General features: G+C 67.1%; 45 protein-coding genes (2 of these 45 only partly in view). 20 read left to right on the plus strand and 25 right to left on the minus strand.

Annotated features, from left to right (window positions below; all coding sequences use genetic code 11):
* Nucleotides 1-3,444, minus strand: the 5' portion of a protein-coding gene (locus tag HAV22_RS02315) for an indolepyruvate ferredoxin oxidoreductase family protein (protein WP_166856064.1). 102 nt of this gene lie to the left of the window's left edge; the window shows 3,444 of its 3,546 coding nt (coding positions 1-3,444); its start codon is at nucleotides 3,442-3,444; the stop codon falls past the left edge of the window.
* Between the two features lie 97 nt (nucleotides 3,445-3,541).
* Between HAV22_RS02315 and HAV22_RS02320 the strand changes: the two genes are divergently transcribed.
* Nucleotides 3,542-4,453, plus strand: a complete 912-nt coding sequence (locus HAV22_RS02320) for a LysR family transcriptional regulator (RefSeq protein ID WP_166856066.1) — start codon at nucleotides 3,542-3,544, stop codon at nucleotides 4,451-4,453.
* A 4-nt stretch (nucleotides 4,454-4,457) separates the two neighbouring features.
* Here the strand turns inward: HAV22_RS02320 and HAV22_RS02325 are convergent, their stop codons facing one another.
* From HAV22_RS02325 to HAV22_RS02400, 16 genes are all read right to left on the minus strand, one after another.
* Nucleotides 4,458-5,582 carry an acyl-CoA dehydrogenase family protein gene (locus tag HAV22_RS02325; RefSeq protein WP_166856068.1) on the minus strand — a complete coding sequence of 375 codons (1,125 nt, stop codon included), beginning with the start codon at nucleotides 5,580-5,582 and terminating at the stop codon, nucleotides 4,458-4,460.
* 27 nt (nucleotides 5,583-5,609) lie between these two features.
* Complete coding sequence (locus HAV22_RS02330) at nucleotides 5,610-6,410, minus strand: crotonase/enoyl-CoA hydratase family protein (RefSeq protein WP_166856070.1); 801 nt, start codon at nucleotides 6,408-6,410, stop codon at nucleotides 5,610-5,612.
* Nucleotides 6,407-7,453: an acyl-CoA dehydrogenase family protein gene (locus HAV22_RS02335; RefSeq protein WP_229421014.1), complete on the minus strand. Its 1,047-nt coding sequence runs from the start codon at nucleotides 7,451-7,453 to the stop codon at nucleotides 6,407-6,409. The genes HAV22_RS02330 and HAV22_RS02335 overlap by 4 nt, the downstream gene beginning before the upstream one ends.
* A gap of 11 nt (nucleotides 7,454-7,464) precedes the next feature.
* Nucleotides 7,465-8,610 (minus strand): acyl-CoA dehydrogenase family protein, encoded by a 1,146-nt coding sequence (locus HAV22_RS02340; RefSeq protein WP_166856074.1) that lies wholly within the window; start codon nucleotides 8,608-8,610, stop codon nucleotides 7,465-7,467.
* Between the two features lie 76 nt (nucleotides 8,611-8,686).
* Nucleotides 8,687-9,994, minus strand: coding sequence for an amidohydrolase family protein (locus tag HAV22_RS02345; RefSeq protein ID WP_166856076.1), 1,308 nt, complete (start codon nucleotides 9,992-9,994; stop codon nucleotides 8,687-8,689).
* 125 nt (nucleotides 9,995-10,119) lie between these two features.
* Complete coding sequence (locus HAV22_RS02350; RefSeq protein ID WP_166856078.1) at nucleotides 10,120-11,394, minus strand: cytochrome P450; 1,275 nt, start codon at nucleotides 11,392-11,394, stop codon at nucleotides 10,120-10,122.
* A 115-nt stretch (nucleotides 11,395-11,509) separates the two neighbouring features.
* Nucleotides 11,510-12,280, minus strand: coding sequence for an SDR family NAD(P)-dependent oxidoreductase (locus tag HAV22_RS02355; RefSeq protein WP_166856080.1), 771 nt, complete (start codon nucleotides 12,278-12,280; stop codon nucleotides 11,510-11,512).
* A gap of 13 nt (nucleotides 12,281-12,293) precedes the next feature.
* Entirely contained in the window at nucleotides 12,294-13,493 is a 1,200-nt protein-coding gene (locus HAV22_RS02360) for an MFS transporter (protein WP_229421015.1), read from the minus strand.
* Nucleotides 13,486-14,532 (minus strand): phosphotransferase family protein, encoded by a 1,047-nt coding sequence (locus HAV22_RS02365; protein ID WP_166856082.1) that lies wholly within the window; start codon nucleotides 14,530-14,532, stop codon nucleotides 13,486-13,488. Before HAV22_RS02365 ends, HAV22_RS02360 begins: the two co-directional genes overlap by 8 nt.
* Nucleotides 14,529-15,803 carry an acyl-CoA dehydrogenase family protein gene (locus HAV22_RS02370; RefSeq protein ID WP_166856084.1) on the minus strand — a complete coding sequence of 425 codons (1,275 nt, stop codon included), beginning with the start codon at nucleotides 15,801-15,803 and terminating at the stop codon, nucleotides 14,529-14,531. The genes HAV22_RS02365 and HAV22_RS02370 overlap by 4 nt, the downstream gene beginning before the upstream one ends.
* Nucleotides 15,804-15,841: 38 nt before the next feature.
* Nucleotides 15,842-16,579, minus strand: a complete 738-nt coding sequence (locus HAV22_RS02375) for an SDR family NAD(P)-dependent oxidoreductase (RefSeq protein WP_166856086.1) — start codon at nucleotides 16,577-16,579, stop codon at nucleotides 15,842-15,844.
* A 3-nt stretch (nucleotides 16,580-16,582) separates the two neighbouring features.
* Nucleotides 16,583-18,859, minus strand: coding sequence for a CoA transferase (locus HAV22_RS02380; RefSeq protein WP_371869504.1), 2,277 nt, complete (start codon nucleotides 18,857-18,859; stop codon nucleotides 16,583-16,585).
* Nucleotides 18,856-19,371: a carboxymuconolactone decarboxylase family protein gene (locus HAV22_RS02385; protein ID WP_371869505.1), complete on the minus strand. Its 516-nt coding sequence runs from the start codon at nucleotides 19,369-19,371 to the stop codon at nucleotides 18,856-18,858. The genes HAV22_RS02380 and HAV22_RS02385 overlap by 4 nt, the downstream gene beginning before the upstream one ends.
* Before the next feature lie 158 nt (nucleotides 19,372-19,529).
* Nucleotides 19,530-19,886, minus strand: coding sequence for a nuclear transport factor 2 family protein (locus tag HAV22_RS02390; RefSeq protein WP_166856087.1), 357 nt, complete (start codon nucleotides 19,884-19,886; stop codon nucleotides 19,530-19,532).
* The gene (locus HAV22_RS02395; RefSeq protein WP_166856089.1) at nucleotides 19,883-20,938 is read right to left on the minus strand and encodes a hypothetical protein; all 1,056 of its coding nucleotides are present in this window, start codon (nucleotides 20,936-20,938) and stop codon (nucleotides 19,883-19,885) included. Before HAV22_RS02395 ends, HAV22_RS02390 begins: the two co-directional genes overlap by 4 nt.
* A 5-nt stretch (nucleotides 20,939-20,943) precedes the next feature.
* Complete coding sequence (locus HAV22_RS02400) at nucleotides 20,944-22,212, minus strand: cytochrome P450 (protein ID WP_166856091.1); 1,269 nt, start codon at nucleotides 22,210-22,212, stop codon at nucleotides 20,944-20,946.
* Between the two features lie 160 nt (nucleotides 22,213-22,372).
* Between HAV22_RS02400 and HAV22_RS02405 the strand changes: the two genes are divergently transcribed.
* Entirely contained in the window at nucleotides 22,373-23,089 is a 717-nt protein-coding gene (locus HAV22_RS02405; protein WP_166856092.1) for a TetR/AcrR family transcriptional regulator, read from the plus strand.
* On the opposite strand, the gene HAV22_RS02410 is transcribed toward HAV22_RS02405, so the two are convergent.
* Together HAV22_RS02410 and HAV22_RS02415 are read right to left on the minus strand one after the other, a co-directional pair.
* A complete protein-coding gene (locus HAV22_RS02410; RefSeq protein ID WP_166856095.1) occupies nucleotides 23,086-24,669 on the minus strand; it encodes a phytoene desaturase family protein in 1,584 nt (527 codons plus the stop codon). The genes HAV22_RS02405 and HAV22_RS02410 overlap by 4 nt on opposite strands.
* Nucleotides 24,670-24,831: 162 nt before the next feature.
* The gene (locus HAV22_RS02415; protein ID WP_166856097.1) at nucleotides 24,832-25,671 is read right to left on the minus strand and encodes a TetR/AcrR family transcriptional regulator; all 840 of its coding nucleotides are present in this window, start codon (nucleotides 25,669-25,671) and stop codon (nucleotides 24,832-24,834) included.
* A 153-nt stretch (nucleotides 25,672-25,824) separates the two neighbouring features.
* Between HAV22_RS02415 and HAV22_RS02420 the strand changes: the two genes are divergently transcribed.
* From HAV22_RS02420 to bktB, 13 genes are all read left to right on the plus strand, one after another.
* Nucleotides 25,825-27,456: an ATP-dependent acyl-CoA ligase gene (locus tag HAV22_RS02420; RefSeq protein WP_166856099.1), complete on the plus strand. Its 1,632-nt coding sequence runs from the start codon at nucleotides 25,825-25,827 to the stop codon at nucleotides 27,454-27,456.
* 43 nt (nucleotides 27,457-27,499) lie between these two features.
* Nucleotides 27,500-27,883, plus strand: a complete 384-nt coding sequence (locus HAV22_RS02425; protein WP_166856101.1) for a VOC family protein — start codon at nucleotides 27,500-27,502, stop codon at nucleotides 27,881-27,883.
* 115 nt (nucleotides 27,884-27,998) lie between these two features.
* On the plus strand, nucleotides 27,999-30,278 hold the full coding sequence (locus tag HAV22_RS02430; protein WP_166856102.1) for a TonB-dependent receptor: 2,280 nt from the start codon (nucleotides 27,999-28,001) through the stop codon (nucleotides 30,276-30,278).
* Between the two features lie 20 nt (nucleotides 30,279-30,298).
* Entirely contained in the window at nucleotides 30,299-31,633 is a 1,335-nt protein-coding gene (locus tag HAV22_RS02435) for a spinster family MFS transporter (RefSeq protein WP_166856104.1), read from the plus strand.
* Between the two features lie 43 nt (nucleotides 31,634-31,676).
* On the plus strand, nucleotides 31,677-32,114 hold the full coding sequence (locus tag HAV22_RS02440; RefSeq protein ID WP_308789182.1) for a MarR family winged helix-turn-helix transcriptional regulator: 438 nt from the start codon (nucleotides 31,677-31,679) through the stop codon (nucleotides 32,112-32,114).
* Between the two features lie 41 nt (nucleotides 32,115-32,155).
* Nucleotides 32,156-33,340, plus strand: coding sequence for an isovaleryl-CoA dehydrogenase (locus HAV22_RS02445; RefSeq protein WP_166856383.1), 1,185 nt, complete (start codon nucleotides 32,156-32,158; stop codon nucleotides 33,338-33,340).
* 12 nt (nucleotides 33,341-33,352) lie between these two features.
* Complete coding sequence (locus HAV22_RS02450) at nucleotides 33,353-34,975, plus strand: carboxyl transferase domain-containing protein (protein WP_166856108.1); 1,623 nt, start codon at nucleotides 33,353-33,355, stop codon at nucleotides 34,973-34,975.
* A gap of 10 nt (nucleotides 34,976-34,985) precedes the next feature.
* The gene (locus tag HAV22_RS02455; protein WP_166856110.1) at nucleotides 34,986-35,771 is read left to right on the plus strand and encodes an enoyl-CoA hydratase/isomerase family protein; all 786 of its coding nucleotides are present in this window, start codon (nucleotides 34,986-34,988) and stop codon (nucleotides 35,769-35,771) included.
* A 16-nt stretch (nucleotides 35,772-35,787) separates the two neighbouring features.
* Nucleotides 35,788-37,797 (plus strand): acetyl/propionyl/methylcrotonyl-CoA carboxylase subunit alpha, encoded by a 2,010-nt coding sequence (locus HAV22_RS02460; RefSeq protein WP_166856112.1) that lies wholly within the window; start codon nucleotides 35,788-35,790, stop codon nucleotides 37,795-37,797.
* 10 nt (nucleotides 37,798-37,807) lie between these two features.
* Entirely contained in the window at nucleotides 37,808-38,731 is a 924-nt protein-coding gene (locus tag HAV22_RS02465; RefSeq protein ID WP_166856385.1) for a hydroxymethylglutaryl-CoA lyase, read from the plus strand.
* A gap of 6 nt (nucleotides 38,732-38,737) precedes the next feature.
* A complete protein-coding gene (locus HAV22_RS02470; protein WP_166856114.1) occupies nucleotides 38,738-40,414 on the plus strand; it encodes an electron transfer flavoprotein-ubiquinone oxidoreductase in 1,677 nt (558 codons plus the stop codon).
* 72 nt (nucleotides 40,415-40,486) lie between these two features.
* Entirely contained in the window at nucleotides 40,487-42,883 is a 2,397-nt protein-coding gene (gene ppsA, locus HAV22_RS02475; protein ID WP_371869515.1) for a phosphoenolpyruvate synthase, read from the plus strand.
* A 64-nt stretch (nucleotides 42,884-42,947) separates the two neighbouring features.
* On the plus strand, nucleotides 42,948-44,129 hold the full coding sequence (bktB, locus tag HAV22_RS02480) for a beta-ketothiolase BktB (RefSeq protein ID WP_166856116.1): 1,182 nt from the start codon (nucleotides 42,948-42,950) through the stop codon (nucleotides 44,127-44,129).
* Nucleotides 44,130-44,208: 79 nt separating this feature from the next.
* On the opposite strand, the gene HAV22_RS02485 is transcribed toward bktB, so the two are convergent.
* Nucleotides 44,209-46,590, minus strand: coding sequence for a PAS domain-containing protein (locus HAV22_RS02485; protein WP_166856117.1), 2,382 nt, complete (start codon nucleotides 46,588-46,590; stop codon nucleotides 44,209-44,211).
* Between the two features lie 179 nt (nucleotides 46,591-46,769).
* On the opposite strand from HAV22_RS02485, the gene HAV22_RS02490 reads away from it, so the two are divergent.
* Nucleotides 46,770-47,888: a branched-chain amino acid aminotransferase gene (locus HAV22_RS02490; protein ID WP_166856118.1), complete on the plus strand. Its 1,119-nt coding sequence runs from the start codon at nucleotides 46,770-46,772 to the stop codon at nucleotides 47,886-47,888.
* A 588-nt stretch (nucleotides 47,889-48,476) separates the two neighbouring features.
* Here the strand turns inward: HAV22_RS02490 and HAV22_RS31020 are convergent.
* Nucleotides 48,477-48,746, minus strand: coding sequence for an EAL domain-containing protein (locus tag HAV22_RS31020; RefSeq protein WP_229421043.1), 270 nt, complete (start codon nucleotides 48,744-48,746; stop codon nucleotides 48,477-48,479).
* Here HAV22_RS31020 and HAV22_RS31605 point away from each other — a divergent pair.
* Nucleotides 48,741-50,075, plus strand: a complete 1,335-nt coding sequence (locus tag HAV22_RS31605; RefSeq protein ID WP_308789183.1) for a hypothetical protein — start codon at nucleotides 48,741-48,743, stop codon at nucleotides 50,073-50,075. The genes HAV22_RS31020 and HAV22_RS31605 overlap by 6 nt on opposite strands.
* Nucleotides 50,068-50,193: a hypothetical protein gene (locus HAV22_RS31610; RefSeq protein WP_308789184.1), complete on the plus strand. Its 126-nt coding sequence runs from the start codon at nucleotides 50,068-50,070 to the stop codon at nucleotides 50,191-50,193. The genes HAV22_RS31605 and HAV22_RS31610 overlap by 8 nt, the downstream gene beginning before the upstream one ends.
* A gap of 4 nt (nucleotides 50,194-50,197) precedes the next feature.
* Here HAV22_RS31610 and HAV22_RS02505 read toward each other — a convergent pair whose 3' ends face one another.
* On the minus strand, nucleotides 50,198-51,724 hold the full coding sequence (locus tag HAV22_RS02505; RefSeq protein ID WP_166856121.1) for a tryptophan halogenase family protein: 1,527 nt from the start codon (nucleotides 51,722-51,724) through the stop codon (nucleotides 50,198-50,200).
* On the minus strand, nucleotides 51,721-53,091 hold the full coding sequence (locus HAV22_RS02510) for an alpha-amylase family glycosyl hydrolase (RefSeq protein ID WP_166856122.1): 1,371 nt from the start codon (nucleotides 53,089-53,091) through the stop codon (nucleotides 51,721-51,723). The genes HAV22_RS02505 and HAV22_RS02510 overlap by 4 nt, the downstream gene beginning before the upstream one ends.
* A gap of 252 nt (nucleotides 53,092-53,343) precedes the next feature.
* Here HAV22_RS02510 and HAV22_RS02515 point away from each other — a divergent pair, with 252 nt between their 5' ends.
* Nucleotides 53,344-53,994: a response regulator transcription factor gene (locus HAV22_RS02515; RefSeq protein ID WP_308789185.1), complete on the plus strand. Its 651-nt coding sequence runs from the start codon at nucleotides 53,344-53,346 to the stop codon at nucleotides 53,992-53,994.
* Nucleotides 53,987-55,354 carry an ATP-binding protein gene (locus tag HAV22_RS02520; protein WP_166856124.1) on the plus strand — a complete coding sequence of 456 codons (1,368 nt, stop codon included), beginning with the start codon at nucleotides 53,987-53,989 and terminating at the stop codon, nucleotides 55,352-55,354. The genes HAV22_RS02515 and HAV22_RS02520 overlap by 8 nt, the downstream gene beginning before the upstream one ends.
* 75 nt (nucleotides 55,355-55,429) lie before the next feature.
* Here HAV22_RS02520 and HAV22_RS02525 read toward each other — a convergent pair whose 3' ends face one another.
* Nucleotides 55,430-55,630 carry a hypothetical protein gene (locus HAV22_RS02525; protein WP_166856125.1) on the minus strand — a complete coding sequence of 67 codons (201 nt, stop codon included), beginning with the start codon at nucleotides 55,628-55,630 and terminating at the stop codon, nucleotides 55,430-55,432.
* A gap of 117 nt (nucleotides 55,631-55,747) precedes the next feature.
* Nucleotides 55,748-57,671, minus strand: the 3' portion of a protein-coding gene (locus HAV22_RS02530; RefSeq protein WP_166856126.1) for a TonB-dependent receptor. 935 nt of this gene lie beyond the right edge of the window; only the last 1,924 of its 2,859 coding nucleotides appear in the window; its start codon lies beyond the right edge, outside the window; it ends in the stop codon at nucleotides 55,748-55,750.

Raw genomic sequence — 57,671 nt, forward strand, 5'->3', positions numbered from 1 at the left:
GCGTATCGTTTCGGGCACGCGCGCCAGCTCCATGGCGGCGTCGAGGCGTTCCGGGGTCAGGGTTTCGCAGAACAGCTGCACGAGGTTAAAGTAATTCTCGACCAACCGGCGTTCGCGGCGCCGTTCGGCGGTCTTGCCGAAGGGGTCGAGCGGCGTGCCGCGCAATCCCTTGAACCGGGCCAGCACGGAAAATGCCCGCATCATCCATGGACCGAAGCGTCGCTTGACCAGCCGGCCGGCGGCGTCGCGCGCGGCGGTCAGCGGCGGCGCCAGGTGGAAATACACCTGGTAATCCTTGCCGGGCTCGCCCTCGAACTGGTTGCGCAACTCGGCCAGGAACTCGGGGGCGCTGTGCAGGCGCGCGACTTCGTATTCGTCCTTGTACGCCATCAGCTTGGCCAGGTTGCGCGCCACCACCGCCGTCAGCGCCAGCCTGCCGCCGGGATCGACTTTCGACTCCACTTTGCGCAGCCGCTCCACCGCCGACCGGTAGCGCTCCGCGTACGCTGGATTCTGGTAAGCCGTCAGCAGGGCCACACGCTGGTCGATCAGGCGGTCGAGCGTGACAGGCATCTGTAGCGGCCTGGCTTGCGTTGCAGCGGCGGACGACGGCAACGCGGCCGGGTCGTGTGCCGCGCGCCGGCCGGCCTCGAAGGCCTGCTGGTTCTTCTCGACCGACACGCCGTTCAACTCGATCGCGCGCAGCAGCGCCGCGCGTCCCAGCGGCACCCAGCCCTTCTGCCATGCATAGCCGAGCAGCAGCGGGTTGGCGTAGATCGTGTCGCCGAACAGGCGTAGCGCCAGCGCGTTCGCATCGACGAACTCGCAGGCGTCGCCGATGCTGGTGCGCAGGTCGGCTTCCGTGTCGGCGCCGGGGAACTTCCAGTCCGGATTCGACAGGAAGGCGGCGGCCGGCACCGAGGCGCTGTTGACGACGGCGCGGGTGCGTCCGCGCCGCACGCGCGACAGCGCGTCGCCCGACGCGGCCACCATGGCATCGCAGCCGATCAGCACATCCGCCTCGCCCGTCGGCACACGCGTCGCGTAAATGCTGTCCGGATGGGCCGCGATCTGCACGTGGCTGAGCACGGCCCCGCCCTTTTGCGCGAGGCCGGTGATGTCGAGCACCTTGACACCCTTGTTTTCCAGGTGTGCCGCCATCCCGAGCAGCGCACCGATCGTCACGACGCCCGTCCCGCCCACGCCGGGCACGACGATGCCGCAGACGCCGTCGAGTGCCGCCTGCACCGGCTCCGGAACCGGCGGCGCCTGCACGGCGGCCGGCGCGGCGGTCCCGGGACGGCGCAGTTGCGCCCCCTCGGCGGTGACGAAGCTCGGACAGAATCCGTTCACGCACGAGAAATCCTTGTTGCAGGAACTCTGGTTGATCTTGCGCTTGGTGCCGAGCGGGGTCTCGAGCGGCTCGACCGACAGGCAGTTCGACGCCACCGAGCAATCGCCGCAGCCCTCGCAGACCGCCGGATTGATGAAGGCGCGCCGTGCCGGGTCGGGAAGCTCGCCGCGCTTGCGCCGGCGCCGCTTCTCGGTGGCGCAGGTCTGGTCGTAGATGATGACCGACACGCCGGCCAGCTCCCTCAGTTCGAGCTGGAGGGCATCGAACTGGTCGCGGTGGTGCACGGTGACGGCGTCCGGCAGGCCGGCGCGTTGCGCATATTTTTCCGGTTCGTCGCTCACCACGACGACCCGCACCGCGCCTTCGCTGACCACCTGCTGGGCGATCTGCGGCACGGTCAGCGTGCCGTCCACCGGCTGGCCACCGGTCATCGCGACAGCATCGTTGTAGAGGATCTTGTAGGTCAGCGTGGCCTTGGCCGCGATCGCCGCGCGGATCGCCAGCAGGCCGGAATGGAAATAGGTGCCGTCGCCGAGGTTCACGAACACGTGCTTGTCGCGCGTGAAGTGCATCTGGCCGAGCCAGCTCACGCCCTCGCCGCCCATCTGGGCCACCGTCTCGGTGTTACGGTCCATCCACAACGCCATGTAGTGGCAGCCGATGCCGGCCAGCGCGCGCGAACCCGCCGGGACCCTGGTCGACGTATTGTGCGGACAACCCGAGCAGAACCAGGGCTTGCGCTCCGCGGTGACGCGCGGCCGGGCGGCCTCGCGCTCCTTGGCCGCGATCACGGCGAGGCGCTCGTCGATCGCGACACGCAACTCTGGCGGCAGGCCGGCCTGGCCGAGACGGCGCGCGACCGCCTTGGCGATCAGCGCGGGCGAAAGTTCATAACGCGCGGGCAGCAGCCATTCTCCGCGCGGCGTGGCCCACTCCCCGCCTTCCATGCCGCGCTCGTCGAACTTGCCGTACACGCGGGGACGCCGGTCGCTGGGCCAGTTGTACAGCTGCTCCTTGATCGCATACTCGAGCACCTGGCGCTTTTCCTCGACGACCAGGATCTCGTCCAGCCCGGCAGCGAATTCGCGCACGTCGTCCGCGTGCAGCGGCCACACGCAGCCGACCTTCAGGATGCGGATGCCGATGGCGCGGCAGGCCGCCTCGTCCAGGCCCAGGTCGACGAGCGCCTGGCGCAGGTCGAGATACGCCTTGCCGGCCGCGACGATGCCGAAGCGCGCTTGCGGCGCATCGAGCACCACCTGGTTCAGCTTGTTGGCGCGGACATAGTCGAGAGCGGCATACCATTTGTGCTCGACCAGGCGGGCTTCCTGCTCCAGCGGGCCGTCGGGCCAACGGATGCTCAGGCCGCCCGCCGGCATCGGCGTGTCCGGCACCACGATGCGCAGGCGCTCCGGGTCCATCTCCACCGATGCCGACGACTCCACCACGTCGGTCACGCACTTCATCGCCACCCACAGCCCGGCATGGCGGCTCATCGCCCAGCCGTGCAGGCCGTAATCGTGGAATTCCTGCACGGTGGACGGATACAGGACGGGAATGCCGCATGCGACCAGCAGGTGCTCCGACTGGTGCGCCACCGTGGACGACTTGGCCGCATGGTCGTCGCCCACCAGCATCAGTACGCCGCCCTTGGCCGACGTCCCGGCAGCGTTCGCGTGCTTGAGCACGTCGGCCGAGCGGTCCACGCCGGGCCCCTTGCCGTACCACATGCCGAAGACACCGTCGCGGGTGGCGCTGTCGTACAGGTTGACCTGCTGCGTGCCCCACACCGCGGTGGCGGCCAGGTCCTCGTTCAGGCCGGGCTGGAACACGACGTCGTGGCTGTCGAGGTGTTTTTTCGCTTTCCACAGCGCGAGGTCCAGTCCGCCCAGCGGCGAGCCGCGGTAGCCGGACACGTAGCCGCCGGTGTTCAGGCCCGCATCGCGGTCGCGTTCCTTCTGCAGCATCGGCAGGCGCGCCAGCATCTGTACGCCGCTGAGATAGATGCGTCCCGTATCGACCGTGTATTTGTCGTCGAGCGCGACGGCGCGCAGCGCTGCCCCGGCGGCAGGCGTTAGCGGCGAATTCATCGATAGGTCTCCGTCAAAAGTTTTTATGAACAGAGTCTACAAAAATGTTCAACTATCGTAAAATCAAGAATCATGAGCCCAGGTATCAGAAAAACGCATGTCCAGCACCGATAACGTCACCTTGCGCCAGCTGCGCTACTTCGTCGCCGCGGCCGAGACCGGCCGCTTCTCGATGGCCGCCACGCGCGCCCACGTGTCGCAGTCGGCGATCACCAACGCGGTGCTGATGCTGGAGCAGGAGCTGGGCGTGCGCCTGTTCGAGCGCAGGCCGCACGGGGTCGCCCTCACGGCCGACGGCCAGCGCTTCTACCACCGCACGCGCGGCATCCTCGACTCGCTGGCCGACTGCCTGCGCGAGCAGCACCTGCCGGCGCTGCAATTGGCCGGCACGCTGCGGGTCGGGGCCTCGTACACGCTCCTCGGCTATTTCCTGCCGCCGCTGCTGGCGCGTTTCCGCGCCCAGTACCCCGATGTCGAGATCGACCTGGCGGACATGCACCGCGAGGCCATCGAGGAACAGGTCGCGGCGGGACGGCTGGATGTCGGCGTGGTGATCCTGTCGAATATGCCGGAACGGGAGCGGTTCGGCCATCACGTGCTGGTGCGTTCGCGGCGCCAGCTGTGGATGGCGGCCGACCATCCGCTGCTCGGCAGGGACAATGCCGCGCTGTCCGATATCGCGGCGTATCCGTACATCCAGGTGACGGTGGACGAGAGCGAGGCGTCGACGCGGCGCTACTGGGCCGCGCGTGGCGTGCAGCCGCACATCGCCTTCCGCACCAGTTCGATGGAAGCGCTGCGCGGCCTGATCGCCCATGGCTTCGGCGTGAGCATCCTGTCGGACATGGTGTACCGCCACTGGTCGCTCGAGGGCAAGAAGATCGAGACGCGGCCGATCCTGGACGTCGTGCCGGACATGGAGGTGGGGCTGATCTGGCACCGCGACCGGCCGCTGGAGCAGCCGGGCGAGGCGTTCCGCCAGTTCCTGATACGGACCAGCGGAGGCTGAGGGATTACAGCGAGCGGGCGATGATTTCCTTCATGATCTCCGACGTGCCGCCGTAGATGCGCGCGACGCGGGCGTCGACCCAGGCGCGGCTGATCTTGTACTCGCTCATGAACCCGTAGCCGCCGTGCAGCTGCAGCAGCTCGTCGAGCACCCTGCCCTGCATTTCCGATCCCATCAGCTTGCACATCGCGCCGACCTCGGCCGACAGCTCGCCGCGCATCGCCTTGCCCAGGCAGTCGTCAACGAACACGCGCAACATCGTGGCCTGGGCCTTGCACTCGGCCAGCTTGAACTTGGTGTTCTGGAAGTCGAACACCGACTTGCCGAACACCTTGCGCTCGCGGACGTATTCCAGCGTATCCTCGAGCAGCGCTTCGATGCTCGCGGCGGCGCGCAAACCGATGATCGTGCGCTCCCACGCCAGCTGGTGCGTCAGGTACGAAAAACCCTTGTTTTCCTCGCCCAGGCGGTTCGCTACCGGTACCCGCACGTCGTCGAAGAACAGCTCGGACGTATCCTGCCCCTTCAGGCCGATCTTTTCCAGCAGTTTGCCCTTCGAGAAGCCGGGCCGGTCGGCCTCGACGCAGACCAGGGTCAGCTCCTTGGCACCGGGATCCAGCTTGGTCGCGGTGACCATCAGGTCGGCGTTGCCGCCGTTCGTGATGAAGGTCTTCTGGCCGTTCACCACGTAATCGTCGCCGTCGCGCCGCGCGCTGGTACGCATCGAGCGCAGGTCGGAACCGATGCCCGGCTCGCTCATCGCGATCACGCCGATCATCTCGCCGCTGACCATCCGGGGCAGCCAGCGCCGCTTCTGTTCCTCGCTGCCGTACGCGACGATATAGGGCGCCACGATCTCGGAATGGGTCGTGAAGCCGATCGCGGTGGCGTTGACGCGCGCCAGTTCTTCGATCATCACGGCCGAGTGGCCGAAGTCCCCGCCGGCGCCGCCATACTCCTCGGGCACGGTGGAGCACAGCAGGCCGACCTCGCCGGCCTTGCGCCACACCGACTTCGGGACGATCCCCGCGTGCTCCCACTCCGGCAAGTGGGGCACGATCTCGTTCTCGATGAACCGCCGGGCCATTTCGCGGAACATCTCGTGGTCTTCACGGAACACACTGCGCATGCTGCTTCTCCTGATGATGATCCGGGCCTAGCGGCCCTGGTATTGCGGTTCGCGCTTGCCGAGGAAGGCGGACACCGCCTCGGCATGGTCCTCGGTGTGATGGGCCAGCGCCTGGTAGGCGGCCGACATCTCGAGCAGCGAGTCGAGCCGCATGTGCTGGCCCTCGCGCAGCAGGCGCTTGGTCAGGCGCAGCCCATGCGAAGGATTGGCCGCCATGCGGCGCGCGAGCGCCAGCGCCGTGTCGTGCAACTGCGCCGCCGGCACCACCTCGGTCACGAGGCCCCACGCCAGCGCGGTGGCGGCGTCGATCGCGTCGCCGGTCAGCGCCATCAGGCTGGCCTTCGGCATGCCGACGATGCGCGGCAGCAGCCAGGCGCCGCCGTCGCCGGGCACGATGCCCAGCTTGACGAAGCTCTCGGCGAACTTGGCGCCGTCGGCCGCGATCCGCACGTCGCACATGCAGGCGAGATCGAGGCCGGCGCCGATCGCCGGGCCGTTCAGCGCCGCGATCACCGGGACGTCCAGGTTGTACAGGCAGGTCGGGATGCGCTGGATGCCGTTGCGGTAGCTTTCGCTGACCTCGTACGGCGAGCCGGCGAAGATGCCGCCGCGCTCGGCCATGTCCTTGACGTTGCCGCCCGCGCAGAAGGCGGGGCCGTTCCCGGTCAGGATGATCACCTTCACGCTCCGGTCGAGCCGTACCGCCGCGCACAGGTCGACGAATTCCTGCATCTGCGCCGGCGTGGTCAGGGCGTTGCGTGTCTCGGGGCTGTCCATCCGCACCGTCAGGATCGCGTCCTCGCGTTCGATTGCCAGGAAGGGGCTCATGCGCGCTGCTCCTGCAGGGTATCGAAACGGCCGTCGGTGACGCCGGGCCAGAAGCCCTGCGAACCGGCGGCGCAGACCGCCCGCCCCAGCCGCTGCGACCAGGCGCTGGCCGAACCGAACTCGCTGCGCCAGGACCACAGCCGGCGCGTGCTCAGGTGCAGCGAGTGCTCGTGCGTGAAGCCGATCGCGCCGTGCACCGCGTGGGCCACGCTCGCGCCGATGCCGGCCGCCTCGGACGCGCAGATCTTGGCGGCGATCGCCTGCAGTCGCACGATGCGCGTGTCCGCCGCCGCGAACGCCGCCTCGGCCGCCATCACCGCCGCGGCTGCGTGCTCGGCCAGCACCGCCACCTGGTGCTGGATCGCCTGGAAGCTGCCGATCGGCTTGCCGAACTGGACTCGTTCGCCGGCATACGTGGTGGCGAGTGCCAGCACGCCTTCCAGCGCACCCGCGATCTGGGCCGCGCGTACCATGGCGCCGCCCAGCAGCAGCACGTCCGCCGGCCAGCCCGCCGGCAGCGGCGCCTGGGCGACCGGCGCAACGCCCTCGAACACCAGTGCCGCGCGCGACTCGGCGGCGACGTTGGCGCCGTCGCGGCGACGCGCCGCCCCGGTCGGCAGCAGCACGACGGCCGGCTCGGCGCCGCCCGTCACCGCCACTACCAGAGGTACGGCGTCGCCCCAGGGAACGTCGAGTGCTTCGCCGCTCACCACGCCATCCCGCAGCCGCAGCGAGCCGGCACCGGCGACGGTGACCGCGCCGGCTGCCGGCGCCAGCCCTGCCGCGCCCAGCAGCCAGTTGGCAAGTATCGCTTCCGGCAGCGGCAGCGGCAGGTTGAAGCGCCCGGCCAGGCGGATCACGCCGCACACGTCGGTCCATCTGGCGCCCGCCCCGCCCAGCGCCTCGGGCGCGAGCGCCACCGGGAACCCGGACTCCTCGACAGCCGTCCACATTGCTTGCGGCCAGTGGCCGTCCTCGCACGCCAGCACCGCAGCGGGGCTGGCCAGGTCGGCGAACAGGCGCTCGACCGTTGAATCGAACATTTGTCTCATGATTAACGCATTCCCAATCCGCGCGCGATGATTCCGCGGAGTATTTCGCGCGTACCGCCGCGCAGTGAAAATGAAGGTGCCTCCTGCATCAGGTAGGCAAGCACGCCGGCATGGTCGCCGCCGCCGCGCGTGGCGGGGGCGACGTCCAGCAGCGCCTCGGCGAGCTCCGGGATGTCCTGCTCGAAGGTCGTTCCCAGTTCCTTGACGACCGACGCTTCCCAGGCCGGGTTACGGCCGGCCGCCAGTTGGGCGGTGACCGCCAGCGACATCTGGCGCAAGGTGATCAGTCGCGCGGTCAGGCGGCCGATGTCCCGGGCCTGCAGCGCGTCCGGGTCCGCGCCGACCGCCCCGACCAGCGACTGCAGCAGCGTGATGGAGCTCAGGAAACGTTCCGGTCCGCTGCGCTCGAAGGCCAGTTCGGCCGTGACCTGGGCCCAACCCTGGCCCTCGGTGCCGATCAGGGCGCCGGCGTCGAGCGCCACGTCGTCGAAGAACACCTCGTTGAAATGGCTGGCGCCGGTCAGGTCCTTGATCGGGCGGATCGTGATGCCCGGCAGCGACAGGTCGATGATGAACTGCGACAGGCCCTCGTTGCGCCGGCTGTCCGGATCGGTGCGCAGCAGCGCGATCATGTAGTGCGAGCGGTGGGCGTTGGTCGTCCAGACTTTCTGGCCGTTGACGATCCACTTGTCGCCGGCACGCCGCGCGCTGCTCTTGATCGAGGCCAGGTCGGAACCGGAGTTCGGCTCGCTCATACCGATGCAGAAGAACTGCTCGCCGCGGCAGATCGCGGGCAGGTGGAAATCCTTCTGCGCCTCGGTGCCGTAGTGCAGGATCTGCGGGCCGCTCTGGCGGTCGGCGAACCAGTGCGCCGACACGGGCGCGCCGGCCGCCAGCAGTTCCTCGATGACGACGTAGCGGGCGAACGGGCTGGCCTCGGCGCCGCCATAACGTTTCGGCAAGGCCATGCCGATCCAGCCGCGCTCGCCGAGTCGGCGGCTGAAGCGGGCATCGAATCCCATCCAGGACTCGGCGCGCCGGACCGGCGGGACGTCCGCCAGCGCGTCGGCGAGGAAGCCGCGCACCTCGGCGCGGATCGCCTCGGCCTCGGGCGGGATGGGGCTGTAGGTGAACTGGTCAATGGACATGGTCGCTCATGCTTCGAATGGGCATTGGAACGATCGCTCCACGCGCGCCGGCGCGGAGCGATCGCGGCAGTGAGGGTCAGAGCGCGGTCTGCGCGTCCGCGGCGGCGAACATCTTGTTGATGTCGCCCGACGTCACCGGACGGTTCGGGTCGCGTTCCGGCGCCGCGCCGCCCAGGCCCAGGGCCGGTTCGGTGCTGACGTGGGTAGCCTGCGCCTTGAGGGCACCGACCGTGCAGTTTTCGCGGCCGAGGATGGCGAACGGGTCGTACGAGAACTCGCGCATCGCGTTCAGGTGGGTGATCTTGTTGATCACCTCGTCCGACAGGTGTTGCGCCTGCTTCCAGAACACGTCGGCCGAGTTCGGCCAGGTGCAGTCGGAGTGCGGGTAGTCGCATTCCCACGTGACCTTGTCGACATTGATCGAGTCCAGGTTCTTCAGGCCGAACGCATCCTCGATGAAGCAGGTGATGATATGTTCGTTGAAGATCTCGCTGGGCTTCTTGCCGCCGAAGTTGGAGTTGGTCCACTCGTGGTGATGGCTGTGGGTGAAATCCGCGCGCTCGAGCAGGTACGGAATCCAGCCGATGCCGCCTTCCGACAACGCCATGCGCAGCTTCGGATACTTCTTCCACATCGGCGCCCAGATCCAGTCCGCGGCCGAGTTCGAGATCGAGATCGGCATGGAGGTGATCCAGGCGTCGATCGGCGATTCGTCCGACGCGTGCGCGGCCTTGACGCCGGTGCCGATGTGGCAGCAGATGACGACGTCGTTGTCGGCGCACGCCTTCCACAGCGGATCCCAGTGGTCGTTGTGGATCGACGGGTAGCCGTGCACGGTCGGGTTGTCGGACAGCGTCAGCGCGTGCACGCCCTGGGCCGCGAGGCGCTTGACTTCCGCCGCGGCGGCCTGCATGTCCCACCAGGGCACCATCATCAGCGGAATGAAGCGGCCCGGCGCGGCGTTGCACCAGTCGTGCAGGTGCCAGTCGTTGTAGGCCTGGATCGCGGCGAGGCTGACTTCCTTGTCGTTCATCATCTGGAAGCGCTGGCCGGCGAAGCCCGGGAAGGTCGGGAAGCACAGCGAACCGAGCACGCCGTTGGCGTTCATGTCCTCGACACGCGCCTTGATGTCCCAGGTACCGCGGCGCATTTGCTCGTAGGAAAGCGGCTCCATGCCGTACTCTTCCTTCGGGCGGCCGACCACCGAGTTCAGGCCCATGTAGCCGGTCGCGCGGTCTTCGAACACCCAGACGTCGCGGCCCTTGATGTTCTCCACGCGCGGCTGGCGGCCCTTAAACCTGGCGGGCATGTGGCGGTCGAAAGCGCCGCGCGGTTCGATCGCGTGGTCGTCCACGCTGACAAGGATCAGGTCTTCAAATTTCATGTTTGTCTCCAAGGAATGGAATACGCTCCAATGCGGAACGGCTTTCTTCTGCCGTCAATTCTAGAACAGAATCCGGATTTTTTTAAACACTTTTTTGGATTCTGTTCATAAAAATGTTGAAGCGTTCAATCCCAGACCACGTGGACGTGCTTCGGCCCGCGCAGCTGGGCGCCGGTGATGCGCGGCGGCGGCTGGTCCGGATCGAGGCGCAGGTTGGGCATGAGGTCGAGCACGGCGTTGACCGCGACCTGCAGTTCGGTCTTGGCGATGAACTGGCCGATGCACATGTGCGGGCCGAAGCCGAAGCCGAACGACGGCTTGGGTCTGCGGTCGATATCGAATTCCTCGCTGCGTTCGAACGCCTCCTCGTCGCGGTTGGCGGACGTGACGATGCACTGGACCATGGCGCCTTTCGGAATCGCCATGCCGGCCAGTTCCAGATCCTGCGCGGCCTGGCGCACCTTGAACGTGGCCACCGGCTCGAAGCGGATCGCCTCGTCGATGGCCTTCGGCAACAGGCTGCGGTCGGCTCGTACGCGCGCCAACAGTTCGGGCCGCTCCAGCAGCAAGGTCATCAGGGTACCGAAGGTGCGCGTGGTCGTCTCGGCGGCGGCCGGAAGCAGCGAGCGCACGAACGTCGTGACTTCATGGTCGTCGAAGCGGCGGCCGTCGCTTTCGGCACGGATCAGGCGGCTGATCAGGTCGTCGCTTTCGGCACCGTTGCGGCGCACCTCCACCACCGCCTCGTGCGTGGCGTCGTACAGCGCCTTGGCCGCCTCCATGGCGGCCTTGCGTGCCTGCGCGGCCTTCTCGGCATCGACCTGCGGACCGGCCAGGATCGCCAGCGCCCATGCCGCATACTGCTTGATCTTCTCGGGGTCGTTGCCGGGGAAACCGATCAGCGCGTAGATCAAGCGGATCGGGAACAGCAGGCCGAAATCCATCAGGTCGGCCTTCTTTTCGGCCGCCAGCGGCTGCAGGAATTCCGTGCGCACGATCGGGTCCATCTTGGTGTCGCGCCAACTGTTCACGACCTCTGGCATGAAGATCGGCTGCAGCAACGCGCGCGCCTTCTTGTGGGCCTCGCCGTCCATGCCCGTGAGGATCAGGCCGTCGAAGAACGACCCCAGGCCTTCGGCGATGAAGCCGCTGGTGTAGTTGGCGGCATCGCGCAGCACCGCCATCACCTCCTTGTACTTGAACACCGTGAAGGTCGGGCGGTTCGGATCCAGCCCGGCGATGTTCGGCACCCCGAGCTTGCCCATGAAATTCTCGGCGATGATCGGCGAGTTCCTGCGCATGTCGCGGTAGATCGCGTGCAGGTCGACGTCCTCGCCGCGGTAGTTGTCGGCTACGCCGGAATAGGCGCTCTCCAGGCTCACTTTGCTTGCACTGCTCATTGTCATCCTCCATTGGTCTGACCTGGACACCGCCCAGGCCTAATTTGAACACTTTTCGAGATAGTGCTCCATTTATGGGGAATTGCCAAGCAATATGAGCCGGCCGGCGCCGATTTCAGGGGATCATCAGCCCGCCGTCCACCGCCAGCGTCTGGCCGGTGATGAAGCGCGCGCCCTCGCCCATCATGAACACGACGAAGGGGGTCATGTCGCGGTCGGGATCGCCCAGCTTGCCGCCGAGCGGAATCAGCCCGGCCATCATGCGGTCGTGGTCGGCCAGCGCGGCGGCGTCCATGCGCGCGCGGTGCGCCTCGTACATCGGCGTCCACATGCCCGGCGCGGCGGCGTTGACGCTGATGCCGTGGCGGCCCCATTCCTTGGCCACGGTCCGGGTCCAGCCCAGCACGGCCGCCTTCGCCGCCGAGTAATGGGCGCAGCCGGGCAGTCCCATGACGCCCGCCGCCGAACCGAAGTTCAGGATGCGCCCGCCGCGCTCGCGCAGGTACGGGAAGGCGGCCTGGTTGGTGTTCAGGGTGCCGCGCGCATTCACGTCGAACATCAGGTCCCAGTCGGCGTCGGCGATCGATTCCGCCGGCGCCGCGCGCTCGATGCCGGCGATGTTGACCAGGCCGTCGAGCCCGCCCAGCCACGCCATGGCCTCCCTGAACGCGCCCTCCACCTCGCCGCGCAGCCGCACGTCGCAGTGGAAGTAGCTGGCCGCCCCCGGCCCGGCGGCGTCGGCACGTGCCGCCTGCTCCCGCCCCGCGGCGTCGTTCACGTCCATGGCGGCGACCCGCGCCCCGGCCGCGACCAGGCCGCGCAATACGCTGGCGCCTATGCCGCCGGCGGTGCCGGTGACGATCAGGCGCTTGCCTTCGAGTGTCATGCTCTCTCCCCTGTTAAACCTCGCGATGGAAACGGATGGTGCGCGCCTGCAGGCTGCCAAGCCCGAGGGCGCCCGCCATCAACCAGAACAGAACTGCCGCGCCGGCGCCGGTGCCGATCGCGCCGAACACCAGCGGCATCACGGCCATCGACGCGTGCAAGGTCATCGAGCGCAGCGCCAGGGCCTCTCCCTGGCGCTCGGGCGGCGTCGCGTCGTGCAGCGTGGCCAGGATGGCCGGCTGCACCAGGCCCAGCCCGATGCCCAGGATGCCCGCGCAGGCCGCCATGGCCCAGGCACTGTGGAACAACGGATAGGCCGCGAACACGGCGCAGGTGAGCAGCAGCGCGCCGCACAGCAGCGCGCGGCGCGACAGGCGTGCCGCGACCAGCGGCATCAGGAGCCGCACCGTCATCGACGCCACGGCGTAGGACGCGAGCACCAGTCCCAGCGCGGAAGCGTTCAGGCCGCGCTCGACGCCCAGCAGCGGCAAGGCGAAACCGTGCACGTCCCAGCTGACCGACACCAGCCAGCTGATGAAGACGAGCCGGCGCACGGACGCCAGCCGCAGCAGATCCCAGGCCGAGGTCTTGCGCGCCCCCGGCATCGGGGCCGGCCGCGGCGCCTCGCGCGGCACCGCCTGCGCCGCCAGGAGGGTGGCGACGGGCAGCAGCGCCAGCGCGAGAAAGGCGGCGGAAAATCCGGCGCGATCGATCAGGAAGCCCGCCAGCATCGGCCCGAACAGGCCGGCCAGCGCCGGCGCGAGCGCGATCCAGCTGAACACGCGCAGGCGCTCGCCGTCGCTGCGGGCGAACCGGCTGGCGCTGCGCTGGATCGCGATCATGCCGAAGCCCGCCCCTGCCCCGCACAGGGCGGCGGCGGCGCACAGCGTGAAGCGGTTCTGCAGCGCGGCCGCCAGCAACGTGCCGCCCAGCGAACACAGGGCGGCGAGGCGCACCGGCAGGTGGTAGCCGCGCCGGTCCGCCAGGCGCCCGGCCGGCAGCGCCAGCAGCGCCGGGAACAGCGCGAACATCGTCATCACCAGCCCCACCGACCAAGCGGAATGCCCCAGCCGCAGCACGTTCAGCGGCGCCGCCAGGCGCACGCCCTGCACGCACGCATGCAGGCCGACCTGGCAGGCGACCATGGCGGCCAGCGCCGGACGCATGGCGCGCGCCGCGGCCGCGTCCCGGGTGTCCGCCGCGGGACTATGCATGGCCGACCCCGATGGCTTCCCGCGCCTGTTCCAGCAGCCGCACGGCCGAGGCATGGTGCGCGTCCCCGGTGGCGCGCGGGGCCTGGCCGGCGCACGCGCGGGCATGACTCGCCTCGAGCATGATGGCGAGCTTGAAGCGCGCCAGCGCGACGTACCAGTCGATGGCGCCCAGGTCACGCCGGCTGCCGGCGCCGTAGCGCGCTACCAGTTCGGCCGTCGTCGCCAGCCCGGCCGCGGGGGCGACGCGGATCGTGCCCGCGCCGCGGCCCTGCGCATCCGGCCAGGTGGCGACCAGCCAGCCCAGGTCCAGCAGCGGATCGCCGACGGTGGCCAGCTCCCAGTCGATGATGGCGGCCAGGCGCGGGCTGTCGCGCCGGAACATGACGTTCCCGAGATGGTAGTCGCCGTGCAGGATGCCCGGCGTGAACCGGGCCGGCACGCGTTCGCGCAGCCACTGCGCCACGTCGTCCAGCCCGGGCAGCGCGTGCGGCCCCGGCCAGCCGGCATAGTGGCGGCACGCGTCGAGATGGCGCAGCCAGCGCGGTACCTGGCGCTCGAGGAAGCCGTCGGGCTTGCCGAAATCGGCCAGGCCGGCCTCGCCGGGGTCGATCTCGCCCAGGCGCAGCAGGCCGTCGACCATCGCCAGCCCCATCTGCCGGCGCCAGGCGGGGTCGCCGGCGTACGGCGGCGGCAGCGGGTCGGGCGTGGCGGTGAACCCGTCCACCGGCATCATCAGGTAGAACGGCACGCCCAGCACCGCGTCGTCGTCGCAACTGGCGATCAACGCGGCGTGCGGCACCGCGCTGCACGCCAGCGCCCGCAGCACCCGCGCTTCGCGCAGGAAGCCGCGCCGGACGTCCGGGCCGGCCTCCGGCCGCGGGCAACGCAGCACGTACTCGGCGCCCACGGCCCGCCGGAAGCGCAGGAGGATGTTCTGGGTGCCGCCGGTCAGCGCGGTCGCGGTGCCGACCGGTCCTTCGCCGAGGCCGAGCAGGTCCATCCAGCACGCGAGCGCCTGCAGGTCGAGCGCGGCGCTCACGCGGGCTCCGTGCCGAATTTAACCGCCGCCGCGGCGGCCGCGGTCGGGCGGTGATAGGCGGGGAACAGCGCGTCGCTCGGCGCGTAGTCGCGCAGCAGCTGGCGCGCGAGCGTCACCTTGTGCACCTCGGTCGGCCCGTCGGCCAGTCCCATCTGGTAGGCGCGCACAATCATCCCGACGAACGGCATCTCGTTGGAGACGCCGATCGACCCGTGCACCTGCAGGGCGCTTGAGGCGATGTCGTGCAGGACCTTCGGCATGGTCGCCTTGACCGCCGCGATATCCTTGCGGACCTTCTGGTAATCGTGGTACTTGTCGATGCGCCAGGCCGTGCGCATCACGAGCAGGCGGAACTGCTCGAGCTGGATCCAGGCATCGGCGATCTTGTCCTGCACCATCTGCTTGTCCGCCAGCAGCGAGCCCTGGGTGCTGCGCGACAGCGCCCGCTCGCACAGCGCGTCGAGCGCCTTCTGCGCCTGGCCGACGACGCGCATCGCGTGGTGCACACGCCCGCCGCCCAGGCGCACCTGAGCAATCGCGAAGGCCTCCCCGGGCCCGCCCAGCATGCAGTCGGCGCCGACGCGGACCCGGCGGAAGTCCAGGTAGGCGTGGGTCGCCTCGGGGTCGTCGGCGACGCCGACGTTGCGGATGATCTCGATGCCCGGCGTGTCGGCCGGCACCACGAACATGCTCATGCCGTGGTAGGGCGAGACCGCCGGATCGGTCACCGCCATCACGATGTAGAAGGCGGCGTAGCGCGCGTTCGAGGCGAACCATTTCTGGCCGTCGATCACCCAGCCGTCGCCGTCGCGCACGGCGCGCGAGGTGAACACCTTCGGGTCGGCGCCGCCCTGCGGCTCGGTCATGGCGAAACAGGACACGACCTCGTTGGCCAGCAGCGGTTCGAGGAAGCGCCGTTTCTGTTCCGGCGTGCCGTAGGCGGCCAGGATCTCGCAATTGCCGGAATCCGGCGCATGGGCGCCGAACACGATCGGCGCGAAAAGCGCGCGGCCCAGGATTTCGTTCATCAGGCCCAGCTTGACCTGGCCGTAGCCGGCGCCGCCCAGTTCGGGACCGAGGTGGCACGCCCACAGCCTGCGCTCTTTCACCTGGCGCTGCAGCGGGCGCACCAGTTGTCTGAAGCGCGGGTCGTGGATGTTCCACGGGCTGCCCAGTACATGTTCGAGCGGCTCCACCTCGTCGCGTACGAACTGCACCATCCAGTCCAGCTCCGCCTGGAAGGCCGGATCGGTCTCGAAATCCCATGCCATGTCGTGTCTCCTGATGTGATAGTTTCGTCCCGCCCCGCTCAGGCCAGCAGCAGGCCGCCGTCGACCAGAAGGGTCTGTCCGAGCATGTAGGCCGCTAGCGGCGACGCCAGGAACAGCGCGGCCCCGGCCATGTCGGCCGGCGTGCCGAGCCGGCCCAGCGGGATCTTGCGCAGCGCCGACTCGAGCCGGTCCGGATGGCCGGTCGTCACGCGCGTGAGCTTGGTGGCGACCAGGCCGGGCGCGATGCCGTTGACCCGGATGCCGTCGCGCGCCCAGGCCTCGCCCAAGGTGCGCGTGAGGCCGAAGGCGCCGGTCTTGGACGCGTTGTAGGCCGGTGTCCCGACGGTCGAGTGGAACGCGGCGGCCGAGCTGACGATGATCATCGTCCCCTGGGCCCGCGCCAGCATGCCGTGGAAACGGTCGCCGCAGGCCATCAGGCTCACCAGGTTGACGTTGACGACCTCGCGGAACGCCTCGACCTTGAATTCCTCGCGCCGGTAGCGCACGGTGCCCTGGGCGCACACCAGGACATCGAGCCGGTCGAAGGCCGGCGTCGTCGCCGCCACCTCGGCGGCGTTGCCGACGTCGACCCGGGCGTAGTGCAGGCCCGCCAGGTCGGAGCCCTCCGCCGCGTCGTAGTCGGCGGCACGGGCACGGGTGCCCCACACGTGCACCTCGGCGCCCCGTGCGCGGAACGCCTGGGCGATGCCGTTGCCGATGCCGCTGGAACCGCCGACCACCAGCACGGTCTTGCCTGAAAAATCGAGTTCGTTCATGGGTTATCCAATCGATGGGTTCGGGCTGCTGCTCAGGCCCTGTCGTTCCAGCGCCGCGACCTGGGCCGCGTCGAGGCCGAGCAGGTCCCAGACTTGTCGGCTGTGTTCTCCGAGCGCCGGCGGCGCGCGGTCCAGCGCCAGCGGCAGGTCGCCGAAATCCCAGAATGCGCCGACCTGCTCGAGCTCCCCGTACACGGCATGGCGATAGCGCGCATGCAGGCCGGCGGCGGCATGGCCGGGATCGTCGTAGAAGGTGTCGCCCTGCTGTTCCAGTGCCGGCTGGGCCGCTACGCCGGCGGCGCGCAGCCGCGCCAGCGCGTCCGCGCGTGGCAGCGCGGCGAACCAGGCCTCGCGTTGGGCGGGCGCCCCGGCCAGGCCGGCCAGGGCCCGCGCTTCGCCCTCGTCCAGCGCCGCCACCGCGAGCCAGCCATCCAGGCAGCGGTACAGGCGGTGATCGGGCGAGACGCCGGTCTGCGCCGCGTCCAGGGGGGCGACCGGCGTGACCGTGCCGTCGGCCAGCATCACCGCCTCCGCGACGGTCGGCAAGGTGGCGCCCAGCAGCGACGCCGCGACCGACTGTCCTTCCCCGCCGTCGTCGCGCCGGTACAACGCCAGCAACACGGCGAACACCGAGGACAGGGCGGCAAGATAGTCGCCGACCCCGAAGCGCAGCCACATCGGCGGATTGCCGGCGCCGCCGCATGCTGTCTCCCAGCCGCACGCTGCCTGCATCAGCTGGTCGAAGCCCGGCCAGTCCTTCCGTTCACCCGCCGGGCCGTAGGAACTGATATGACAGAACACCAGCGACGGCTTGATGTGCCTGAGGGCCGCGTCGTCCACGCCGAGCTTGCGCGCGGCCGGCAGGCGGATATTGTGGTGCACCACGTCGGCCCAGCGCACGAGCGCGGCCAGCGCGGGCGCCGCGTCGGGCGCGCCGAGCTTGAGCGTGACGCCCAGCTTGCCGCGCTGCGTGCCGGCAAAGACCCGCTCGAGGCGCCGCATCGCGTCGCCCGCCGGCGGCTCGACCTTGATCACGTCGGCGCCGAGATCGGCCAGCAGCATGGTGGCGAAGGGACCGGCGAGGTAGGCGCCCAGGTCGAGGACCTTGATGCCGGCCAGGGGCGGCAACGCAGCGGCCGTGGCGGCGGCCGGCGCCGGCGCCGCAGGTTCGCGTCCGCGTAAATCCGCCGGCGCCGGCTCGAGCGCGCGCAGCGGCCCGCGCACCCGCGGCGGCGGCGTGCTCAGGTAGGCCGGCCCCGGCTGCCACACCGTGCCGCGCCGCGGGTCGTCGAGCGCGACGGCATAACCGTTGACCCGCGCCTGTTCGCTGGCATAGATGGCGCCGAACGGCGCCGCAACCTGGGCGGCGACGTCGTGCGCCCAGAAGTGCTCGACCCACGCCTGCGCGGGACGGGTCGCCATGATGGCCTTGTTGGCGCCGAAATTGGGCGCCACGTGGCTCGGCGGGTATTTCGCATTTTCCGCCGCCACCGCCGCCGGCCCCATGGCCGCCAGCGCCTCCGCCATCCAGGGCGCCGCGTCGGGCGAATAATGGACGTGGACCCATTTGCCGTCCTGGCAGCGGTGCAGCGGGATCGGCGTGCTCTTCGACAGCCCCCGGGCGAACGCCGGCGTCGGCCGTTGCGCGCGGGCCCAGTGCATGCCCATCGGCGCCAGCGCCGCCTGGGCCAGGCTCGTATGGGCGGCGCCGCCGCGGCCGTCGCGGCGCCGCGCGACCAGGCGCGCCATCACCCCGATGGCGCAGAACCACGCGGCCAGCCAGCCGGCGAACGGCATGCGCACGAAGACCGGGCCGGCGCGGTGGCCGGGCTGCTCGTCGAGCAGGCCGAGGCGCGCCAGCACCAGGGTCTCGCGCGCAGGAGACGTCGCCAGCGGGTGGTGCCGCGGCCAGCCGCCGATGGCGGAAACGACCAGGCCGGGGTAGGTCCGGGCGAGCGCCGCATCGTCCAGGCCGAGCGCCTGCGCCTGCGCGGGACCAAGGCCGTGCAGCAGCACGTCGGCGCCGTCCAGCAGTTGCGCGAGCGTCGCGCGCCCGGCCGCACCGTCGAGGTCGAGCGCCACGCGCCGCTTGCCGCGGTTGAGCACCGAGAACAGCACCGAGTCGGCGGCGGGCGCGCCGCCCGGCGGCTCGATCCGGATCACCTCGGCGCCGGCTTCGGACAGTTGCAGGCCGGCCGCCGGGCCGGCGATTGTCCCGCCTGGCTCGTCGCAGGCCAGCTCGATCACGCGGATGCCGTGCAGGATCGGCCGGCCGGTCACGGCGCGTCCTCGTAGGCCTGCTGCACATACGTCATGCGCCCGCCGGCCAGCATCAGCGCGCAGAACATGTTCAGCTCGACGATTTCGGGAATTGTGAAGTGACGCTTGAGCGACGCGAACACCGCGTCGTCGATGGCCGTGTAGTCGCCCACGAACAGCTCGGCGTAGCGCAGCGCGGCCTGCTCGGCCGGTGAAAAGCGGGCCGAGTCCGCGGCCAGGCAGGCCAGGTCGTCCGCATCGACGCTGTCGTCCTTGCGCGCGAGCTGGCAGGCCTTGCAATTCGTGATCGATGCGATCCGGAGCCGCACCAGCTCCTTCAGGCGGCCGGGCAGCACCCCGCGCAGGTGCATGGCTTCCAGGGTGGCGAGCCAGGACGCCGCCGCTTCCGGCCGGTGCGCCCAGACCTGGACCGGCAGCGTGGTGCTGAGCATGCGGCTGGCGCGCCCGCGCGCGACCGCCGCGCCCAGCTCCGGCGGCAATGCGTCCAGCGGCACCGGCGGCAGGCGGCTCACGGCGTTGCCCCTGGCACGTCGTACGGAACTCCAGCCATGCTTGTCTCCTTCCCACTGTCATGCCGGCGAGCGCCGGCGCGGGATAACTTTATTGAACAAAATTTCTATTTATGTTCAATATAAACGCGTTTCCGGAAATTGTCGACGTTCTTGTGCATTCACCCGTGCCGGATGAAGTAGCGCACCAGCAGCCTGCCGTCCGGCTCGAAGCGATACAGCTCGATGGTCTCGATGATCGTGCCGTCGCGTCTCGACCGGTTGCGGTTGTGGCAGGCCGCCTCGGCGCCGTTGACGATGAGCGCCGCCTCCTCGATCTCGATGGCGGCGTTCTGCCGTTCCCACATCGCGTCCAGCACCGCCCAGCCGTCCGTGGCCGGGCGGCCGACGTACTCGATGGCCAGGCCGCCGGCCGCGGCCGCGCGGTACGCGGCGAGGAAGCCGGCCCGGTCGCCGGCATTCCAGCAGGCGACCTGGGTGTGCATGAAGTGGCGGATGCTGTCCTCGTTCATGCTCATGCCTGCTCTCCCGCGCCGGCCAGACTCACCGGTCGCACGTTGCGCGCGCTGCCGTTGCGCCGGTCCGTCTCTCCCCAGCCGAGCGAACGGTCCGGCGTGCGCGTGTCGCCGCGGCGCCGCCAGCGGCCTTCCTGCTGGGCCGTGATCGGGAAGCCGCCGACGAAATCGATCATTTCGCCCTTGGGATCGGGCACGAATTCCCAGGTCTCGACGCCGCCGACGACGATGTGCGCACGTTCGACGAAATAGCTGCCCGGCTTGTGCACGACCTCGCCCTCGATATCCGTGGTGCAGCGGATCTCGCCTTTCTCGTTCTGGAAGATGGCGTAGCCGAGCCTGCCATGGCCGACCATGAAGGAGCCGAGGTCCCAGCTGCCGTCGGTGTACACGGTGACGAAGGTCCACCAGATCACGTGCATGCCGTGGTTGACCACCAGGTCCTTCTTGAAATGGATGGCGCCGCCCTCCGCCATCCAGGCCTGGTCCAGCGTGATGAAGCCTTTCACGGCCCGGCCTTCGCACATGCCAGCAACATCGTACAACTGCGAGACGTAGAACGTGCCCCAGTCGCGCCCCGGCAGATACCACTGCATGCCCTGGCCGAGCAGGCGCCCTTCCAGTGCGAACAGCCCGTCTTCCTGCCAGCTGAAGTGCGTGCCGGACGCCGTGATCCGCCACGGGTTGCCCGCCTCGTCCTCGTGGCTGGCCCAGCCGGCGGTGTCACCGTCCAGCCAGCGCCGCGGGAACATGGTCGGCGCCTGCGCCGCGCTGCGCGCCTTGTCGATGCGCACGTGCCTGCCGTCGCCGATGCGGGTCGACTGGTAGATGAACTTGGTCGGGTTCGGGCTGCTGCCCGGCGCGTTGAGGGCGCGCACCATCGCGTAAATGTCGCCCCCGGCGTCGCGCACGCATCCGAAGGGCATGTGCTTGGTCAGCTTCAGGCCGAAGTGGTCGCGCAGGTCGGCCAGGCCGGCGCCGGTCACCTTCTGCGGTCCCACCAAGCACTGGTAATCGAAATCGGCGCGTTCCGGCACGGTCTTGAATGTCTGCATGGCGTTCAGTCCCAAAGCACGTGGATGTGGGCGGCGCCGCGCAGCTGGGCGCCTTCGATGACGGGCGCCGGCATGTCCGGATCGAGGCGCAGGCCGGGCAGCAGGTCGAGGATGGCGTTGACGGCGCAGGCCAGTTCCATTTTCGCGACAAACTGGCCGATGCACATGTGCGGCCCGAAGCCGAAGCCGAACGACGGCTTGACCTTGCGGTCGATATCGAATTCGTCGGGCCGCTCGAACACGGCCTCGTCGCGGTTGGCCGACGCGACCATGCACTGGATGAAGGAGCCCTTGGGGATCGTCACGCCGTGGAATTCGACGTCCCGCGCGGCCTCGCGCACCTTGAACGTGGCGACCGGCTCGAAGCGCACCGCCTCGTCGATCAGCTTCGGCACCAGGCTGCGGTCGGCACGCACCCGCGCCTGCAGGCCCGGGGTGGTCAGCAGCAGGGTCATCACGGAGCTGAACGTGCGGGTCGTGGTCTCGCCGGCCGCCGGTAACAGGGAACGCACGAACGTGGTGACCTCGTGGTCGTCCAGCCTGCGTCCCTGGTGTTCGGCGCGCAGCAGCCGGCCGATCAGGTCGTCGCCCTGGCTGCCGTCCGCGCGCCGCCGCACCACCACCTCGAGGATCGCGTCGTACAGCAGCTTGACCGCGATCCCGGCGTTGCGCCTCGCCTCGCCGGCCTTGGCGGGATCGATTTGGTTACCGCCGACCATCGCCAGCGCCCAGCCGGCGTAGCGTCGATAGGCGTCCGGGTTATCGGTCGGGAAGCCCATCAGCGCATACATCTCGCGGATCGGGAATGCCAGGCCGAATTCCATCAGGTCGGCCTTCCCGCGCGCGGCCATCGGTTCGAGGAAATCCTTGCGGATGACCGCGTCGATCTGGTCGCGCCACTTGTTCACAGTCTCCGGCATGAAGGCCGGCTGCAGCAGCGCACGCACGTCGCGGTGCTGCTCGCCGTCCATAGCCAGGATGATCAGGCCGTCGAAGAACGCGCCCAGTCCCTCGGCGATGAAGCCGCTGGTATATGCCGACGCGTCGCGCAGCACCGCCATCACGTCCTGGTGGCGGAACAGCGCGAAGGTCGGGCGCGTGCCCTGCTGCATGCCGGCATTGGTCGGCACGCCGAACTGGCGGATGAAGTCGCCGACAAAGATCGGCGAGCGCTCCCGCGCCGCGCGGCAGGCCGCGTGGATGTCGCCCGTTCCCTTGTAGGTGTCGGATACCGCCGAATAGGCGCTTTCCAGGTCGATGGTGTCGGTGCTCATGATGTCTCCTCGCGTCCACGGCCGCGCCGGGCGGACATGAACATGTTTTTGAATGGTGTGCACATCTTAGGCGGCCGCGCCGACGGTCGCCATCGACTTTATTTGACGCCGAGTCAAGCGGCATGCGATAAAATCGGCTGTTTCCATCGATTCCACGACCATGGCCGACCTGCCGGATACCCGAGACGACCTTGTCCCCCGCTGCGCCGGCACGACCGCGGCGAAGGCGCCGCCCAACAAGCGCGACACGCTCCGGCGCATCACCGGCGCGGCGCGGCGCGAGTTCGCCGCGCGCGGGCTGGCGGATGCGCGCGTGGACGACATCGCCCAGGCCGCGGGCGTGACCAAGCAGCTGGTGTACCACTATTTCCGCAGCAAGGAAGCGCTGTTCGCCTGCGTGCTGGACGAGTCGTCGGCGCAGGCCATGGCCACGCTGCTGGAACACGAGCTGGACCACCTGGCCCCGCGCGAGGCCCTGCGCGCCCTGCTCGACAACATGCTGCGGCCGTACCACGATGGGGAATTGCGCGCGCTGGCGCAGGAAGGCATCCGCTACCACGAGAGCCACACCACGCCGCGCAACAGCTTCACGGGCCTGGCGCCGCAATTGAAGGAAAAGATGCGCGCCACACTGGCGCGCGGGGTGGCGAGCGGCGATTTCCGCGCCGACGTCGATGCGGACATGTTGCTGGCGATGGCGGCTCTGGCGACGACCAGCGCGTACGTCAACCGCTACACGGTCGCGACGCTCGCCGGGCTGGACATGGCCGACGGGGCCGATGCGGACACGTGGCGCCGTTTCGCGGTGGCCTTCGTGCTGGCGGCGGTCGAGCGCGAGCGCGGCACGCTCGATCCGTTGACGCGCGCGGGACGCTAGCGCCGGCCCAGGAAGCGCTCGACGCGCTGCGCCGCGATCCGCCCCGGCAGGCCGTTGATGCCGCCGCCCGGGTGCACGCCGGCGCCGCCGAGGAACAGGCCGGCGACCGGCAGCGTATCGCCCCCGAGTCCCGCGGCCGGGCGCATCAGCGCGCTGCGTGCCGGATTCGTATCGATGTGCACCACGCATCCGCGATGCACGTTCAGCCGCGCCGCGAGGTCGGGGGCGGCCTCGATGCGCCGGCCGATCTCGCCTTCCTTCAAGCCGTCCATGTACGCGGCCGCGTGGTCGATCACCTGCTGGCCGACCCGGTCGCGGATCGCATCCCACCCCTCGCGCGGCTCGACCGGCATCGCCACCGGATACAGGTAGACGATGTCCTGGCCGGGCGGCGCCTGGCCGGGATCGACGGCCGACGGCGCGGTGATCCACAGATAGGGCAGCGCGGACACCTCGCCCCGCGCGGCGCAGCGGAAGTTGTCCAGCACCGCCTCGACGGTGCCGATCAGCAGCACGCTCTTGCGCAGGCTGAGGCCGTCGGGACGCAGCGCTTCGTGGCGCGCATAGGCGACCTGGCCCGACAAGGCGACGTCCACCTTCAGGGGCGAGGCACCGTGGGCGTTGGCGGGCGCCAGCGCGACCCGGGTCAGCGTGCGGCGGTCGAGTGCACCGGGCGTGACCATCTCGAGCGCCATCTTCGGATGGATGGACGCGACCACGGCGCTGGCCTGCACGAGCCTGCCGTCCGCCAGGCGCACGCCGCCGGCCCGGCCGCCGCGCGCGACGATCTCGGCAACCGGCGCCGCCAGCAGGATGTCGCCGCCCAGCTCGCGCAGCCGCGCCGCGAGCGCATCCGACAGCGTCTGCATACCGCCGACCGCGCGGCCCAGGCCGAAACGGTGGATGAAGCCCAGCAGCGCGAAATAGATGCCGGTCGTCTCCGCGGCGATCGGACCGGCCGCGCCGAGCAGGCAGCACAGGGCCGACTGCGTCACCGGGTGTTCGAAGCGTTCCATGATCGACGTATAGGCCGGGCTGCCGATCAGCGCCATCAGTTCGGGCTTCAGCTTGCGGTGCTTCAGCAGCGCCTGCAGCGACTGCCACTTGGCGCCGAGGTTGCGCCGCGCGGGATCGACGCGCATCATCGGGATCGCGATGTCGATGAAGGCGTCGACGAGCTTCATCAACGCCAGGAACTGGTCGGCGTCGCGTGCCGAGAAGCGCCGGATCTCGGCCGCGGTCTGCGCGGCGCTGCGGCCGAATACCAGCGAACTGCCGTCGGGGTGGAGGTAGACGTAGCCGGGGTCCATGTCGACCTGGCGAAAACCGTGGCGCTCCAGCTGCAGCTCGCTCGGCATCATGGGATGCACGCGCAGCGACATCAGGTCGAGCGCGCATGGATGGACCAAGTGGCGCGGGGCCTCCGGTATCAGGTAGCCGCTGGAGGCCATACCTCCGACCTTGTCGCGCGCTTCGATGACCACCACCTTGCGGCCGGCTTGCGCCAGGTAGCAGGCGGCCGCCAGGCCGTTGTGCCCACCCCCGACGATCGCCGCGTCGTACTGCTTCGTTCCCGTCATGCTGTCTCCTCCCGCTCGCGCGGATCGTGTCGTTATCGGTATCCCGGTCGGGACATGCCCGTCCCGGACATGCCCGTCTGGGACGTACCCGTCGGGGGCGATTGGAACACGGCGGCGCCGCTGTGCGACAGCGCAACGGTTTGACTGCGGGTCAAAGCATGGCTAGCGGCGCGCCACCCGTCCCGAGAGCAGCATGAGGACGAAGCGCTCGATGCGGCGCATCAGGTTGCGGCGGTCGGGACCGGCCGGCACCAGCACGTCGCTCATGATGTAGCGCACCATCAGTTCGCACACGAGTTCCCGGTCGATCACGATGCCGTGCCGCTCTTCCCACGCATCGAACACGATCCCCAGGATGTCCTGAAAGCGGTGTACCGAGTCGGCGAAGATGCGCTGCAGCCAGCGCGTCGCATAGTCCGGCGCCACCAGCAGCAGGCGCCGCGCGCGGCTGTTCTCGAGGTAGTCGTCGATGAATTCGATCAGCGCCTGGAAGCGCTCGTCTGGGTCCTCCGAGGCCGCGGTCTTCTGCAGCGTGGCATGGAACTGGTCGCGCTTGTGGCGCGAGAAGGCGTCCAGCAGGTCGTCCTGCGACGAGAAATAGCGATAGAAGGTACCGCGCGAAATACCGACTTCGTCGCACACGTCGAGGATCGAGATGCGCTCCGCCCCCGAGCGCAGGATGATTTCCTCGGTAACGGCCAGGATCTTGGCAATGGTTTCGCTCGAACGCTTGTTCAGCTTGACCTTCGGCGCGGCTTTCGTCCCTGCCTTGGCGGCCGGCTTGACGGCCGTCCTGGCGGCTGGCTTGGCTGCCGGCGCATCGGCCTGCGGGGCCGCCGGCTTGGCCGCCGGTCTGGAGGCCCGCTTGACGGGCTTGTCGGACGCCGGATCGGCCGCGGGCCTGGCGCGCTTGGCAACCGCCTTGACGGCGACCGCAGTCCTGGCGGACGCTTTCGGCTTGGGTGCCGCCGTCTGTTTTGCTGCTTTGACTGAAGCGGTCATCGATTTCTTTGCAAACGTTTTTCGAACCACGATTGTAGCGCAACGCCACCGGTGCGAAAAGCGCACAGGCGCCCCATCAAAACCATTTTCTTTGACACTTTTCGCATTTGTGTTTATATTCCGAACATAAATTATCGCAAAACAGGAGACGACATGGCAGGCATGGGCAATCCCGATACGTGGTCGGTGGGGCAACAGGACACCGTCATCGCGGCGCTCGACAGGGCAGTGGCGGCACACCCCGACCGCGTGCTGCTCGACTTTGGCGGAAAACTGACCACTTATGGCGAATTCGACCAATTGACGACGCGCCTCGCGCATTCGCTGGCCGGACTGGGCGTGCGCGCGGGCGACACCGTCCTCACGATGCTGGACAATAATATCGACGCGGTGGCGGGATGGATCGCGGCGAACAAGCTGTGCGCGGTCAACGTGCCCATCAACACGGCGCTGCGCGGCGAATTCCTGCGCCACCAGATCGCCGATTCGAAGGCGCGCATCCTGATCTGCGAGGCGGACTACGTCGAGCGCATCGCCCAGGTCGCGGAGGGCCTGCCGGACGCCGCGCTGCTGCTCCATCGCGGTACGCTGGACAAGCTGCCGCCCTCCCCGTTCCGGATCGCCGCGCTCGACGAGCACCGCGGCCACTGCGACGAGCCGTTCGCGGCGAAGCCGGCACCGTCCGACCTGGCCTGCATCGTCTATACCTCCGGCACGACCGGCCCCTCGAAGGGCTGCATGCTGAGCTATAACTACATGTGCAACCTGGCGCGCCTGCAGTTGCGCGCGGGCCCGGCGACGGCCGACGACATCACGATCACCCCGCTGCCGCTGTTCCACATGAACGCCATGTGCGTCGGCGTGCTGTCGAACATCCTGGTGGGTGCGCGCGTCGCGATCGTGCCACGCTTCTCGGTCTCGAATTTCTGGCCCGAAGTCGAGCGCAGCGGCGCCACCATCGCGTCGATCCTCGGGGGCATGGGCGGCCTGCTCGCCCAGGCGCCGGACAGCGAGGCTGCGCGGCGCTGCTTCGGCCAGATCCATACCGTGCGCGGCAATCCGTTCACCGAAGAGACGAAGAAGATCTGGCGCGAGCGCTTCGGCGCGAGGCAGGTCGGCGGCAACGGCTATGGCCTGACCGAGGCCAGCGTCATCACCTCGCTGCCCGGCGGGGAATACGCGGCCCCCGGCTCGTCCGGCAAGCGCATCCCGGATTTCGACGTGCGCATCGTCGACGACCTCGATCGCGAGCTGCCGGCCAATACGCCGGGAGAAATCGTGGTACGCCCGCTGCGCCCGGACATCATGTTCATGGGCTACTGGAACCGGCCGGCCGATACCATGAAGGTCATGCGCAACATGTGGTTCCACAGCGGCGACATCGGCAAATTCGACGACGCCGGCTTCTTCTATTTCGTCGACCGCAAGAAGGATTACCTGCGCCGGCGCGGCGAGAACATCTCCAGCTTCGAGATGGAAGCGGCATTCTCCGCGCACCCCGACCTCGAGGAAGTCGCGGTCCATGCGGTGCCGTCCGACAAGGGCGAAGACGACGTCAAGGTCACCGCGATCTTGAAGCCCGGCTGCGCCCTGACGCCGGAAGCCCTGTTCCACTGGGCAGTCGATGCCGTCCCCTATTACGCCCTGCCGCGCTACATCGAGTTCCGCGCGTCGATGCCGAAAAACCCGCAGGGACGGGTGCTGAAGTACCAGTTGCGCGAGGAAGGCTGCACGCCCGCCACGTGGGACCTGGAACTCACGGACATCAAGATCAGCAAGCGCTGACCCTCACACGGCAATCGGCACATCGGGAACAGGAGACCACGACATGACCATCATCACCCATACAACCCTCGGCACCCACGACCTGGCGCGCGCCAGGGCGTTCTACGATCACGTGCTGGCGCCGCTCGGCTTCCGGCGCCTGCTGGACGTCGAAGGCCGCATCTGCGGCTGGGGCGTCGAGGCCGCCCAGTTCATGGTCGGGTATCCCCGCAATGGCGAGCCGGCCACGGCGAGCAACGGCCTGACCATCGGCCTGGCGGCGCCGACGCGGGCGGCGATCGACGAATTCCATCGCCGCGCGCTCGAGCTCGGGGCCACCGACGAAGGCGCGCCGGGCCCGCGCCCGTTCGCGCCGGACGCGTATGCGGCCTATATCCGCGATCCGGACGGGAACAAGATCGCGGCGTCGTGTCGCAAGCCCGGATAACACCCAAGGTCGCCCGCCGCGCGCGGGCGCCACGCCGCACACGCATGGCCAACAATGCCCGCGGCCCGGCCACCCGATCCGGCCGGAACCGATAACACCGATCACGGAGACACGCATGACCCCATTCGCCTCACTGCGCGTGCTGGCGGGCAGCTGCGCCATGCCCATCCTCGGCGGCGCCGCGCTCGCCGCGCCGCCCGACGCGCCCCCAGCCGCCCCGCAGGCAGAAGCCGACGCGGCGCCGTCGGTACCCCGGGTCATCGTCACCTCGCAACGGCGCGAACAGGCGCTGCAGGACGTGCCGGCGGCCGTCACCGCCATCGACGCCCAGGACTTGGCCCGGCGTCAGCTCGGCGATATCAAGGCGCTCAGCGCCAACGCGCCGTCGCTGCTCATCAGCGATACCCCGGTCGGCAAGAACAACATGATCATCGGCATGCGCGGCATCGTGCCGACCTCGATCTCGTCGAACAACGATCCGACCGTCGGCATCTACGTCAACGGCGTGTACTACGCACGGACCGCCGGCGCCAACGCGGCCCTGGTCGATATGGACGCGGTCGAGGTCATCCGTGGACCGCAGGGCACGCTGTTCGGCCGCAACACCATCGGCGGGGCGCTGAACATGACCACCAAGGCGCCGAAACAGGTGTTCGAGGGCAGCGTGGTCGCGGGCGTGGGCAACTACGACCAGCGCGCGCTGACCGGCATCCTCAATCTGCCGCTGGGCGCCACCACGGCGCTGCGCCTCGTGGTCGACGGACTCAGGCACGACGGCTACGGGCGCAGCGCCCCGCTTGGCGAGCCACTGGGCGACGAGGACCGCCGCTATGTCCGCGCCTCGCTGCGCACCCGGCCGTCGCGGGACCTGCTGGTCGACTTCACCTACGACAAGTTCAGCAGCGACGCCGCGTCCCAGGTCTGGATCGTCAACTACTTCGATCCCGCCATCGCCGCGCGCGCGCTGGCGCCGATCGGCCGGTATGTCCAGGACGGCGGCTACACCAGCCAGGCCGGTTTTAACCCGCGCAATACGACCGACGTCAACGACTCGACCGTCACGCTGCGCTGGAACGCGGGGCCGGCCACGCTCAAGTCGATCAGCGCCTACCGCCATCTCGCCACCGTCAGCGGCTACGACCTGGACGCGACCCCGGTGTTCGTCAACCAGTTGCAGCGCTACGCCGTCGACGGCCACCAGTTCACGCAGGAACTGCAGGTGTACGGCAACGCCCTGGACGACCGCCTCGACTGGATTGCCGGCGCCTACTACCTCGGCGAGGCACTGCGCGACAGCAGCCTCGTGACGACGCCCTCGGGCACCAACACCCTGGGCCGCCTGAACGAATTCGATTCGCGCCAGACGTCCGTCAGCGTGTTCGGGCAGCTGACCTATACCGTGCTGCCGCGGTTGCGCGCCAGCGCCGGCGCACGCCTGGTGCGCGACGAACGCAGCGTCGACTACAACGCGCCGCGCTACCTGGTGCAGACCGGGGCCATGCTGGCCGGCAGCGCCGGCTGCGCCCTGGCGGCGGCCGGGCTCGACCAGGGCGACTGCCATTACGTGCCCCCGTCGCTGCGCGCCCGTTACGTGCCGTGGACGCTGGGCCTGGACTACAAGCTCGAGGACGGCACGCTAGTGTACGGCAAGGTGTCGCGCGGCTTCCGCTCGGGCGGCTTCCAGCCCGCCGGCGCCACCAGCGCCTTCGGCTATGCCCCGTTCGACAAGGAACAGGCGCTGTCGTACGAGGCGGGCGCGAAGATGGAACTGCTGGGACGCAGGCTGCGCCTGAACCTGGCGACGTACCTGACCAAGTACAAGGATATCCAGCAGATCGCGCCGCAGTTCCCGCCCGGCAGTACGACCACCATCAGCTCGGTCGTGAACGCGGGCGACGCCACCATCAAGGGGCTGGAAGCGGACGCGCTGCTGCGCCTAGCGGACCTGACCGTGAGCGCCGGCATCGGCTTGACCGATCCCGAGTTCGACAATGGGCCGTTCAAGGGCTTGTCGTTCGTCACGACCGCGAAGACCACCGTCGCGCTGGGCGCGGATTACCCGCTCGCCACGCCGCTCGGTCCGCTCGACCTGCATCTCGACTACGACTGGCGCGCGAAGGTCGCCTACTTCCAGCCGGTGAACACCAACACCCTGCCCTTCCAGCCCCTGACGGCCGGGCAGATCGCCTCGAACACCCAACCGGCCTTCGGCCTGCTGAACGCCATGGCCACGCTCAAACTGCGCGGCGACCGCACGCGAATCAGCCTTTGGGGCAAGAACCTGGCTGGCACATACTACTGGGCGCGCTCGAACTCCTTCTACATCCAGGGCTATAACAACCAGACGCCGGGCGATCCGCGCACTTTCGGCGTCAACCTCGAGCTCCGCTTCTAGCGCCATCCGGGAACCCCACCATGCAAATCCTTCCGCGCCAACGGCTGGCGGCCCCTTACCCCAGCCTGGGCTACGCCGCCTGGGTGATCGGCGTGCTGTTCCTGGTCACCCTGTTTTCCCAGCTCGACCGCCAGCTGCCGGCCCTGCTGGTGCGGCCGATCCGGGCCGAGTTCCAGATCTCGGACACGGCGTTCAGCCTCCTGCAGGGGTACGCCTTCTCGATCTGCTACACCTTGATGGGCCTGCCGCTCGGGCGCCTGGTCGATCGCGCGGTGCGGCGCAACCTGATCGTCTGGGGCTTGCTGTTCTGGACCGTGATGACCGCGGTGTCGGGAGTTGCCGGCTCGTACGCGGTCCTGTTCCTGGCGCGCATGGGGGTGGGCGTCGGCGAGGCCGTCCTCGCGCCCGCCGCGTACTCGATCATCGCCGACTACGTCGCCCCCGAGCGGCGCGGGCGCGCGCTGGCCTTTTACTACACGTCGCTGGCCGTCGGGTCGGGCGCATCGATGCTGCTGGGCGGCTGGCTGCTGGGTGCGATCCCCAAGACGGGCATGGCACTGCCCCTGCTGGGCACGCTGCCCGCCTGGCGCATCTGTTTCCTGGCCGCGGCCGCGCCGGGCATCGTGCTCGGCGTGCTCCTGTTCACCGTGCGCGAACCGCTGCGGCGCGAGCAGGGCACAAAGGCACAACAAAGCACGGTCGGCGAATTCGTTGCCTTTCTCAAGCAGCACCGCGCCACGTTCGCGCGCCTGCTGACGTATCCCGCGCTGCTCGCGATGATCGGCTACGGCATGCTGTCGTGGGCCCCGGCGCTGTTCGACCGGCGCTTCCACATGCCCGCCAGCCGCGCCGGCATCGTCCTCGGCGCCATCATCGCCGCGGCCGGCCTGGGCGGCACCCTGATCGGCGGCCACCTCAGCGACCGCTGGCTGCGCATGCGGGTGCCCGCCGCGCGCTTCAAGGTCGCACTGGTCGGCACGCTCGTGTGTGCCCCGCTGGCGGCACTGTGGCCGCTGGCGAACGAAGCGACGACCGCCTTCGTGCTGCTCGGCTGCTCGGTACTGGGCCTGAGCATCGCACAGTCGGCGGCGCCGGCCTGCATCCAGGAAGTCTGCCCGAACAATCTGCGCGGTCAGGCAATCTCGGTCTACCTGTTGATCGCGGGCCTGCTCGGCATCGGACTGGGTCCGACGCTGGTCGCGCTGGTATCGGACCGGATCTTCCACGACGATGCCATGCTGCACTGGGCAATCAGCGCCACGGTCCTGCCCACGGCGCTCGTCGCGCTCTGGCTGTGCTGGACCGGCCTGCGTCCGTTTGAAGCGACGCGCGAACGGGTCCGCGGCGATGCGTAGGCGCGCACTACGACCGCCCGGCGACGACGCAGCGCCGGATCCCTTGCTGGCGGAGCGATTCGCCATCGCCCTGTATTCCACCGCACGCGCCTGGCGCGTTGCGCTCGACGACCGCCTGAAAGACCTGGCCGTGGGCTCGGGTTCCTGGATGGCCATTGCGGTCTTGGCCCGTTCGGATACGGACCTGTCGCAGCGCGCGCTGGCGGACCGCCTCGGCATCGAAGCGCCGTCGATGGGCTTGATGATCGACCGCCTGGCGGAAGCCGGACTGGTGACACGCATGGCGTGCCCGGGCGACCGGCGCATCAAGCGTGTGCGCCTAACCGATGCCGGGCGCGAACGGTATCGGAAGGTGCATGCGGAAGCCCTCGCATTCCACACGCGCGTGCTGGTGAACGTCGATCAGGCGCTGGTCGAACAGGTGACCGGCCTGTTCGAAACGCTGCGGGACCGTGCCGCCGATCGATGCCTCGCCCCCTGAATTGACATGCCTACCAATATGGAGACCACATCGTGAACAACCTGATCGCCCTGCCGGGCCTGACCTTCGACCACGGCGAAGACATCGCCGCCCTGCGCGAAGCCGTACAACAGTTCGCCGCGAGCGAAATCGCCCCCCGCGCGGCCGAGATCGACCGCACCGACCAGTTCCCGATGGACCTGTGGAAAAAGATGGGAGAACTGGGCCTGCTCGGCATCACCGTCAGCGAGAAATACGGCGGCGCCAACATGGGCTACCTGGCGCACATCGTCGCCATGGAAGAAATCTCGCGCGCGTCGGCGTCCGTCGGCCTGTCGTACGGCGCCCACTCAAATCTGTGCGTCAACCAGATCAAGCGCAACGGCAACGAAGAACAGAAACGCAAGTACCTGCCCAAGCTGATCTCGGGCGAGCACGTCGGTGCCCTGGCCATGTCCGAACCGAACGCCGGCTCCGACGTCGTCAGCATGAAGCTGCGCGCCGACCTGAAGGGCGACCGCTACGTGCTGAACGGCACCAAGATGTGGATTACGAACGGTCCGGACGCCGACACCCTCGTCGTCTACGCCAAGACCGATATCGAGGCCGGCCCGCGCGGCATGACCGCCTTTCTCATCGAAAAAGGCTTTAAAGGTTTCTCGATCGCCCAAAAACTGGACAAGCTGGGCATGCGCGGTTCGCATACGGGCGAGCTGGTGTTCCAGGATTGCGAAGTGCCGGTGGAAAACGTGCTGGGTGGCGTGGGCAAGGGCGTGAACGTGCTGATGTCCGGCCTGGATTTCGAACGCACCGTCCTTTCCGGCGGTCCGCTGGGCATCATGTCGGCCTGCATGGACGTCGTCGTCCCGTACATCCACGAGCGCAAGCAGTTTGGCCAGGCGATCGGCGAATTCCAGCTCATGCAGGGCAAGATCGCGGATATGTATTCGACGATGATGGCTTGTCGCGCCTATGTCTACGCGGTCGGCCAGGCCTGCGACCGCGCAGCGAACCCGGAACAGGTCCGCGCCCTGCGCAAGGACGCGGCCGGCGCCATCCTGTACAGCGCGGAAAAGGCGACGTGGATGGCCGGCGAAGCGATCCAGACGCTGGGCGGCAACGGCTACATCAACGAGTACCCGGTGGGCCGTCTGTGGCGCGACGCCAAGCTGTACGAGATCGGTGCCGGTACGAGCGAGATCCGGCGCATGCTGATCGGGCGCGAGCTGTTCGGCGAGACCGCTTGACGAGGCCCCGCCATGACCCAACTCGACTCCAAACTCAACCCGCGCAGCGACGATTTCAAAGCCAACGCCGCCGCCATGCAAACCCTCGTCGACGACTTGCGCGCCAAGGTGGCGCAGATCGCCAAGGGGGGTGGCGAGGCCGCGTGCGCCAAGCACGTCGCACGCGGCAAGCTGTTGCCGCGCGAGCGCGTACAGATGCTCCTCGATCCGGGCACCCCGTTCCTCGAATTCTCCCAGATGGCCGCATTTGCGATGTACAAGGGTGACGATGGAGTCGGTGCAGCACCCGGCGCCGGCATCATCACGGGCATCGGCCGCGTCGCGGGCCAGGAATGCGTGATCGTCTGTAACGACGCCACCGTCAAGGGCGGCACGTATTATCCGATGACGGTCAAGAAGCACTTGCGCGCGCAGGAGATCGCCGAGCAGAACAACCTGCCCTGCATCTACCTCGTCGACTCGGGCGGCGCCAACCTGCCGAACCAGGACGACGTGTTCCCCGACCGCGACCACTTCGGCCGCATCTTCTATAACCAGGCGACTCTCTCATCGAAGGGCATCCCGCAGATCGCCGTCGTGATGGGCTCCTGCACGGCGGGCGGCGCGTACGTGCCGGCGATGAGCGACGAATCCATCATCGTCAAGGAGCAGGGCACGATCTTCCTGGGCGGCCCGCCGCTCGTGAAGGCGGCGACAGGCGAAGTCGTCACGGCCGAAGACCTCGGCGGCGGCGACGTGCACACGCGGCTGTCCGGCGTGGCGGACCACCTGGCGCAAAACGACACGCACGCGCTGGCGCTTGCGCGAACCATCGTCTCGAACCTGAACCGCACCAAGCCCCAGCAGGGCGCGCTACGCGAAGCCGCGGAACCGAAGCACGCGCCGGAAGAGCTGTACGGCATCATCCCCGTCGACACCCGCAAACCGTTCGATGTGCGCGAAGTCATCGCGCGCATCGTCGATGGCAGCGAGTTCGACGAATTCAAGGCGCGCTACGGCACGACGCTCGTCTGTGGTTTCGCTCACATCTTCGGCATGAAGGTCGGGATCATCGCCAACAACGGCATCCTGTTCTCGGAATCCGCGCTGAAGGGCACGCACTTCATCGAGCTGTGCTGCCAGCGCAAGATCCCGCTCGTCTTCCTGCAGAACATCACCGGCTTCATGGTCGGCCGCAAGTACGAAAACGAAGGCATCGCCCGCAATGGCGCCAAGATGGTGACCGCGGTCGCGACGGCCTCCGTACCCAAGTTCACCGTGATCATCGGCGGCTCGTTCGGTGCCGGCAACTACGGCATGTGCGGCCGCGCGTTCTCGCCGCGCTTCCTGTGGATGTGGCCCAATGCGCGCATCTCCGTGATGGGCGGCGACCAGGCGGCGTCGGTGCTGGCGACCGTCAAGCGCGACGGCATCGAGGCGCGCGGCGGCCAGTGGAGTGCGGACGAGGAAGCCGCGTTCAAGCAGCCGATCAAGGAGCAGTACGAACACCAGGGCCACCCGTATTACGCCACCGCGCGCCTGTGGGACGACGGCGTGATCGATCCGGCCGACACGCGCATGGTGCTGGGCCTGGGCCTCTCGGCCGCGCTGAACGCGCCGATCGAGGACACGAAGTTCGGCGTGTTCCGCATGTGAGGAGACAGACATGGACTATCAAACCCTCACTGTCACGATCACGGACCGCATCGGCCACGTCACGCTGAACCGCCCGGACCTGCGCAACGCGTTCAACGAACAAAGCATCGCCGAACTGGCCCTCGCCTTCGACGAACTGGGACGCCATGAGCTCGTGCGCGCCATCGTGCTCGGCGCGAACGGACCCGCATTCTGCGCGGGCGCGGACCTGAACTGGATGAAGAAGATGGCCGGTTATTCGGACAGCGAAAACCGCGCCGACGCCATGCGCCTCGCCGACATGCTGCGCACCATTTATACGTGCCCGAAGCCCGTCGTTGCGAAGGTGCAGGGCGACTGCTACGCCGGCGGCATGGGCCTCGTGGCCGCGTGCGATGTGGTCGTGTCGGTCGATACGGCCAACTTCTGCCTGTCCGAAGTAAAACTCGGGCTGATCCCGGCGACGATCTCGCCGTACGTGATCAAGGCGATGGGAGAACAGGCTGCGCGCCGCTGGTTCCTCACGGCCGAACGCTTCGATGCGAAGGAAGCCCACCGCATCGGCTTCGTGCACGAGATCGTGCCGGCCGCGGACCTCGACACGAGGGTCGCGGGTATCGTGCAGGCGCTGGCCAACAACAGTCCGAACGCGGTGCGCGAAGCGAAACGGCTCGTGCGCGAGATCGCGGGGGAACCCGTCACGGAAGCGCTGCTGGAAGACACGGCGGACCGCATCGCGCTGATCCGGGCCTCCAGCGAAGGCCGCGACGGCGTGACCGCCTTCCTCGACAAACGCAAGCCGGCCTGGCTGCCATAAATACAAGGAGAACGACTTGTTCGACAAAATTCTGATCGCCAACCGGGGCGAGATCGCATGCCGGGTTGCCGCGACCGCGCGCCGCCTCGGCATCAAGACGGTCGCAGTGTATTCCGAAGCCGATGCGGATGCGAAGCACGTCGCGGCATGCGACGAAGCGGTCCTGCTCGGTCCCGCGCCGTCCAACGAAAGCTATTTGCGCGCCGAGAAAATCATCGAGGCGGCGCTCGCGACCGGCGCCCAGGCGATCCACCCGGGCTACGGCTTCCTGTCGGAAAACGAAGCGTTCGCCGGCAGCTGCGCGCGCGCCGGCCTCGCCTTCATCGGACCGCCCGCCTCTGCCATCCGCGCGATGGGCTCCAAGTCCGCCGCCAAGGCCTTGATGGAATCGGCGGACGTCCCCCTGGTGCCCGGCTACCACGGGGAGAACCAGGATGCCGGCTTCCTGCGTGGCCAGGCGGACCGGATCGGCTACCCGGTACTGCTCAAGGCCAGCGCCGGCGGTGGCGGCAAGGGCATGCGTATCGTCGAACGCGGCGAGGATTTCGAGGCCGCGCTCAAGTCCTGCAAGCGCGAAGCCATTAGCAGCTTCGGCGACGACCGCGTGCTGGTGGAAAAATACCTGATCCAGCCGCGCCACATCGAGATCCAGGTGTTCGCCGACTCGCACGGCGACTGCGTCTACCTGTTCGAGCGCGACTGCTCCGTGCAGCGCCGGCACCAGAAGGTTCTGGAGGAAGCACCGGCGCCCGGCATGTCCGAACAGCGGCGCCGCGCAATGGGACACGCCGCGGTCGCGGCGGCCAAGGCGGTCGGCTACGTCGGTGCGGGGACCGTCGAATTCATCGCCAACCAGGACGGCAGCTTCTACTTCATGGAGATGAACACGCGCCTGCAGGTGGAGCATCCGGTCACGGAAATGATCACCGGTACCGACCTGGTGGAATGGCAGCTGCGGGTCGCCGCCGGCGAGCCGCTGCCGCAGCGCCAGGATGAATTGCAGATCCATGGCCATGCCATCGAGGCCCGCGTCTACGCGGAAAATCCGGAAAAGGGATTTCTGCCGTCGATCGGGACCCTGCGCCACCTGCGCACGCCGGCCGCGGTGCACTTCGAGCTCGGCCAGGGCGCGGGCGCCGCGGACCCCGCCGCGGTCCGCATCGATTCGGGCGTGCGCGCGGGTGACGCCATCTCGCCGTTCTACGACCCGATGATCGCCAAGCTGATCGTGTGGGGCCGGGACCGCGACGAGGCGCTGGCGCGCATGGCGCAGGCGCTGGCCGGGTACCAGGTGGTCGGGCTCGCGACCAACGTCGGCTTCCTCCTGCGGCTGGTGACGAGCACGCCGTTTTCCCGGGCCGACCTGGACACCGGCCTGATCGAACGCCATCGCGACAGCCTGTTCCCGCCCGCCCGTCCCGCGTCCCTGCCCGTGCTGGCACTGGCCGCGGCGCGGCTGCTCGACGACGGACGGCAACCGGGCGTCACGGACCCGTGGGCCGGCGCCAATGGATGGCGGATGAACGGCACGCTGACGCACCGGATCGAGCTGGGCGAGGATGCCGGAACGCAGGTGCTGGACATCGCGTACCAGCGCACGGGTTGGCAGGTGCGGGTCGGCGGACAGGTGGCGTCGATGACGCTGGCCGGACGCGAGGAGACGCTGCTTACGATCAAGCTCGACGGCGCCGTCGTGCGCGGGCATGTCGTGCGCGACGGCCAGCACGTCCACGTTTTCCATCGCGGCGAACATACGACGCTGCAGTACAGCGATCCGCTGGCCCATGCCGGCGATGCCGAAACCGAAGGCGGCCGCCTGACCGCTCCCATGCCCGGCAAGATCGTGGCGCTGTTGACGGCACCGGGTGCCGTGGTCGAGAAAGGCACGCCGCTGCTGATCATGGAGGCCATGAAGATGGAACACACGATCACCTCGCCCGCCGACGGCATCGTCGAGGAGCTCCTGTACGCCGTGGGCGACCAGGTGTCCGACGGTGTGCAACTGCTGACCTTCAAGCCCGCTTGAGCGAACCATGATGACACTGCCAACGCATGTGAAGCTCGTCGAAGTCGGTCCGCGCGACGGGTTGCAGAACGAGAAGGAGACGGTTCCGGCCGAGGCCAAGATCGAACTGGTCGAACGCCTCGTCGACGCGGGCCTGACCAACGTCGAAGCCGCTTCGTTCGTCTCGCCCAAGTGGGTGCCCCAGATGGCGACGTCGGGCGAGGTCATGGACAGGATCCGGCGTCGTCCCGGGGTCGTCTACTCGGCGCTCACACCGAACATGAAAGGCTTGGAGGCGGCACTGGCTGCGCGGGCGGACGAGGTCGTGATCTTCGGCTCCGCGTCCGAAGCCTTCTCGCAACGCAATATCAATTGCTCGATTGCCGCGTCGATCGAACGGTTCCGCGAGGTCGCGCGGGCCGCAAAGGCGCACTCGATCCGGCTGCGCGGCAGCATCAGCTGCTCGTTCGGCTGTCCGTACCAGGGCGAGGTGGCGCCGGAGGATGTCGCCGACGTCGTCCGCAGGCTGCGCGACCTCGGCTGCGACGAGATCGATATCGCGGACACGATCGGCACCGGTACGCCGGCGAAGGTGCAGGCCGTGTACGAGACGGTCGCGCAAGACTATCCGCTCGCCCGGCTGTCCGGCCATTTTCACGATACCTACGGCCAGGCACTGGTCAACATCTACGCCGCCCTGCAGCTCGGCGTGTCGATCTTCCATTCCTCCGTTGCGGGCCTGGGCGGTTGCCCCTATGCGAAAGGGGCGACCGGCAATGTGGCAACCGAGGATGTCCTGTACATGCTCGACGGGCTCGGCATCCACACCGGGGTGGACCTCGAAAAAGTGGTCGAGGCCGGACAGTTCATTTCCCGGCAGCTGGGACGCGCAGGGTCGAGCCAGGCCGGCAATGCGCTCGCGGCAAAGCGCCATTCATCGAATCAAAACGTATAGATCATCATGGTAGACACAAGCAATTCCCCCGAACAGTACGGTCAGCGCGAGACGATGGAATACGACGTGGTCATCGTCGGCGGCGGCCCCGCCGGGTTGTCCGCGGCGATCCGGCTCAAGCAGCTGGCTTCCGCAAAGGGGACCGATGTCTCCGTCTGCGTATTGGAAAAAGGATCCGAGATCGGCGCGCACATCCTATCGGGCGCGGTCATGGATCCGATCGCGATGAACGAACTGTTTCCAAACTGGAAGGAGCTGGGCGCACCGCTGAACACCCCGGTGACGGAAGACCGGTTCCTGTTCCTCACCGAACAAAAGGCCTACCTTACGCCCAACTGGGCCTTGCCCGGCTGCTTCCAAAACCACGGCAACTATGTCATCTCGCTCGGCAATGTCGTCCGCTGGCTGGGACAACAAGCCGAAGCGCTCGGCGTGGAAATCTTTCCCGGCTTTCCGGCCGCCGAAGTCCTGTATCACGACGACGGGTCGGTGCGTGGCGTGGCCACGGCAAACATGGGTATCGACCGCCACGGCAATCCGACCGATGCGTTCCAGCCCGGCATCGAACTGCACGCCAGCTACACGTTTTTTGCGGAAGGCGCCCGCGGCCACCTCGGCAAGCAGTTGATCGCCAGGTTCGAACTGGACAAGGGCCGGGACCCGCAAACCTACGCGCTGGGCATCAAGGAATTGTGGGAGATCGATCCGGCCAGACACCAGCCCGGCCTCGTCATCCACAGCGCGGGCTGGCCGCTGGATGCGGATACCTATGGCGGCTCCTTCCTCTACCACCTGGAAAACAGCCAGGTCGCAGTCGGGTACGTGATCGGCCTGGGCTACGAGAATCCGCATCTGTCGCCGTACGAGGAATTCCAGCGCTACAAGACCCACCCGGAGATCCGCACCTTCTTCGAGGGCGGCAGGCGTATCTCGTATGGCGCCCGGGCGCTTGCCGCCGGCGGGCTGCAGTCGCTGCCGAAATTCGTCTTCCCGGGCGGCGCGCTGATCGGCTGCGATGCCGGCTTCCTGAATGCCGCGCGCATCAAGGGCAGCCACGCCGCCATGAAGACGGGCATGCTGGCGGCCGAGGCGGCATTCGACGCGCTGGCCGACGGCAGGGCCGGGGACGAGCTGGCCGCCCTGCCCCAGGCGTTCCGCCATTCGTGGCTGTACGAAGAGCTGCACAAGGGGCGGAACTTCAAGCCCAGCATGGCGCTGGGCTTACGTGCGGGTACGCTGATGGTGGCCATCGACCAGATCGTCTTCCGCGGCAAGGCGCCCTGGACGCTGCGCCACCGGCATGCGGATCACGAACGGCTGCGCCCCGCGTCCGACTTTACGCCCATCGCCTACCCCAAGCCGGACAATAAGCTCAGCTTCGATCGCCTGTCCTCGGTGTTCATCTCGAATACCAACCATGGCGAAGACCAGCCCATCCACCTGAAGCTGCGCTCGGACACGCTGCCCATCCAGGTGAATCTCGCCAGGTACGACGGCCCGGAACAACGCTACTGCCCGGCGGGCGTCTATGAGTTCGTGCGATCGGACGCCGATACGCCGCGGCTCCAGATTAACGCCCAGAACTGCCTGCACTGCAAGACCTGCGACATCAAGGACCCCATGCAGAACATCGTGTGGGCGACGCCGGAAGGCGGCGGCGGGCCGAATTATCCCAATATGTGAAGGCGTTTTATCGTGACTAACCTGTCGAATGCAGTATTGAAGGCGCCCGATCCCACAGCGGCCGGCGAGAGCGTGTATGTTGCCTCGTTCGAAACCCTACGCATGACCGACGTCGAGTCGGTCGGCGGCAAGAACGCGTCGCTCGGCGAGATGATCAGCCAGCTGGCCGAGGCCGGCGTGCGCGTGCCGGGCGGTTTCGCCACCACGGCCCAGGCCTTCCGCGACTTCCTGAACCACTCGATCGACGGCGGTCCGTCGCTGGGCGACCGCATCGCCAAGCGCCTGGAAGGCCTCGACGTGGACGACCTGCGTACCTTGGCCGCCAGTGGCGCCGAGATCCGCCAGTGGATCATCGACACCCCGTTCCAGCCGCGCCTGCAGGCCGAAATCGAAGCCTTCTACGACCGCCTCGTCGCCGATTCGGACACGGAAGTGTCGTTCGCTGTCCGTTCGTCGGCCACCGCGGAAGACCTGCCGGACGCTTCGTTCGCGGGCCAGCAGGAGACGTTCCTGAACGTCGTCGGCATCGACAACGTGCTGGAAGCGATGAAGCACGTGTTCGCATCGCTGTACAACGACCGTGCGATCTCGTACCGCGTGCACAAGGGCTTCACGCACGCCGAAGTGGCGCTGTCGGCCGGCGTGCAGCGCATGGTCCGTTCCGACACGGGCGCGGCCGGCGTCATGTTCACCATCGACACGGAATCGGGCTTCAAGGACGTCGTATTCGTCACGTCGAGCTACGGCCTGGGCGAGACCGTCGTGCAGGGCGCCGTCAACCCGGACGAGTTCTACGTGCACAAGCCGATGCTGGAGCAGGGCAAGAAGCCCGTCATCCGCAAGAACATCGGCTCCAAGCTGATCAAGATGGAATTCACGAAGGAAGCCAAGGCCGGCCGCTCCGTGCAGACCGTCGACGTGCCCATCGAGCAGCGCAACCGCTATTCGCTGACCGACGAGGAAGTCGTCGAGCTGGCGAAGTATGCCGTCATCATCGAGAAGCACTATGGCCGCCCGATGGACATCGAGTGGGGCAAGGACGGCCGCGACGGCAAGCTGTACATCCTGCAGGCGCGTCCGGAGACCGTGAAGTCGCAGCAGAAGGCGACGGATTCCCAGCAGCGCTTCAAGCTGAAGGGCACGGGCACTGTGCTGACGTCGGGCCGCGCGATCGGCCAGAAGATCGGCGCCGGTCCGGTCCGCGTCATCAACGATCCGTCCGAAATGGAACGCGTGCAGCCGGGCGACGTCCTCGTCGCCGACATGACGGACCCGAACTGGGAACCCGTGATGAAGCGCGCTTCGGCCATCGTGACGAACCGCGGCGGCCGCACGTGCCACGCGGCGATCATCGCCCGTGAACTGGGCGTGCCGGCCGTCGTCGGTTGCGGCGACGCGACCGAGACGCTGAAGGACGGCACGTTCGTGACCGTGTCCTGCGCCGAAGGCGACGAGGGCCGGATCTACGACGGTCTGCTGGAAACGGAAGTGACGGAATCCGCACGCGGCGACCTGCCGAAGATCCCGGTCAAGATCATGATGAACGTCGGTAACCCACAGCTCGCGTTCGACTTCCAGTCGATCCCGAACGGCGGCGTGGGCCTCGCCCGCCTGGAATTCATCATCAACAACAATATCGGCGTGCACCCGAAGGCGATCCTCGAGTACCCGAACATCGACAACGACCTGAAAAAGGCCGTGGAATCGGTCGCCCGCGGCCACGCGTCGCCGCGCGCGTTCTACGTCGACAAGCTGGCGGAAGGCGTGGCGACGATCGCCGCCGCGTTCTGGCCGAAGCCCGTCATCGTGCGCCTGTCCGACTTCAAGTCGAACGAGTACAAGAAGCTGATCGGCGGTTCGCGCTACGAGCCGGACGAGGAAAACCCGATGCTGGGCTTCCGTGGCGCCGCGCGCTACCTGGCCGAGGATTTCGCCGAATCGTTCGAGATGGAATGCATGGCGATGAAACGCGTGCGCGACGAGATGGGCCTCACCAACGTCGAGCTCATGATCCCGTTCGTGCGCACCCTGGGCCAGGCCGAGAAGGTCATCGCGCTGCTGGCGAAGTACGGCCTGAAGCGCGGCGAGAACGGCCTGCGCGTCATCATGATGTGCGAAGTGCCGTCGAACGCGATCCTGGCCGAGCAGTTCCTGCAGTACTTCGACGGCTTCTCGATCGGTTCGAACGACCTGACGCAGCTCACGCTGGGCCTGGACCGCGACTCCGGCATGGAGCTGCTCGCGAACGACTTCGACGAATCCGATCCCGCCCTGCAGGCGCTGCTCACGCTCGTCATATGGGCCTGCCGGTCGAAAGGTAAGTACGTCGGCATCTGCGGCCAGGGGCCGTCGGACAACCCGGACTTCGCCGTGTGGCTCATGGAGCAGGGCATCGAGTCGATGTCGCTGAACCCGGACTCGGTGATCGATACGTGGCAGAAGCTGGCCGGGGCCGCACGTATCGGATAGGGGCCCAAAAGAATACCTGGAATCGTCCTGCGCGATCCGTCCATCACTATCAACTGGAGATGTCATGAAACGTGAAGTTGTAATTGTCAGCGGTGTCCGTACTGCGATTGGCTCTTTCGGCGGCAGCCTGAAAGATGTACCGCCGACCGAGCTGGCCGCCCGGGTCACCGGCGAGGCATTGCGCCGTGCCGGCGTCGACGGCGAAGAAGTCGGCCATGTCGTATTCGGCAATGTCATTCACACCGAGCCCCGCGACATGTACCTGTCGCGCGTGGCCGCCATCGAGGCAGGTATCGGCGAGCATGTGCCCGCCCTCACCCTCAATCGCCTGTGCGGTTCCGGCCTGCAGGCCGTGATCTCGGCCGCGCAATCCGTGCTGCTGGGCGACTGCGATGTCGCGGTGGCGGGCGGCGCCGAGAGCATGAGCCGCGCGCCGCACACGAGCAGCGCGCTGCGCTGGGGCACCCGCATGGGCGAGGTCGGCTTCACCGACATGATGACCGGCGCCCTCACCGATCCATTCAACACGATCCATATGGGCGTCACGGCGGAGAACGTGGCCGAGCGCCATGCCGTGTCGCGCGAAGAACAGGACGCCCTGGCACTGCAATCGCACCGCCGCGCCGCCCATGCCACGGAGGCAGGCTACTTCCGCGAACAGATCCTGCCGATCAAGCTGCAGTCGCGCAAGGGCGAGATCGCGTTCGACAAGGACGAGCACACCCGCGGCAACACCACGCTGGAAGACCTGGCCGCCATGCGGGCCGTGTTCAAGAAAGGCGGCACCGTTACGGCCGGCAACGCCTCCGGCATCAACGATGGCGCCGCGGCCCTGGTACTGATGGAACGCGGCGAGGCCGAGCGCCGCGGCATCAGGCCGCTGGCGCGCCTGGTGTCATATGCTCATACCGGGGTCGATCCGCAACACATGGGCATCGGCCCGGTTTCGGCAAGCCGCAAGGCGCTGGAGAAAGCCGGGTTGACCGTTGCCGACATGGATGTAGTCGAGGCCAACGAAGCCTTTGCCGCCCAAGCCTGTGCCGTTGCCAAGGAACTTGAGCTGGACCCCGCGAAGGTCAATCCCAACGGTTCAGGCATCGGCCTCGGCCATCCGATCGGCGCCACGGGCGCCATCATCACCGTCAAGGCGATGTACGAACTGCAGCGCAGCGGTGGCCGCTACGCTCTGGTGACCATGTGCATCGGCGGTGGTCAGGGCATCGCCGCCGTCTTTGAACGCATGTAGTTATGCCCCAGTGTCCAGCCTGTCTGCCATTGCCGCGTTGCGCCGAGCCTGCGCGGACGAGGTGATAGGCTGGACGCATTCATGGTCGATGCTGGGTCAGCAAGTTCGCTAACTTGGCAACGTCGACCGGTTTCACAAGGTGGTGGTTGAATCCAGCTGCCATGGTTTTGAGCCTGTCATGTTCCTGACCGTATCCTGTCACCGCAATGAAGAGTGCATGCGCGGTCTCGGGCTCCGCCTTTAATCGACGGACCAGCTCGTTACCGTCCATTTCCGGAAGCCCGATATCGAGTATGCATACGTCGGGTTTTTCCTGGGTGGCGCGGACGATCGCGAGGGTCGACGAATGCGAGATCAGAACTTGATGACCCAACGTTTCAAGATATAAAGCCAGCATTTGTGCCGCGTCGATGTTGTCGTCCACGACCAGAATACGCAGGGGCTGCTTCGGACGTGACGCTGGGTGCAGATTGCCGCTCTCGTTCACCGCCGCATCCGGCGCGACATGGTGGCGCGGGAGTCGCACGGTAAACTGACTTCCTTTACCTCGGCCCTCACTGAAGCAGCTGATCGTTCCGCCATGGAGTTCAGTCAGACTCTTGACCAGGGCCAGGCCGATCCCCAGTCCTCCCTGGGCACGGTCTGATGTTCTCTCCGCCTGGGTAAACAGCTCGAAGACTTGCGACTGCAGCTCCACCGGTATACCGATGCCGTTGTCTTCGATCGTTAGCGCCAGCGCATTTGCCTCGACCACCAGTCTCAAGCGAAGGTCGCCGCCTTGCGGTGTATATTTGGCTGCGTTATTGAGGAGGTTGGTGATAATTTGCACCAGGCGCTTCTGGTCCCCCATCACATAGGCTTTCTCCGCCGCCAGATCGAAGTGCAAGTGGTGGCGTTGCGCTTCGATAAATGGCCTGACCTGCTCGACTGCGCTATAAATGATCGATTTCAGGTCCAGCGAGCTTTTTTCGATCCTGACCAGACCCCGGGTTACCCTCGACACGTCCAGCAGGTCGTTGACAAGAGCCGTCATATGCTTGACCTGGCGGGCAATGATCCGGGAAGTCCTTTTGGTCAGCTTGTCGTCCAGGGAAGGCGCCTGCAGAACCTCGGCGGCTGCGGCGATGGGAGCCAGGGGATTTCTCAACTCATGGGCTAGCATCGCCAGGAACTCATCCTTGCGACGGTCTGCAGCGAGCAACCTCTCTTCCGTTTGCTTACGCTCCGTCACGTCGCGCGTCGTGCCCGCGACGGCTTCCACCTGGCCGTCAAGGCCGAGTACCGGCGTGAAAATGTACTCATAGATACGTCGGCCGTTCGTGCCTTCAAACGGTACTTCTCCACGAATGGATCGCTTGCTGGCGATGACTTGATCGATCTCGCGGTCATGCATGTCCGCGTGCCATGGCTCATAACCGAGCTCCAGGCAGGTCTTTCCAATCGCCTCATCCCAGGTGCGGCCCCACATCCGCAGCAATACCTTGTTGGCGTAGATAAACCGATGGTCCAGTCCGAAAACATAGGCCAGGTCCGGGGTATTCTCCAGACAGGCTTCGTAGAGCCGGCGGCGGCGTTCCGATTCCGCGATGACCTTGTCCAGTTCTGCTGCGTTCCTGGCCCGCTCGCTGGCAATCCTGGTTCGTTCAGCGACTTCCCTGATAAACACCAGTTCTTCAGCCGACCAGTTTTTAACCTGTGCGCCATTGACAAAAATGACCGCAACCAATTTACCTTTTTCGACCACCGGCACATTGACGAATGAGGCCGCGCTGCGTTCCTTCAAAGCGGTTGCAAAATCTGCAGTACGGCCGTCCTTGTCGACGTCATTGACGACAACGAGCTTCGCTGCCTTCAAGTCATCAATGAACGATCCATAATGCCGCAGGTGCAGCGTGCCGGCCAAGCTCTCCACACCCGGGGCATTCCAGTCGCGGACGACGTGCAGTGTTTCGGCAACAGGGTCGATGGTTCCGTATCCCACCCGGCTTGCGCCCAGTGTCTGCCCCAGGATTTCAGCGGCTCTGTACATGATCTCTTCCGGCCTGCTCAGGTCGCGAAAGATGTCGGTCAAGTTGACCAGTGCGGTGCGGCGCTCCTCCTCACGCATACGGGCAGTAACATCACGAAAATAAACGGACAACCCGTCTGGAGCCGGATACACATTGACGTCATACCACCGGTCGTGATCGGGATAGTAGGAGTTGAATGTCTGGGAGGTGCGCTCTTCGGCCGCTTTTCGATACATCCGTTCGAAGTCGCTTCCCACGGTACCGGGATACACATCCCATATGCTTTTTCCGAGCAGGTCCTTGGACTCGCATCCGAGTGTCGCGACCGTCTGACGGTTGACATAGGAGAACTCCCAGTTACTGTTGAGGCTAAAAAAAGCGTCGGTGATGCTGTCCAGGATAGTCTCTGCATCACTTAGCCGGACACGGCTGTCACTTGTTTGATCTTGCATTCAACGAATTCTCAATGGGATACGACCCAGAGTGTAAAGGTTTTCAGCCTGGCGAGCAGGTCGGGAAGTAGCGTGCCCTCCACGAACCGTCGCGACGACCGTTGCGGGGCCAAGGCAGTCGATTCCCAAATTGTCGGTTAGAATTTATAAACCCACGATCTCATTTTTCATCCTTCGACATGCCAGCCTCCGACCCGACCTTTAAAATCACGCCATCGACCACCCGCCTCGCTGCAGCAGAACGCGAGAAAGAGCTGAAGGCCATTCAGTTCGGTCGCGTGTTCACCGATCACATGGCAGTGGTCAACTATCGTAACGGCACCTGGCAGGATGGCGAAGTGAAGGCATATGCTGCGATTCCGCTGTCGCCAGCCGCGTCGGTACTGCATTATGGACAGGCGATTTTCGAAGGCTTCAAGGCCTACCGCCAGCCGGACGGATCGGTCAGCATGTTCCGCCCCGACGAGAACTGGAACCGCTTCAATCGCAGCGCACGGCGCCTGGCCATGCCGGCGATCCCGAAAGACCTGTTCATCGGCGCAAGCGAAGCGCTGGTGGCGATTGACGAAGCCTGGGTACCCTCCGGCCCGGGAGAGAGCCTGTACCTGCGGCCTTTTATGATTGCCACGGACCCTTACCTCGGCGTGCGTCCATCCGAAACGTATATGTTCCTCGTGATCGCCTCGCCGGCCGGTGAGTACTTCCCGCAAGGGCTCAAACCCGTCAGTGTCTGGGTCAGCAAGGATTACGTACGCGCCGCGCCGGGCGGCACGGGCGAAGCGAAGTGTGCGGGTAACTATGCGGCCAGTCTGCTGGCGCAGGCGGAAGCCAAGGACCAGGGTTGCGACCAGGTGATTTGGCTGGACGCGATCGAACGCGAAATCATCGAGGAAATGGGCGGCATGAACCTGTTTTTCGTGTACCGACAACATGGCGAACCGGTCGTCGTGACGCCCGCGCTGACCGGTACGCTGCTCGCCGGGATAACGCGGTCGACCCTGCTGGACCTTGCCGCCGATCTCGGATTGAAAGCCGAAGAACGCAGGCTCCGGCTGACCGATGTACTGCAGGATATCGCGTCTGGCGCAATCTCCGAGGTGTTCGCCTGCGGTACGGCGGCCGTGATCACGCCGGTGGGCGAAATCAAGGGCCGCGGCTTCGCACAGGTCGTCAATGATGGTGGCAACGGCCCGGTCGCCATGGCCCTGCGCGATGCCCTGCTCGGCATCCAGCGTGGCACGGCGCCCGACAAGCATGGCTGGATGCATGCGGTGCCGCTCGGCTCCGCTCCACGATAAGCTGGCCGGCGATGCCGGCGGTTCGGCCAGCGCATGTGGGAGCGTGCGGCAGTCGTTCCGCCGGGTACAGTGCTCATGGTCGGTGCCGTGACGACCTCGCCGGGATCAGTCCCGGGACACTATCTCACTCCGCATGCGAACCATGCACAGGAACGTTCGCATCCTTATCACTCGAAAGGCGAACGAACTTTCAGCTTGACAGGCCGACCCGGTGCGCTACGCTACAAATACGATATAACTACACGGTGGAGACAAGATGGATCCGGTCATGTCGAGCGTCACCCTCCCAATGCCGCCCGTGCCGTCTGTGGCCATACCACCTACACAACCATCCTCCGATGTCGCCTTGCCCCTTGGCGCAATGGATCCGGATGAGCAAAAGCAAGGCCATGTGCCGGGCTCCTGGACCGGTCCATATGACTTTGCATTGATCAACCTGTTACCTTAGCGCGCCGATAGCCCCTCCACCACGCCGTCGGACGTTCGCGGTGTAGACTCCCTGACGAATTCCAGTTCCGAAAAGCAAACCAGGTATCGCACAACGCTGCCCGGTTATCGACGCCTGGCCAGCCAGATTCAGATGAGGTCTTACAGGCGCTCGAACTCGGCGATTGGAAGCGGCCGACCCAGCGGGAATCCCTGCATCGAGAAACAGCCGCCGTGGATCAGGAAACTGCGCTGGGCCTCATCCTCGACGCCTTCGACCACGATATCGAGCTTGAGCTTGCCCGTCAGCAGGATGATCGCCTCCACGACGGGCACCGATTCGGGATTGGTGCCAACGTCGCGCATGAAGGAATGGCCGGTCCCTACCTCGTCGAGCGAAAAGCAGATGCCATACGCGCGCAGCTCGTGCATGCGCTCGGTGCTCTCCAGTGTGTCTTCGGCGAACGCGCTTTCCGTCAATCCCCCCTTCACCCGCTTCCAGAGGATGATCCATTCACCCTCACCTGGGCCGATACCGACGACGCCCAGTTCGCACGCGCCGGCCAGGCCAGCGGCGCCGGCAAGTCGCCGCGCACCGGTGTCGACTCCAACCTCGGCCTGCAGGCCGACTACCGCGTCAACGACTGGCTGTCGCTGACCGGTCAAGGCTTGGTCAGCAAGGATGGCGCGGACGACTATGGCGCTGACCTCAGCTGGGCATTCGCGAAGGTCAAGCTGTCGGATCAATGGAGCGTGCGTGTTGGCCGCGTCGGCATGCCCGTTTTCATGATCTCGGACTACCGTCATGTGGGCTACGCTAACACGATGCTGCGCCCCGCACAGGAAGTGTATAACCAGATCCCGGTCAGCCACCTGGACGGCGGGGATATCACGTGGCAGCAGAACTATGGCGACACGAGCGTCAGCGCGTCGTTCTCCGTGGGTCGCAACAAGACCGACCAGGCGACCATCACGAGCGAACATGCAGTGAACTTCGTCATCGAGCATGGCCCGCTCACCTTGCGCGCCGGTCAGGTGGACGGCAAGCTGACCCTCACCGTTCCCGTAACGCTCCCGGGCGGCAAGACCTCGATGGTCACGCTGCCGGCACGCAGGGTGTGGTTTGACTCGGCAGGCGCGATGCTGGACTGGAACAATATTGTGCTGCAGACCGAAGTGGCGAAGACCCACGGCCTCGTCGGCATTTCGCGCTCGTGGTATGCAATGGCCGGCTACCGCTTCGGCAAGGTGCTGCCCTACTACAACCACAGCTCCACGACTGGCGTGTCGGCACAAAGCACCAACAGCATAGGTATGCGCTGGGATGCGTTCCGCTCGGCCGACATCAAGGTCCAGATCGACCGTGTCGATCCGCAAACCACCGGCTTTTTCGTGAACGCCAAGCCGGGTTTCCGCGGCCCCGTCACCGTCGGCGCCGTCGCCATCGATTTCGTGTTTTATGGAAGGTTTCATGACCAACAACATCAAGGCCCTGATGGCCACAATCCTCCTCGCCGCATGCGCGCCCGCCCGGGCCGAAGTGGTCGTCATCGTCAATCCGAAGGCGGCGGACGCCAGCATGTCGCGCGACCAGGTCGCCCAGGTCTTCCTGGGCAAGTCGACATCCATGACGCCGGTCGACCAGCCCGAAAGCGCGGCCATCCGCGCCGAGTTCTACAAGAAAGTGACCGACAAGGAACCGTCCCAGGTGAAGGTCCTGTGGTCGAAGCTGGTCTTTACCGGCAAGGCCACGATGCCTAAGGAAGTGGCCGACAGCGCGGCCGTCAAGAAGGCGGTCGCTGCCGACCCGAAGGCCATCGGCTACATCGAGAAGGGCGCGCTCGACGCGTCCGTCAAGGCGGTGTTCACGGCGCCATAAGCACTTACCGTTGCTGACCGTCGCACGGGTGCCTGCGGATCGCTTCGATGAAGTCGGCGTGCGCGGGCATCACGTCGACGCACTGCCCGATGACGCCGGCAATGTCGCCGAGGTAGCCGGCCACCTCGTGTTCCGCCTGCACGTCGGCCAGCGGATGATAGCCGCCGGCCGCAATCCCCTGCCCTTCCAGCACCTGCAGCCACGCGACCTCCGAAAACAACTCGTTCCCTTCGCGGACGATGCGGCCGCGCGAGCGGTACAGGTCGGTCTTTGCCTGCAGCGTGTCCGGTACGGCCATCGTGCGCACGTAATCCCAGAACGGCGTATCGGCCCGCGTCGTCGCGTGATAGTGCAGGATCAGGAAATCGCGGATGCGTTCCGCCTCGAACGCGCCCTGGCGGTTGAATTCGTCGATGTCGCGCTGCTGGAACGCGGCGTCGGGGAAGAAATCCAGCAGGCGCGCGATGGCGGTCTGGATCATGTGGATCGACGTCGACTCCAACGGTTCCAGGAAACCGCCAGACAGGCCAATCGCGACCACGTTCTTCACCCACGACTTCTCGCGCCGCCCGGCGCGGAACTTGACGAGCCGCGGTTCACCGAGCGGCGCGCCGTCGAGGTTATCCATCAGGATGGCCCGCGCGCTGGCGTCGTCCATGAAGCGGCTCGCGTACACGTGGCCGTTGCCGGTGCGGTGCTGCAGCCCGATGCGCCACTGCCAGCCGGCCGGGCGCGCCGTCGCGATCGTGTACGGCGGCAGCGCACTCGTCTTCGCGCATGGCACCGCCCAGGCGCGGTCGCATGGCAGCCAGCGGTTCCAGTCCTCGAACGGCACGCCCATCGCGTCGCCGATCAGCAGCGCGCGCATGCCCGAGCAGTCGATGAACAAATCGCCCTCCACCACGGCACCGCCGTCCAGCCGCAACGCACGCACATGTCCGTCCTCGGGCCGCAGCAGGGTCTCGGCGACGCGTCCCTCGGTGCGGACGACGCCCAGCCGCTCGCCGTATTCCCGCAGGTAGCGCGCGTACAGGCCGGCGTCGATGTGGAACGCATGCGTGATGTCGGCCAGGGGCGAATTGCCGTGCGACGGGTCGGCGCGCATGAAGCGGTGCGCGCGCGCGGCCATCTGGTTGATCGAATAGGCGGCCAGGCCCCCGCCCTTGCCCGCCTGCCGCATGCGCAGCCAGTACTGGTAGAACGGCAGCGTGGCGAGATCCTGCCCGAAGCGGCCGAAGCCGTGCATGTAGAGCTCGCCGATGGCGCCCCAGTCGCGGAACTCGATGCCCAGCTTGAACGTGGCGCCCGTGGCGCGCACGAACTCGTCCTCGTCGATGCCCAGCGCGGTGTTGAAGCGGCGGATCATCGGGATCGTCGACTCGCCGACGCCGATGGTGCCGATCGCATCCGACTCGACGAGCTGGAGCGCGATCCGGCCGTCCAGCGCGCGCGCGAGCGCGGCCGCGGTCATCCAGCCGGCCGTGCCGCCGCCCAGGATGACGATCCGACGCAGCGGGGTTTGCGCGCTCATTTGACCAGCACCCGGTAGCTCCACGGCGCCATCTCGAAGCGGGTGGCGGCGTTCACGGTCACCGTCTCGCCCGTGGCGAAGTCGCGGTACGTGCCGTGGTGGAGCGTTTTACCGAACGTCGCCGCCGCCGGTTGCGCCGACAGGTTCAGGGCGACGAACACCTTGTCCTTCGCATTGGCGCGGACGAAGCTGAACACCTGTTTCGGCACGTCGTTCGGCACCTGGTCCATCACGGCGCCGTACTCGCCGTTCCACAGCGCGCTGTTGGTCTTCTTCAGCGCCAGCAGTTTCTTGTACAGGTCCGTGTAGGGCGATGCCTTCCACTCGATGGGGTCGCGGTCGAAGAACGCGAGACGCTTGCGGTTGCCGGCCTCCTGGCCGTTGTACACGAGCGGCATGCCCTCGCTGACGAAGCTGAATACGATGGCCGCGTCGACCGCGCCGCCGAAGATCTCGAACTCGGTGCCGTCCCACGCGTTCTTGTCGTGGTTGGTGGTGTACAACATGCGGTAGGCCTGGCGCGGATAGAACTTGCGGTTCCAGGCGTAGTAGGAATACAGCGCGGTCGCGTCGCGCTTGCCCTTGGCGATGTCGTGCAGCGTGTCCCACCAGCTCCACGCATAGGTGGCGTCGAACGCATCGCGGTGCATGTCTCGGCTTTCCCATTCGGCGAGCATGAACACCGGCTTGACCCCGCGCAGTTCGCGGGCGGCGTTGTCCCAGAAGTCTTGCGGCACCAGCCCCGCAGCGTCGGCGCGGAAGCCGTCGATCCCGACCTCCTTCACCCAGTAGACCATCGCTTCCGTCATGTAGCGGCGCAGCGCCGGCTTGCCGTAGTCGAGGTCCACGATGTCGTCCCAGTCGTACCACGGCGTCGGCTGCGGCTTGCCCTCGCTGTCGCGCACGTACCAGTCCGGGTGGCTGGCGCGCAGCACGTTGTCCCACGAGGTGTGGTTGCCGACCCAGTCGATGATGACGTGCATGCCGAGCGCGTGCGCGCGGTCGACGAAGCGGCGGAAATCGGCCAGCGTGCCGAATTCCGGATTCACGGCGCGATAGTCGCGCACCGCGTACGGACTGCCCAGCGCGCCCTTGCGCTTGAATTCACCCACCGGGTGGATCGGCATCAGCCACAGGATATCCACGCCGAGTTCCTTCAGGCGCGGCAGCTGCGCCGTGGCGGCGTTGAACGTGCCTTCGGGCGTGAACTGGCGAGTGTTGATCTGGTAGATGCTGGCGTTTTTCGTCCAGTCGGCATGGCGGAACTGGACGTATTCCCTGGGCTCGTAGGGGGCCGCCGCGTGGGCCGTTGCCGCCGCGGCGCCGATGATCGAGGCCAGCAGGATGCGCGCGAGTGAATATTTCATGGATGTCGATCGAAAAAAACGGACCCGCGCAAGCGCAGGTCCCAAGAGGAGAAACACGGTAGCGCATCCTCCGCCATGCCGGACGTTGGGTCAACGGCACCGCTAAACCCAGTCTTAAGATTCGGGTCCGCAGCACACTGGCGTGCGTTCACAAGACGAATGTTGCAATCGCGCACTCATAAACACAATCTTAAGATTGGCCGTGGCAGCGGAACGATACGCCGCTGCTACACTCGACGCATGAAGATTCTCATGATCGAAGACGACCTGGCGATCGGGCAGGCACTGCTGTCCGTGTTCCAGGACGAGGGCCATACCGCGGTATGGCTGCGCCTCGCCGCCGATGCCGGCGCGCGCGTGCAGGCCGAACATTTCGACGCCGTGATCCTGGACCTGGGCCTGCCGGACGGCGACGGCGGCGACCTGCTGGGCCGCCTGCGCGAAGCCGACGTGCGCGTCCCGGTGCTGATCATCAGCGCCCGCGACAGCCTGCAGGAACGCATCCGCGGCTTCAACCTGGGCGCGGACGACTACCTCATCAAGCCGTTCGAGATTCCCGAACTGCTGGTGCGCCTGCGCGCGATCGTGCGACGCAGCCTCGGCGCGCAGGACGAACAGTTGTGGACCGCGGGCGACCTCGTGCTCGACGAGGGCCGCATGACGGTGACCCGCGCCGGCACGCCGGTGCCGCTGTCGAAGACCGAGTACACGCTGCTGCTCACGCTGATGAAGCAAGTCAACCGCGTGCTCACCCGCGCCGAACTGGAACGGCGCGCGCTGCCGCACAGCGAGGGGCAGACGCAGACGCTCGACGTCCACATCTTCAACCTGCGCCGCAAGATCGGCGACTGCGCGATCCGCACGGTGCGCGGCGTCGGCTACATGGTGCAGAGCGATGCCTAGGAAATCGTCGCTGTTCCGGCGGCTGATGCTGGGCTTTTCGGTCGTCATCCTGTCGGTGGCCGTGCTCGGCCTGGCCTACGTCTTCGTCGAAGCCAAGCTCACGCAGCGCGCCCGCACGTTCAGCGAAAACAAGTCGTACACGGCGAATATCCTGCTGCACCTGACCGATATCAGCCACGACCCCGCGCGCATGCGCACGGTGCTGGAGTCGCTCGAGACGGTGCACCAGCGCCTGTACCGCGAGCTGGACTACCACTCGCACGTGCGCGTGCGCGTCTGGCAGCACGGGCGCCTGCTGTACAACTCGCAACCCGCGCTGCCGGACCGTCTGCCGGCGGTGGCCACGGACAAGGAATACGGGTGGGTGCGCTGGGTCGAGGAGGCCCCGGCCAGCGGCATCGTGGTCGAGCGCCAGCACGAAGTGGACGACGAATGGATGCTGACCAAGTGGGGCGTCAATTTCCTGCTGTCGTCGCCCATCTTCAGCCTGCCGCTGCTGCTGGTGCCGGCCTGGCTGATCGTCGGCATCGGCCTGCGGCCGCTGCACTCGATCGCCGACGCCATCGCCCTGCGCTCGGACGCCGACCTGACGCCGCTACCCGACTCCAAGTACCGCGAACTGTCGCCACTGGTCGACGCGATCAACCAGCTGATGTCGCGCCTGAGCCACCGCATCGAGCGCGAACATGAATTCCTCACCGATGCCGCGCACGAGCTCAAGACGCCGCTGGCGGCCATCCAGATCAATGCCCATGTGCTGCTGAGCCGCTGCAGCCAGGAGATCGCCGAGCGCGCCGCGAAACCGGCCGACGGCTTGCGCGCAGGCGTGGCGCGCGCGACCCATACGGTGCACCAGTTGCTGGCACTGGAGCGGACACAGACGGAATCGGGGCCCGATGACGAGTGCCCGCTCACCGACGTCGCCGAATTCGTGCGCGAACGTCTCGCCGTGGCGGCGCCGCTGGCGGTGCAGCACGACATCGAGATCGAATTCACGGCCGACGAGAACGCGCGCGTGCCGCTGCACCTGGAGAGCATGGCCGCTGCCGTCGACAACCTGGTCAGCAACGCCGTCAAGTATTCGCCGCAAGGCGGCAGGATCGTTGTCCGCCTGTCACGCCAGGGCGACCGGTTGCGCCTGTCGATCGCGGACCAGGGGCCCGGCATCGACCCGCTGCTGCGCCAGAAAGTGTTCGAGCGTTTCTACCGGGTGCCCGGCCAGCGCCAGCTCGGCAGCGGCCTGGGGCTGGCGATCGCCGAGCGGGGCGCGGCGCGCAACGGCGGCGTGATCGTGCTGGCTGACGGCGACGACGGCCGCGGCCTCACCGCGGCCATCGAGTTCGCCGGGGGGACGTCTTAAGATTGTATTTGCGCGTGTTCGATTCTCCGGAAAGCCCATGTTTGCGGGCTTTCTTTGTTTTAGCATCCGGCTCGGTCACCCCGACCCGATACCAAGGAGACGATAACCATGAGACCACAGAATTTCGTTTTCACCGCGCTCGCGAGCGCCGTCCTGGCCGCGTGCGGCGGCGGCACCGGACAGGCCTGCGGCATCGATCACGCGTTCGTGGACGCCTCGCACCAATATCATCTCGAAGCGCCAAGCGATCCTGTCGAACGCGACGATCGCGAACATCCGAGACACGCCGGTACGCATCGATGGCGACTCCACAGCGGCCGGTAAGCGTCCGCGAATAAAAAAACCTCCGCGCCTCCCGAAGGCGGCGCGGAGCCAGGGAACCGCTGGTGCGGATCAGAACTTGTAGGTCACGCCAGCCGCGTAGAACTTGCCGTACTTCTTGGTCTGGGTGATCGTGTTCGGATCTTTGGTGAACTCGTCGAACGGCGTGTTGGTCAGGTTGTTACCCTGCACGAACACCGACACCCCCTTCAGCGGACCGTTCTGGAACTCGTACGATGCCTGGACGTCCGCGATCGATTCGCTGCGGATGTTGGTCAGCTGCGAATCGCTGCGATAGTCCTTGATCTGGCCGACGTAGGCCGAACGGTAGCGCATCGTGTACGAGATCTGGAACCCGGCCTTTTCGAAGTACAGGCGCATGCTGGCCACGTCGCGCGACAGTCCGGGCAACGTGATCGACGACACGTCGTTTGCGAAGACCGGCTGGTTGTTCGGTCCCTTGAAGCCGACCGTCGGCAGCGACACGTTGGTGTCCGTGTACGAGTAGTTCAACGTGGCGCCGAAGCCGTCCAGCGGTTTCCACAGCAGCGCGAACGGCATGTTCGCGGCCAGCTCGATGCCGCGCATCGTGCCGCCGTGGCCATTGGTCGGCTGGGTCAGGAAGCCGATCGTGCTGCCCTTGTACGCGCCCGTCGTCGGCAACGCCGTGGTCGGGCTGACGTACGGCGCGAAGTCGAACAGGCGCGGCGAGTTGATGATGTAGTTGTCGAGCTTCTTGAAGAAGAACGCGGCCGCCACATACGCGCGGTTGGCGAAGTATTTTTCGTACGACAGGTCGAACGAACGGGCCGCGAACGGACGCAGCTTCGGATTGCCGCCGTTACCCTCCAGCGAGATGTCCTTGTAGGGTGACGAGGGCGGCACGCCGAACGTCAGGCCGTTGCGCATGTAGTCCATGTTCGCGCGCGCGATCTGCTTGCCCGCGCCGATGCGCAGCACTTGCTCGTTACCCAGGTCGAACGCCAGGTTCAGGCTGGGCAGCACGTTGGTATAGTTGTCTCCGTCGCTGACGACCGAGAACAGGCACGTATCGACGGTGATGCCGGTGCAGTGCGACTGGTCGACCGACACGCCCGAGCCCGTCTGGCGGGTGCGCAGCACCTGTACGCCGATGTTGCCGGTGTACGGAATGCCGTACAGCTTGCCGTCGAGATCGGCCATGCCGTACAGCGTGTCGACGTCTTCCTTCACCTTCCAGTCGCGCGACAGCACGGTCGCATCCACCCAGGTGTTCAGCCCGTAGATCGAACCCAGCGTGCCGGTCGGATCGACGCTCGCGACACGGATGCCGACCGGGCCGGCGATCGAGGTCTCCGTGCCCGGCATCGTCGCGGCGGCATAGCCGTCGGCGCCGAGCACCGACAGGCGGCCTTCGCCGTCGCCCCAGCGGACCTTGTCGCGGCGGGTGGCGTTGACGCCCACGTGGGCGCCGACCACCGGACCCCATTCCAGTTCGCGGTGCAAGGTCAGGCGAAAGGTGTTGAGCTTGTCCTTGATCATGTTGGACGAGTAATAGCCGGCCTGCGGGGTCGCCGGGCCACCGCCCCAGCCGTCGACGTCGGTCAGCTTCATGATCGCGCGGTCCGTGTAGTCCAGGCTCGGCTTGTACTTGACGTCAGTGAAGTTGGTGCCGTTGAAGCCGGTCCACGAGATCGAACCGAGCTGGGCGGCCGGCGTGTTGCCCGGCTGGCCGGCGGTGGTCTCGTACTGGAAATTGTGGCGGAAGCCCGACGAATGGCCGATGTCGCCTTCGATGCGCCAGTCGCCCGTCTTCCACTCGGTGTTCCAGCCGATCGACTTGAACTTGTCGTTGCCGCGGTACTTGATGTTGCGAATGTCGCCCTTGTAGTTGCTGAAGGTACCGCTGGTGGCGACGCCGTTGGCGATGGTCGGGTTGGACAGCACGCCGTCCGGATCGTAGATGCCGGCGTTGAGCGCGATGGCGCCTTCGAGGCCGACGGTGCGCGAATTCTCC

Source organism: Telluria antibiotica (genome assembly GCF_011682055.1).
In the GTDB taxonomy this organism is placed as follows: domain Bacteria; phylum Pseudomonadota; class Gammaproteobacteria; order Burkholderiales; family Burkholderiaceae_D; genus Telluria; species Telluria antibiotica.

Coding starts and splice junctions, on each gene's coding strand:
- HAV22_RS02395 (WP_166856089.1), bottom strand. CDS start 20,938: ATGCAGACATTCAAGACCGTGCCGGAACGCGCCGATTTCGATTACCAG.
- HAV22_RS02335 (WP_229421014.1), bottom strand. CDS start 7,453: ATGTTCGATTCAACGGTCGAGCGCCTGTTCGCCGACCTGGCCAGCCCC.
- HAV22_RS02340 (WP_166856074.1), bottom strand. CDS start 8,610: ATGTCCATTGACCAGTTCACCTACAGCCCCATCCCGCCCGAGGCCGAG.
- HAV22_RS02330 (WP_166856070.1), bottom strand. CDS start 6,410: ATGAGCCCCTTCCTGGCAATCGAACGCGAGGACGCGATCCTGACGGTG.
- HAV22_RS02455 (WP_166856110.1), top strand. CDS start 34,986: ATGGACTATCAAACCCTCACTGTCACGATCACGGACCGCATCGGCCAC.
- HAV22_RS02410 (WP_166856095.1), bottom strand. CDS start 24,669: ATGACGGGAACGAAGCAGTACGACGCGGCGATCGTCGGGGGTGGGCAC.
- HAV22_RS02465 (WP_166856385.1), top strand. CDS start 37,808: ATGACACTGCCAACGCATGTGAAGCTCGTCGAAGTCGGTCCGCGCGAC.
- HAV22_RS02510 (WP_166856122.1), bottom strand. CDS start 53,091: ATGAAATATTCACTCGCGCGCATCCTGCTGGCCTCGATCATCGGCGCC.
- HAV22_RS02415 (WP_166856097.1), bottom strand. CDS start 25,671: ATGACCGCTTCAGTCAAAGCAGCAAAACAGACGGCGGCACCCAAGCCG.
- HAV22_RS02390 (WP_166856087.1), bottom strand. CDS start 19,886: ATGAGCATGAACGAGGACAGCATCCGCCACTTCATGCACACCCAGGTC.
- HAV22_RS02345 (WP_166856076.1), bottom strand. CDS start 9,994: ATGAAATTTGAAGACCTGATCCTTGTCAGCGTGGACGACCACGCGATC.
- HAV22_RS02490 (WP_166856118.1), top strand. CDS start 46,770: ATGCCAGCCTCCGACCCGACCTTTAAAATCACGCCATCGACCACCCGC.
- HAV22_RS02355 (WP_166856080.1), bottom strand. CDS start 12,280: ATGACACTCGAAGGCAAGCGCCTGATCGTCACCGGCACCGCCGGCGGC.
- HAV22_RS02375 (WP_166856086.1), bottom strand. CDS start 16,579: ATGAACGAACTCGATTTTTCAGGCAAGACCGTGCTGGTGGTCGGCGGT.
- bktB (WP_166856116.1), top strand. CDS start 42,948: ATGAAACGTGAAGTTGTAATTGTCAGCGGTGTCCGTACTGCGATTGGC.
- HAV22_RS02430 (WP_166856102.1), top strand. CDS start 27,999: ATGACCCCATTCGCCTCACTGCGCGTGCTGGCGGGCAGCTGCGCCATG.
- HAV22_RS02405 (WP_166856092.1), top strand. CDS start 22,373: ATGGCCGACCTGCCGGATACCCGAGACGACCTTGTCCCCCGCTGCGCC.
- HAV22_RS02360 (WP_229421015.1), bottom strand. CDS start 13,493: ATGCATAGTCCCGCGGCGGACACCCGGGACGCGGCCGCGGCGCGCGCC.
- HAV22_RS02370 (WP_166856084.1), bottom strand. CDS start 15,803: ATGGCATGGGATTTCGAGACCGATCCGGCCTTCCAGGCGGAGCTGGAC.
- HAV22_RS02525 (WP_166856125.1), bottom strand. CDS start 55,630: ATGTTCGCGATCGTCGCGTTCGACAGGATCGCTTGGCGCTTCGAGATG.
- HAV22_RS02400 (WP_166856091.1), bottom strand. CDS start 22,212: ATGAGCACCGACACCATCGACCTGGAAAGCGCCTATTCGGCGGTATCC.
- HAV22_RS02505 (WP_166856121.1), bottom strand. CDS start 51,724: ATGAGCGCGCAAACCCCGCTGCGTCGGATCGTCATCCTGGGCGGCGGC.
- HAV22_RS02520 (WP_166856124.1), top strand. CDS start 53,987: ATGCCTAGGAAATCGTCGCTGTTCCGGCGGCTGATGCTGGGCTTTTCG.
- HAV22_RS02515 (WP_308789185.1), top strand. CDS start 53,344: ATGATCGAAGACGACCTGGCGATCGGGCAGGCACTGCTGTCCGTGTTC.
- HAV22_RS31610 (WP_308789184.1), top strand. CDS start 50,068: ATGCCTAAGGAAGTGGCCGACAGCGCGGCCGTCAAGAAGGCGGTCGCT.
- HAV22_RS02450 (WP_166856108.1), top strand. CDS start 33,353: ATGACCCAACTCGACTCCAAACTCAACCCGCGCAGCGACGATTTCAAA.
- HAV22_RS02470 (WP_166856114.1), top strand. CDS start 38,738: ATGGTAGACACAAGCAATTCCCCCGAACAGTACGGTCAGCGCGAGACG.
- HAV22_RS02320 (WP_166856066.1), top strand. CDS start 3,542: ATGTCCAGCACCGATAACGTCACCTTGCGCCAGCTGCGCTACTTCGTC.
- HAV22_RS02485 (WP_166856117.1), bottom strand. CDS start 46,590: ATGCAAGATCAAACAAGTGACAGCCGTGTCCGGCTAAGTGATGCAGAG.
- HAV22_RS02425 (WP_166856101.1), top strand. CDS start 27,500: ATGACCATCATCACCCATACAACCCTCGGCACCCACGACCTGGCGCGC.
- HAV22_RS02435 (WP_166856104.1), top strand. CDS start 30,299: ATGCAAATCCTTCCGCGCCAACGGCTGGCGGCCCCTTACCCCAGCCTG.
- HAV22_RS02350 (WP_166856078.1), bottom strand. CDS start 11,394: ATGAGCAGTGCAAGCAAAGTGAGCCTGGAGAGCGCCTATTCCGGCGTA.
- HAV22_RS02325 (WP_166856068.1), bottom strand. CDS start 5,582: ATGCGCAGTGTGTTCCGTGAAGACCACGAGATGTTCCGCGAAATGGCC.
- HAV22_RS31020 (WP_229421043.1), bottom strand. CDS start 48,746: ATGCACGAGCTGCGCGCGTATGGCATCTGCTTTTCGCTCGACGAGGTA.
- HAV22_RS02420 (WP_166856099.1), top strand. CDS start 25,825: ATGGCAGGCATGGGCAATCCCGATACGTGGTCGGTGGGGCAACAGGAC.